This is a genomic window from Clostridium sp. CTA-6, assembly GCF_054768115.1.
The window spans coordinates 1-57,671 of record NZ_BAAAAU010000004.1; the positions used below are offsets into that span (position 1 = coordinate 1).

52 protein-coding genes, 1 tRNA gene, 2 rRNA genes and 2 riboswitches (1 of these 57 running past the window's edge) are annotated in these 57,671 nt (G+C 27.7%); of the genes, 39 read left to right on the forward strand and 16 right to left on the reverse strand.

Annotated elements, in window-relative coordinates:
* From ACYUDJ_RS07140 to ACYUDJ_RS07150, 3 genes are all read left to right on the forward strand, one after another.
* A 23S ribosomal RNA gene (locus ACYUDJ_RS07140) occupies nucleotides 1-147 on the forward strand; the annotation flags it as partial.
* Between the two features lie 130 nt (nucleotides 148-277).
* Nucleotides 278-394, forward strand: a 5S ribosomal RNA gene (gene rrf / locus ACYUDJ_RS07145).
* A gap of 8 nt (nucleotides 395-402) precedes the next feature.
* Nucleotides 403-477: transfer RNA gene (locus tag ACYUDJ_RS07150), tRNA-Asn, on the forward strand.
* 352 nt (nucleotides 478-829) lie between these two features.
* On the opposite strand, the gene ACYUDJ_RS07155 is transcribed toward ACYUDJ_RS07150, so the two are convergent.
* Nucleotides 830-1,693, reverse strand: a complete 864-nt coding sequence (locus ACYUDJ_RS07155) for a ComEC/Rec2 family competence protein (protein ID WP_042386074.1) — start codon at nucleotides 1,691-1,693, stop codon at nucleotides 830-832.
* Between the two features lie 137 nt (nucleotides 1,694-1,830).
* Between ACYUDJ_RS07155 and ACYUDJ_RS07160 the strand changes: the two genes are divergently transcribed.
* From ACYUDJ_RS07160 to ACYUDJ_RS07185, 6 genes are all read left to right on the forward strand, one after another.
* Nucleotides 1,831-2,556, forward strand: coding sequence for a lysophospholipid acyltransferase family protein (locus tag ACYUDJ_RS07160; protein WP_003488267.1), 726 nt, complete (start codon nucleotides 1,831-1,833; stop codon nucleotides 2,554-2,556).
* Nucleotides 2,557-3,041: 485 nt separating this feature from the next.
* On the forward strand, nucleotides 3,042-4,403 hold the full coding sequence (locus ACYUDJ_RS07165) for a beta/alpha barrel domain-containing protein (protein ID WP_003488268.1): 1,362 nt from the start codon (nucleotides 3,042-3,044) through the stop codon (nucleotides 4,401-4,403).
* 145 nt (nucleotides 4,404-4,548) lie between these two features.
* Entirely contained in the window at nucleotides 4,549-6,474 is a 1,926-nt protein-coding gene (locus tag ACYUDJ_RS07170) for an aconitate hydratase (protein WP_043031210.1), read from the forward strand.
* Between the two features lie 201 nt (nucleotides 6,475-6,675).
* On the forward strand, nucleotides 6,676-7,674 hold the full coding sequence (locus ACYUDJ_RS07175; RefSeq protein ID WP_003488270.1) for an isocitrate/isopropylmalate dehydrogenase family protein: 999 nt from the start codon (nucleotides 6,676-6,678) through the stop codon (nucleotides 7,672-7,674).
* A gap of 416 nt (nucleotides 7,675-8,090) precedes the next feature.
* The gene (locus ACYUDJ_RS07180) at nucleotides 8,091-8,873 is read left to right on the forward strand and encodes an amino acid ABC transporter ATP-binding protein (protein ID WP_043031211.1); all 783 of its coding nucleotides are present in this window, start codon (nucleotides 8,091-8,093) and stop codon (nucleotides 8,871-8,873) included.
* Between the two features lie 189 nt (nucleotides 8,874-9,062).
* Nucleotides 9,063-9,237: riboswitch (Lysine riboswitch) on the forward strand.
* Nucleotides 9,238-9,398: 161 nt separating this feature from the next.
* A complete protein-coding gene (locus tag ACYUDJ_RS07185) occupies nucleotides 9,399-11,168 on the forward strand; it encodes a Na+/H+ antiporter NhaC family protein (protein ID WP_003488272.1) in 1,770 nt (589 codons plus the stop codon).
* Between the two features lie 26 nt (nucleotides 11,169-11,194).
* Here the strand turns inward: ACYUDJ_RS07185 and ACYUDJ_RS07190 are convergent, their stop codons facing one another.
* The 4 genes from ACYUDJ_RS07190 to panB all read right to left on the reverse strand — a co-directional run bounded on the left by ACYUDJ_RS07190 (nucleotide 11,195) and on the right by panB (nucleotide 13,925).
* The gene (locus ACYUDJ_RS07190) at nucleotides 11,195-11,410 is read right to left on the reverse strand and encodes a DUF378 domain-containing protein (RefSeq protein WP_003488273.1); all 216 of its coding nucleotides are present in this window, start codon (nucleotides 11,408-11,410) and stop codon (nucleotides 11,195-11,197) included.
* Between the two features lie 88 nt (nucleotides 11,411-11,498).
* A complete protein-coding gene (gene panD, locus ACYUDJ_RS07195; RefSeq protein WP_003488274.1) occupies nucleotides 11,499-11,882 on the reverse strand; it encodes an aspartate 1-decarboxylase in 384 nt (127 codons plus the stop codon).
* A gap of 131 nt (nucleotides 11,883-12,013) precedes the next feature.
* Complete coding sequence (gene panC, locus ACYUDJ_RS07200; protein WP_043031213.1) at nucleotides 12,014-12,859, reverse strand: pantoate--beta-alanine ligase; 846 nt, start codon at nucleotides 12,857-12,859, stop codon at nucleotides 12,014-12,016.
* A gap of 238 nt (nucleotides 12,860-13,097) precedes the next feature.
* On the reverse strand, nucleotides 13,098-13,925 hold the full coding sequence (gene panB / locus ACYUDJ_RS07205; protein ID WP_043031214.1) for a 3-methyl-2-oxobutanoate hydroxymethyltransferase: 828 nt from the start codon (nucleotides 13,923-13,925) through the stop codon (nucleotides 13,098-13,100).
* Between the two features lie 683 nt (nucleotides 13,926-14,608).
* Between panB and addB the strand changes: the two genes are divergently transcribed.
* Nucleotides 14,609-18,052 carry a helicase-exonuclease AddAB subunit AddB gene (gene addB, locus ACYUDJ_RS07210; protein ID WP_043031216.1) on the forward strand — a complete coding sequence of 1,148 codons (3,444 nt, stop codon included), beginning with the start codon at nucleotides 14,609-14,611 and terminating at the stop codon, nucleotides 18,050-18,052.
* 122 nt (nucleotides 18,053-18,174) lie between these two features.
* Here addB and ACYUDJ_RS07215 read toward each other — a convergent pair whose 3' ends face one another.
* Nucleotides 18,175-18,666 carry a hypothetical protein gene (locus tag ACYUDJ_RS07215; RefSeq protein ID WP_042386082.1) on the reverse strand — a complete coding sequence of 164 codons (492 nt, stop codon included), beginning with the start codon at nucleotides 18,664-18,666 and terminating at the stop codon, nucleotides 18,175-18,177.
* A gap of 323 nt (nucleotides 18,667-18,989) precedes the next feature.
* Here ACYUDJ_RS07215 and ACYUDJ_RS07220 point away from each other — a divergent pair, with 323 nt between their 5' ends.
* Entirely contained in the window at nucleotides 18,990-19,640 is a 651-nt protein-coding gene (locus ACYUDJ_RS07220; RefSeq protein ID WP_043031218.1) for a tetratricopeptide repeat protein, read from the forward strand.
* Nucleotides 19,641-19,642: 2 nt separating this feature from the next.
* Nucleotides 19,643-20,329 (forward strand): hypothetical protein, encoded by a 687-nt coding sequence (locus tag ACYUDJ_RS07225; RefSeq protein WP_003488282.1) that lies wholly within the window; start codon nucleotides 19,643-19,645, stop codon nucleotides 20,327-20,329.
* A gap of 191 nt (nucleotides 20,330-20,520) precedes the next feature.
* Here ACYUDJ_RS07225 and ACYUDJ_RS07230 read toward each other — a convergent pair whose 3' ends face one another.
* Nucleotides 20,521-20,796, reverse strand: a complete 276-nt coding sequence (locus ACYUDJ_RS07230; RefSeq protein WP_003488283.1) for a hypothetical protein — start codon at nucleotides 20,794-20,796, stop codon at nucleotides 20,521-20,523.
* A 985-nt stretch (nucleotides 20,797-21,781) separates the two neighbouring features.
* Here ACYUDJ_RS07230 and ACYUDJ_RS07235 point away from each other — a divergent pair.
* From ACYUDJ_RS07235 to pepT, 4 genes are all read left to right on the forward strand, one after another.
* Nucleotides 21,782-22,588, forward strand: coding sequence for a Tim44 domain-containing protein (locus tag ACYUDJ_RS07235; protein WP_043031221.1), 807 nt, complete (start codon nucleotides 21,782-21,784; stop codon nucleotides 22,586-22,588).
* 154 nt (nucleotides 22,589-22,742) lie between these two features.
* Nucleotides 22,743-26,582, forward strand: coding sequence for a helicase-exonuclease AddAB subunit AddA (addA, locus tag ACYUDJ_RS07240; protein WP_043031223.1), 3,840 nt, complete (start codon nucleotides 22,743-22,745; stop codon nucleotides 26,580-26,582).
* 139 nt (nucleotides 26,583-26,721) lie between these two features.
* Complete coding sequence (locus ACYUDJ_RS07245) at nucleotides 26,722-28,413, forward strand: methyl-accepting chemotaxis protein (RefSeq protein ID WP_003488292.1); 1,692 nt, start codon at nucleotides 26,722-26,724, stop codon at nucleotides 28,411-28,413.
* 75 nt (nucleotides 28,414-28,488) lie between these two features.
* On the forward strand, nucleotides 28,489-29,715 hold the full coding sequence (gene pepT, locus ACYUDJ_RS07250) for a peptidase T (protein ID WP_043031224.1): 1,227 nt from the start codon (nucleotides 28,489-28,491) through the stop codon (nucleotides 29,713-29,715).
* Nucleotides 29,716-29,856: 141 nt separating this feature from the next.
* Here the strand turns inward: pepT and ACYUDJ_RS07255 are convergent, their stop codons facing one another.
* Nucleotides 29,857-30,789: a patatin-like phospholipase family protein gene (locus ACYUDJ_RS07255; protein WP_043031226.1), complete on the reverse strand. Its 933-nt coding sequence runs from the start codon at nucleotides 30,787-30,789 to the stop codon at nucleotides 29,857-29,859.
* A gap of 518 nt (nucleotides 30,790-31,307) precedes the next feature.
* On the opposite strand from ACYUDJ_RS07255, the gene ACYUDJ_RS07260 reads away from it, so the two are divergent.
* From ACYUDJ_RS07260 to ACYUDJ_RS07275, 4 genes are all read left to right on the forward strand, one after another.
* On the forward strand, nucleotides 31,308-32,024 hold the full coding sequence (locus ACYUDJ_RS07260) for an MBL fold metallo-hydrolase (RefSeq protein WP_043031227.1): 717 nt from the start codon (nucleotides 31,308-31,310) through the stop codon (nucleotides 32,022-32,024).
* A gap of 237 nt (nucleotides 32,025-32,261) precedes the next feature.
* Nucleotides 32,262-32,720, forward strand: coding sequence for a glyoxalase/bleomycin resistance/dioxygenase family protein (locus ACYUDJ_RS07265; protein ID WP_043031229.1), 459 nt, complete (start codon nucleotides 32,262-32,264; stop codon nucleotides 32,718-32,720).
* A gap of 49 nt (nucleotides 32,721-32,769) precedes the next feature.
* Nucleotides 32,770-33,168: a GNAT family N-acetyltransferase gene (locus tag ACYUDJ_RS07270; protein ID WP_043031231.1), complete on the forward strand. Its 399-nt coding sequence runs from the start codon at nucleotides 32,770-32,772 to the stop codon at nucleotides 33,166-33,168.
* Between the two features lie 103 nt (nucleotides 33,169-33,271).
* Nucleotides 33,272-33,493 carry a hypothetical protein gene (locus tag ACYUDJ_RS07275; RefSeq protein ID WP_043032376.1) on the forward strand — a complete coding sequence of 74 codons (222 nt, stop codon included), beginning with the start codon at nucleotides 33,272-33,274 and terminating at the stop codon, nucleotides 33,491-33,493.
* A gap of 328 nt (nucleotides 33,494-33,821) precedes the next feature.
* Here the strand turns inward: ACYUDJ_RS07275 and ACYUDJ_RS07280 are convergent, their stop codons facing one another.
* Both ACYUDJ_RS07280 and ACYUDJ_RS07285 read right to left on the reverse strand, forming a co-directional pair.
* A complete protein-coding gene (locus ACYUDJ_RS07280; protein WP_043031233.1) occupies nucleotides 33,822-34,457 on the reverse strand; it encodes an amino acid ABC transporter permease in 636 nt (211 codons plus the stop codon).
* 12 nt (nucleotides 34,458-34,469) lie between these two features.
* Nucleotides 34,470-35,273 (reverse strand): amino acid ABC transporter substrate-binding protein, encoded by an 804-nt coding sequence (locus ACYUDJ_RS07285; protein ID WP_043031235.1) that lies wholly within the window; start codon nucleotides 35,271-35,273, stop codon nucleotides 34,470-34,472.
* Between the two features lie 218 nt (nucleotides 35,274-35,491).
* Between ACYUDJ_RS07285 and ACYUDJ_RS07290 the strand changes: the two genes are divergently transcribed.
* On the forward strand, nucleotides 35,492-36,220 hold the full coding sequence (locus tag ACYUDJ_RS07290; protein WP_043031236.1) for a class I SAM-dependent methyltransferase: 729 nt from the start codon (nucleotides 35,492-35,494) through the stop codon (nucleotides 36,218-36,220).
* Between the two features lie 154 nt (nucleotides 36,221-36,374).
* On the opposite strand, the gene ACYUDJ_RS07295 is transcribed toward ACYUDJ_RS07290, so the two are convergent.
* The 4 genes from ACYUDJ_RS07295 to thiD all read right to left on the reverse strand — a co-directional run bounded on the left by ACYUDJ_RS07295 (nucleotide 36,375) and on the right by thiD (nucleotide 40,127).
* The gene (locus ACYUDJ_RS07295) at nucleotides 36,375-37,586 is read right to left on the reverse strand and encodes an EAL and HDOD domain-containing protein (RefSeq protein ID WP_043031238.1); all 1,212 of its coding nucleotides are present in this window, start codon (nucleotides 37,584-37,586) and stop codon (nucleotides 36,375-36,377) included.
* A gap of 270 nt (nucleotides 37,587-37,856) precedes the next feature.
* Nucleotides 37,857-38,474 carry a thiamine phosphate synthase gene (gene thiE / locus ACYUDJ_RS07300; protein WP_003488322.1) on the reverse strand — a complete coding sequence of 206 codons (618 nt, stop codon included), beginning with the start codon at nucleotides 38,472-38,474 and terminating at the stop codon, nucleotides 37,857-37,859.
* Nucleotides 38,465-39,256: a hydroxyethylthiazole kinase gene (gene thiM, locus ACYUDJ_RS07305; RefSeq protein WP_043031240.1), complete on the reverse strand. Its 792-nt coding sequence runs from the start codon at nucleotides 39,254-39,256 to the stop codon at nucleotides 38,465-38,467. The genes thiE and thiM overlap by 10 nt, the downstream gene beginning before the upstream one ends.
* Before the next feature lie 70 nt (nucleotides 39,257-39,326).
* Nucleotides 39,327-40,127, reverse strand: coding sequence for a bifunctional hydroxymethylpyrimidine kinase/phosphomethylpyrimidine kinase (gene thiD, locus ACYUDJ_RS07310; RefSeq protein WP_043031242.1), 801 nt, complete (start codon nucleotides 40,125-40,127; stop codon nucleotides 39,327-39,329).
* An 81-nt stretch (nucleotides 40,128-40,208) separates the two neighbouring features.
* A riboswitch (TPP riboswitch) is annotated at nucleotides 40,209-40,310 on the reverse strand.
* A 162-nt stretch (nucleotides 40,311-40,472) separates the two neighbouring features.
* Here thiD and ACYUDJ_RS07315 point away from each other — a divergent pair.
* From ACYUDJ_RS07315 to ACYUDJ_RS07395, 17 genes are all read left to right on the forward strand, one after another.
* Nucleotides 40,473-41,030: a hypothetical protein gene (locus ACYUDJ_RS07315; protein ID WP_043031244.1), complete on the forward strand. Its 558-nt coding sequence runs from the start codon at nucleotides 40,473-40,475 to the stop codon at nucleotides 41,028-41,030.
* 468 nt (nucleotides 41,031-41,498) lie between these two features.
* Complete coding sequence (locus ACYUDJ_RS07320; RefSeq protein WP_003488332.1) at nucleotides 41,499-42,401, forward strand: D-alanine--D-alanine ligase; 903 nt, start codon at nucleotides 41,499-41,501, stop codon at nucleotides 42,399-42,401.
* Nucleotides 42,402-42,556: 155 nt separating this feature from the next.
* Entirely contained in the window at nucleotides 42,557-43,699 is a 1,143-nt protein-coding gene (locus tag ACYUDJ_RS07325; RefSeq protein ID WP_003488334.1) for an ABC transporter substrate-binding protein, read from the forward strand.
* A 3-nt stretch (nucleotides 43,700-43,702) separates the two neighbouring features.
* Nucleotides 43,703-44,575 (forward strand): branched-chain amino acid ABC transporter permease, encoded by an 873-nt coding sequence (locus ACYUDJ_RS07330; RefSeq protein WP_043031246.1) that lies wholly within the window; start codon nucleotides 43,703-43,705, stop codon nucleotides 44,573-44,575.
* Complete coding sequence (locus ACYUDJ_RS07335) at nucleotides 44,576-45,520, forward strand: branched-chain amino acid ABC transporter permease (protein ID WP_043031247.1); 945 nt, start codon at nucleotides 44,576-44,578, stop codon at nucleotides 45,518-45,520.
* Nucleotides 45,521-45,531: 11 nt separating this feature from the next.
* Nucleotides 45,532-46,269 carry an ABC transporter ATP-binding protein gene (locus tag ACYUDJ_RS07340; protein WP_043031249.1) on the forward strand — a complete coding sequence of 246 codons (738 nt, stop codon included), beginning with the start codon at nucleotides 45,532-45,534 and terminating at the stop codon, nucleotides 46,267-46,269.
* A gap of 1 nt (nucleotide 46,270) precedes the next feature.
* A complete protein-coding gene (locus ACYUDJ_RS07345; protein WP_043031251.1) occupies nucleotides 46,271-46,972 on the forward strand; it encodes an ABC transporter ATP-binding protein in 702 nt (233 codons plus the stop codon).
* Between the two features lie 28 nt (nucleotides 46,973-47,000).
* Nucleotides 47,001-47,777 carry a DUF169 domain-containing protein gene (locus tag ACYUDJ_RS07350; RefSeq protein ID WP_043031253.1) on the forward strand — a complete coding sequence of 259 codons (777 nt, stop codon included), beginning with the start codon at nucleotides 47,001-47,003 and terminating at the stop codon, nucleotides 47,775-47,777.
* A gap of 420 nt (nucleotides 47,778-48,197) precedes the next feature.
* Entirely contained in the window at nucleotides 48,198-48,956 is a 759-nt protein-coding gene (locus ACYUDJ_RS07355) for a threonine/serine exporter family protein (RefSeq protein ID WP_043031255.1), read from the forward strand.
* The gene (locus tag ACYUDJ_RS07360; RefSeq protein WP_030033359.1) at nucleotides 48,950-49,393 is read left to right on the forward strand and encodes a threonine/serine exporter family protein; all 444 of its coding nucleotides are present in this window, start codon (nucleotides 48,950-48,952) and stop codon (nucleotides 49,391-49,393) included. Before ACYUDJ_RS07355 ends, ACYUDJ_RS07360 begins: the two co-directional genes overlap by 7 nt.
* A 298-nt stretch (nucleotides 49,394-49,691) precedes the next feature.
* Nucleotides 49,692-51,143 (forward strand): MocR-like pyridoxine biosynthesis transcription factor PdxR, encoded by a 1,452-nt coding sequence (gene pdxR / locus ACYUDJ_RS07365; RefSeq protein ID WP_043031257.1) that lies wholly within the window; start codon nucleotides 49,692-49,694, stop codon nucleotides 51,141-51,143.
* Nucleotides 51,144-51,203: 60 nt separating this feature from the next.
* The gene (locus ACYUDJ_RS07370; protein ID WP_003488346.1) at nucleotides 51,204-51,773 is read left to right on the forward strand and encodes a LemA family protein; all 570 of its coding nucleotides are present in this window, start codon (nucleotides 51,204-51,206) and stop codon (nucleotides 51,771-51,773) included.
* A gap of 8 nt (nucleotides 51,774-51,781) precedes the next feature.
* Entirely contained in the window at nucleotides 51,782-52,636 is an 855-nt protein-coding gene (locus tag ACYUDJ_RS07375) for a TPM domain-containing protein (RefSeq protein WP_043031259.1), read from the forward strand.
* Nucleotides 52,637-52,757: 121 nt separating this feature from the next.
* Nucleotides 52,758-53,651: an NUDIX domain-containing protein gene (locus ACYUDJ_RS07380; protein ID WP_043031261.1), complete on the forward strand. Its 894-nt coding sequence runs from the start codon at nucleotides 52,758-52,760 to the stop codon at nucleotides 53,649-53,651.
* Between the two features lie 132 nt (nucleotides 53,652-53,783).
* The gene (locus tag ACYUDJ_RS07385) at nucleotides 53,784-54,257 is read left to right on the forward strand and encodes a DUF5673 domain-containing protein (protein WP_043031263.1); all 474 of its coding nucleotides are present in this window, start codon (nucleotides 53,784-53,786) and stop codon (nucleotides 54,255-54,257) included.
* 185 nt (nucleotides 54,258-54,442) lie between these two features.
* Nucleotides 54,443-54,967, forward strand: a complete 525-nt coding sequence (locus tag ACYUDJ_RS07390) for an ECF transporter S component (protein WP_043031265.1) — start codon at nucleotides 54,443-54,445, stop codon at nucleotides 54,965-54,967.
* 1 nt (nucleotide 54,968) lies between these two features.
* Nucleotides 54,969-55,559, forward strand: a complete 591-nt coding sequence (locus ACYUDJ_RS07395; RefSeq protein ID WP_043031267.1) for a class I SAM-dependent DNA methyltransferase — start codon at nucleotides 54,969-54,971, stop codon at nucleotides 55,557-55,559.
* A gap of 85 nt (nucleotides 55,560-55,644) precedes the next feature.
* Here ACYUDJ_RS07395 and ACYUDJ_RS07400 read toward each other — a convergent pair whose 3' ends face one another.
* Together ACYUDJ_RS07400 and ACYUDJ_RS07405 are read right to left on the reverse strand one after the other, a co-directional pair.
* Nucleotides 55,645-55,884 carry a helix-turn-helix domain-containing protein gene (locus ACYUDJ_RS07400; protein ID WP_043031269.1) on the reverse strand — a complete coding sequence of 80 codons (240 nt, stop codon included), beginning with the start codon at nucleotides 55,882-55,884 and terminating at the stop codon, nucleotides 55,645-55,647.
* 20 nt (nucleotides 55,885-55,904) lie between these two features.
* Entirely contained in the window at nucleotides 55,905-56,366 is a 462-nt protein-coding gene (locus ACYUDJ_RS07405; protein WP_003488358.1) for a DUF2975 domain-containing protein, read from the reverse strand.
* A 347-nt stretch (nucleotides 56,367-56,713) separates the two neighbouring features.
* Between ACYUDJ_RS07405 and ACYUDJ_RS07410 the strand changes: the two genes are divergently transcribed.
* Nucleotides 56,714-57,671, forward strand: the 5' portion of a protein-coding gene (locus ACYUDJ_RS07410; protein ID WP_042386105.1) for an exonuclease SbcCD subunit D. 272 nt of this gene lie beyond the right edge of the window; only the first 958 of its 1,230 coding nucleotides appear in the window; its start codon is at nucleotides 56,714-56,716; its stop codon lies beyond the right edge, outside the window.

Below are 57,671 nucleotides of genomic sequence, written 5' to 3' on the forward strand. Positions count from 1 at the left end.
ATCTAAGCGTGAAGCCAACCTCAAGATGAGATTTCCCATAGCGTAAGCTAGTAAGACTCCTGGAAGAACACCAGGTTGATAGGTCAGAGATGTAAGCATGGCAACATGTTAAGTTGACTGATACTAATAAGTCGAGGGCTTGACCAAATAAAATTCACTGTGCAATTTTGAGAGAACATTCTTTCAGAAAAGATATTAACTTTTTAAAAGGTAACTCACTCAGCAAGGCTGAGGAGTACTGATTTAAAACGAAATCAAAGATTTCTGTAAATCAGCATCTGGTGATTATGGCTTGAAGGTAACACCCGTTCCCATGCCGAACACGAAGGTTAAGCTTCAAAGCGCTGATGGTACTGCAGGGGAGGCCCTGTGGAAGAGTAAGTCGTTGCCAGATAAAAATATTCCGCGATAGCTCAACGGTGGAGCACTCGGCTGTTAACCGATAGGTTGAAGGTTCGAATCCTTTTCGCGGAGCCATTTTTATTTTTTGATAAATATAATATGAATATAAAAAGGATGTTGGTATATTTTATTCCAATATCCTTATTTGCGTATCAAAGTTTAACTTAAAATAGATTTAATTTTAATACCGCAAAAATAAAAAATACATTCATAAACTATTCATTTTGCTAAGTAGTTCTAAATATGGCTACATTAAAAATTTTCTACCCAGTAGAGGCGCCATCCTTGGCTTCACTACTGGCTCCTCACGTCCTGTGAGGAATTACGTAAATTTTTAATTCCGCCAAATTAAGAACTACTAAAGCTCTTTCATATGTTTATTTCATATATTTTTTTATTTTTGCTATATTAAAATTAAATCTATTTTCTAGTTCTTTTTAATGTTTTCTCCATCACTTGTTAAAAGTATATTTCCATCTATATCTGTTCTATAAACTTCAATATTTCTTTTTTTCAATTCTTTCATAGTTTCCTTGTGTGGATGCCCATAATCATTGTTTTTACCACAACTTATTATAGCCATTTTAGGGTTAACTTTATCTAAAAATTCTTTAGAGGAGGAAGAATGGCTACCATGATGACCAACCTTAAGGATATTAGAAGATAGATCAACATTTGAGTTTAAAATATCTTTTTCACTTGTTTTTTCTGCATCCCCTGTAAATAAGAACTTTGTATTTCCATGGGTTAATTTTATTACTGCAGAATAGTCATTTGTATTTTCATAATTATCTTTAACTGGAGCTAAAAAATCTAAGGAGCTATCATTAGATAGATCTAAAGATATACCTTTTTTAGCTACATTGATTTTTAAATTTTTCTTTTTAAGTTGTAATATCATATCCTTGAAAATTTTAGTATTGGCAGTCTTTTTAGGAGCATAAAAGTTACTAATTTCAAACTCATCAATAACCTTTGGCATTCCACCTATATGATCTTCATGAGGATGAGTGGCTATTACATAATCTAACTTTTTTATATGTTGTTTTTTTAAATAATTTATTAGATTATCAGAACTTTTACGAGTTCCAGCATCTATTAATATATTTTTGTCCTTTGTTTGAACCAGAATACTATCTCCTTGTCCAACATCTATATAATGAACTTTTAACTCATTAGATTTGTTAGAAGTATTAATAGCGTTAGAGGACTGCTGAGAACAAGCCGTAAATATAATTGATAAACATATCAATAAACAAGCTATTATTAAATTTTTTTTCTTAAGTTTCATAAATTCAACTCCCTGTGTTATGTTAAATAAAGTATACATTATTTAATTCTAACATAAATTAACCAAAAGTAGATAAGTTTTTTTATATATATTATAATAGTAAAGTGAAGTTACATAACAAAAGGAGAGAATTTATAATGAAATCATTTATTTTATATTTAGGTTTTGCATTTTATATGATGCTATCTCTTTTAAGAATAATAAAATTAAAATATTTAAAGAGAAAAGGCAATAAAGAAGAAATAGAAAAGTATATTAATAAAAGTGTTTTAGGGTGGGCAAATTTCATAGTTAAGGGTATAGGCATAAGAATAAATAAAAAAGGATTAGAGAATGTGCCTGATGGGCCTTGTTTATTTGTTGGAAACCATCAAGGATTATTAGATGTACCTGTTATAGTTTCATCTTTAGATAGATATGTAGGTTTTGTAGCTAAAAAAGAAATGCTAAAGCTTAGAATATTGACTTATTGGATGAAAGAAATGAAATGTGTTTTTATGGATAGACAAAACGTTAGAGCAGCAGTAAAAACAATAAATGAAGGTGTAGAAAATCTAAAAAATGGATATAGTATGTTGATATTTCCAGAAGGTACAAGAAGTAGGGGAGAAAATTTAGGGGAATTTAAGAAGGGAAGTATGAAATTAGGCATAAAAGCGGGAGTACCTATAGTGCCTATAGCTATTAATGGTACCTACAAGGTGAGAGAAGCTAATGGTGGAAAGATAAAAGCTGCAGATGTAGATTTAATAGTATGTCCACCGATATATCCTAAAGAACTTTCTAAAGAAGAACAAAATAATTTATCTGAGACTATTAAAGAAATTATACAAAAGGAATTAGAGAAAGTAAGAAATCAATAAATGATATCCCAAAACAGATTGGGCGATATAGAGAATACACTTAATAAATCATATCATATGTTTATTAAGTGTATTTTTTTATATTTAATGTGTTAAAAAAAGTAGATTTAGTCTATTTTAAGTATTTTTCTTTGAGATAAACAAGGTTCTATGCAAGATGATAAAAAAAAATATCAATTGTATGATTTTTAAAGCAAAAGCAAACAATTGCAATATATTTATTTAAAATTGCAAAAATAGAGCGAAAAGATAGTTGATTAATTTTTATTAGGGTGATAGAATACCAATTATAAAGCATATATAATATTAAAATACAAGTTAAACAGTAATATAAATTAATACATATTAAATATATTTAACAATTATAATATGATGGATAAAAGTTAAATACTATCTAAAAATGAAGGAAAAAAATTAAAAAATGCATAATACGGTTTTTTGAAAAAAATGTGGGGTAAGAACAATAAATAAATTTAGGGGGAATTATGATGGTTAAAATAGTTAAATCTTCATATAATCATGTGCTTCAAAATATATCAAGTGCTAATTTGTATAAGGATTTATTTCCATATGATGAAATACCAAAGGTAACATTCAATGATATACAGGTTCCAATGGATTTACCAAAGGATATATGGATTACTGATACAACATTTAGGGATGGACAACAATCGATGCCACCATATACTACAGAACAAATAGTAAAAATATATGACTATCTTCATAAATTAGATAACGAATCTGGGATAATAAGACAAACAGAATTTTTCTTGTATTCTGAGAAGGATAGAAAGGCAGCGGAAATATGTTTAGATAGAGGTTATAAGTTCCCAGAAGTTACTTCATGGATAAGAGCAAGCAAAGAAGATTTTAAATTAGTTAAAGAAATGGGAATAAAAGAAACTGGCATGCTTATGTCTTGTTCAGATTATCATATATTTAAGAAACTTAATACAACAAGGGAAAAGGCTATGAATATGTATTTAGAAATTGCTGAAGAAGCTTTAGCTAATGGGATTGTTCCAAGATGCCATTTAGAAGATATAACAAGAGCAGACTTTTATGGTTTTGTAGTTCCTTTTGTAAATAAATTAATGGAACTTTCTAATAAAGCTAATATTCCTGTTAAAATAAGAGCCTGCGATACTTTAGGATTAGGGGTTCCTTATAGTGGAGCATCACTACCAAGAAGTGTTCAAGGAATTATTCATGGACTTAGATATTGTTGTAATGTTCCTTCAGAGAGAATAGAGTGGCATGGACACAATGATTTTTATGGTGTAGTAGCCAATGCTTCCACATCATGGCTTTATGGTTGCTCATCTGTAAACACTTCTCTTTTAGGTATAGGAGAAAGAACAGGAAATTGTCCACTAGAGGCTATGATTATAGAATATGGACAATTAAAAGGCAATACCGCTAATATGAATTTACATGTCATAAATGAAATAGCAGAATATTTCCAACAGGAAATGAATTATAATATACCACCAAGAACACCTTTTGTAGGAAGTGAGTTTAATGTTACAAGGGCTGGTATACATGCAGATGGTATATTAAAAAATGAGGAAATATATAATATTTTCAATACAGAAAAGATTTTAGACAGACCAGTTGTGGTTGCTGTAAATCAATATTCAGGATTAGCTGGTATTGCGGCTTGGATAAACACTTACTTTAAATTAAAGGGTGAAAATAAGATAGATAAAAAAGATGAAAGAATTCTGGCAATAAAAGAATGGGTAGATAATCAATATGAAAATGGTAGAACAACAATAATAGGAAATAATGAATTAGAAATTATAGTAAAACAGCTTATACCAGACTTATTTCAAAGAGCTAGTTAGTGATTAATATATAATTTTACAAAATTCCAAAGTTAAAATTGGTGAAAGATCAGTATCTGAAAAGTAAAAACTAGGATAAATCAAAGGTTAGTAAGAAAAAACAAAAGATAAATATTAAAGTACAAATTGATTGGGGGAATAACAGTTGGGTTTAACATTAACAGAAAAAATAATAAAATCCCATTTAGTAAAAGGAAATATGACTAAAGGAGAAGAAATTGCTATTAAAATAGATAATACTTTAACTCAGGATTCTACAGGAACTATGGCTTATCTTCAGTTTGAAGCCTTAGGTATAGATAGAGTAAAGACTAAAAGATCAGTGGCTTATATAGATCATAATATGTTACAAACTGGACCAGAGAATGCGGATGACCATCTATATATACAAACAGTAGCTAAAAAACATGGAATTTATTTTTCAAAACCAGGTAATGGAATATGTCATCAAGTTAATTTAGAAAGATTTGGTGTGCCAGGAGAAACTTTATTAGGATCCGATAGCCATACTCCAACAGGAGGAGGTATAGGAATGTTAGCTATAGGTGCTGGTGGATTGGATGTAGCAGTAGCTATGGCAGGTGGAGAATATTATATAAATATGCCTAAAGTAGTTAAGGTAAATTTAATAGGAAAATTAAGACCATTTGTATCTGCTAAAGATGTTATATTAGAAGTTTTAAGAAGATTATCTGTAAAGGGTGGAGTAGGAAAAATATTTGAATATACAGGAGAAGGAGTAAAAACTCTTACAGTTCCAGAGAGAGCAACTATAACTAATATGGGAGCAGAACTTGGAGCTACTACATCAATCTTTCCATCAGATGAAATTACTAAGGAGTTTTTACAAGCTCAAGAAAGGGAAGAAGATTATAAGTATTTAGTAGCAGATGAGGATGCTGTTTATGATGAAGAATTAGAAATAAATTTATCAGAGTTAAAACCTTTAGCTGCATGTCCCCATAGTCCTGACAATATAGTACCTGTATCAGAACTTAGAAATATAAAAGTTAATCAAGTAGCTATAGGTAGCTGTACAAATTCATCTTATAGAGATATGTTAAGAACAGCCAGTATACTAAAAGGAAAGACTATATCAGAAAATGTATCTTTAGTTATAGCCCCAGGTTCTAAACAAGTTCTAAACATGATGTCTAATAATGGAGCTTTAGCAGATTTAGTTATGTCAGGAGCAAGAATATTAGAATGTGCCTGTGGGCCTTGTATAGGAATGGGCCAATCTCCTTGTACAGAAGGTGTATCCTTAAGAACTTTTAATAGAAATTTTGAGGGGAGATCTGGAACAAAATCCGCTAATGTATATTTAGTAAGTCCAGAAGTGGCAGCAGTTTCAGCTTTAATAGGACATATAACAGATCCTACAGAATTAAGTGATTTTGAAGATATAAAAATGCCTAATAAATTTTTAATAAATGATAATTTAATAATAGCACCAGCTAAAGATGGAAAAGCTGTGAAAGTTAAAAGAGGTCCTAATATAAAGCCTTTTCCTAAATCAGAAGCTTTAAAAGAATTAGTGACTGGAAAGGTATTAACTAAGGTAGAAGATAATATTACAACGGATCATATAATGCCATCTAATGCTAAACTCTTACCTTATAGATCTAATGTACCATATTTATCAAACTTTTGCTTAACTCCATGTGATGAAAAATTCCCTGAAAAAGCTAAGGAAAATGGAGGAGGCATAATAGTCGCAGGAACAAATTACGGACAAGGTTCTAGTAGAGAACATGCAGCCTTAGCCCCTGTTTATTTAGGTATAAAAGCAGTTTTAGCAAAATCCTTTGCTAGAATTCATAAAGCAAATCTAATAAATAATGGTATATTACCTTTAGTTTTTGAAAGAGAAGAAGATTATGATTCTATAGGTGAAATGGATGAATTAGTAATAGAAAATGTACTAAATCAAGTGGAAATAGGTAAAATAGATATAATAAATAAAACTAAGGGCATAAAATATAAAACTTTATTAGAAGCAACAGATAGACAAAAGAAGATGATTTTAAAGGGCGGATTATTAAATTTAATAAAAAGTTCTCAACAATAGCTACAAAAATTTAGAATTAGAATAAATATGGATAGTAACAAATTATTATTAACATGTTTAAATAAATATAATTTATAGGGAATATTATATATAATAATAGTAAAAATAATAAAAAATATTATAATTATAAATTAAATTGATAATTTACAAATATAGTAAATACTTAAAAGTATTCTACTTATAGATTTTCGGAGGGATATGATGAAACACAATATAACTTTAATACCAGGAGATGGTATAGGTCCAGAAGTAACTGAAGCTGCAAGAAAAGTTATAGATGCAGTGGGAGTAGATATTAATTGGCATGTAGTAGAGGCGGGAGAAAAAGTTTTAGACCAATATGGAACCCCTCTTCCAGACTATGTTTTAGATAGTATAAAGGAGAATAAAGTAGCATTAAAAGGGCCTGTAACTACTCCTGTAGGAAAAGGCTTTAGAAGTGTAAATGTTACTTTAAGAAAAAGTTTAAATTTATATGCAAATATAAGACCTGTAAAAAGTTATAAAGGAATAAAATCTAGATATGAAAATGTGGATTTAATAATTGTAAGAGAAAACACAGAGGATTTATATGCAGGTATTGAGCATATGATTGGTGATGATATAGCAGAAAGTATAAAGGTAATTACTAAAAAAGCTAGTGATAGAATAGTTGATTATGCTTTTAATCTAGCAAGAAAAGAAAATAGAAATAAGGTAACTGCAGTGCATAAAGCTAACATAATGAAATTATCAGATGGATTATTTTTAAAATGTGCAAAGGAAGTTGCTAGTAGAAATAAGGATATAAATTTTGAAGATGTAATAGTAGATGCTATGGCTATGAAATTAGTTTTAGATCCAGAAAAATATGATGTTTTAGTAATGCCTAATTTATATGGTGATATTTTATCAGATATGGCAGCTGGTTTAGTTGGTGGATTGGGATTACTTCCAGGAGCTAATATAGGACATAAAGGAGCTGTATTTGAAGCTGCCCATGGTGCTGCTCCTGATATTGCAGGTAAAAATAAAGCTAACCCAACAGCTTGCATACTAAGTGGTGCTATGATGTTAAAGTATATCGGAGAAAATGAAAAAGCTAAAAAAATAGAAAATGCTATAGAAAAAGTATTTGTAGAGGGAAAATACCTTACAGAGGATTTAGGCGGAAATTCTACAACAGAAGAATTTACAGCGGCAATTATAGAAAATTTTTAAATTAATATATAATTTTTAATTCCCTATTACCCTTTAATTAGATATATAAATAGAGTTTTTGTCTTTAGAGGGAGTTTTTATTCCCTCTAAAGCTTATTAACAGACTTCTAAGGAGTTTTACTCCTTAGGAGAAAATGGTTATCCAGAAACGTAGCCGCTCTTTACTCCAACTTTGAAGAAGATGGGAGTATTAGAGTGGTTAGTTATCGGATAAGTTTTCAAGTCATATTTTACAATTATATTAAAGTTTTTCTTATGATTTTAAGATTATAAGAAAAACTTTTTTTATAAAAAATTATTTTATTATTTTCAAAAACAAATTAATATGATAAAGTATTAATATAGAATTTATTACTGTATTAAGATAAAGCGATAAAATTACAAAGATAAAAATTAAATACATTGGAGGAGTAATGATGGAAAAATCCTTAATTATAGATAACTACAATAAGATGATAGATAAAGAAGAGGTTATGATAGAAACTAAAAATATTAAAAAAATTTTTGGTGAGTTAATAGTTTTTGAAAATTTAAATTTGAAAGTTAAAAAGGGTGAAGTGGTAGTAATAATAGGGTCTTCTGGATCAGGAAAAAGTACTTTTTTAAGGTGCTTAAACGGTTTAGAAGAAATAAATGGTGGAATTATAGAAATAGAAGGAAAAATTTTAAACTCCAAGGATAAAAAATCCATGAAAGAAGCATGTTCTAAAATGGGAATGGTATTTCAAAATTTTAACTTATTTCCTCATATGACTGCATTAGATAATGTAATGATAGGGCCATTAGTTTCTAAAAAGGAGAATAAAGAAGAAGTTTTAGAAAGATCTAAAGATCTTCTTAAAAAGGTTGGATTAGAGGATAAAATGGATTATTATCCTAGTAAATTATCTGGAGGACAAAAGCAAAGGGTAGCCATAGCAAGGGCATTAGCTATGAATCCAGATATAATGCTTTTTGATGAACCAACTTCTGCCTTAGATCCAGAGCTAGTAGGAGAAGTTTTATCTGTTATGAAAAAGTTGGCAGAAGAAGGTATAACTATGGCAGTTGTAACTCATGAAATGGGATTTGCCAAGGAAGTTGCAGATAGAGTTATTTTTATGGATGGAGGTAAATTTGTAGAAGAGGCTAGTCCACAGGTATTTTTTACATGGCCCAAAGAAGAAAGAACTAAGGAATTTTTAAAAAAAGTACTATAGAAATAAAATAAAATTTAAGGTATCAAATATTTTTAGTAATATATAAACTTTTTAAAAATTTTAATTTTAATAATTTTTAATGGATTTTTTACAGAAAAATTTATATAATATTATGAAAGTGTTAAAATCCTTTAGAAAATAACTTGACTATATATGATATAAATACTATAATTAACTAAAAGTGAATAACAAGTAGATAGAGGTGCGGTGTTAATTAGTACTTTTACAGAGATAAGCACTATGAAGTAAGAGGAAAGGGAATATCGCCGAAGTATACAATTGAGGCTTTAAGGTTGTATGCTGGGGTTACATAGAATATGTGTAACACTGTCACAAATTTATTTTGTGGAGAGCTATCATTCAAAGTATTCGTACTGTTTTATTTATGTGCGCACAAGTACGTCTATATGCCTTGAGTGTAAAGCTTAAGGCTTTTTTGTTTTTGATGATGGTTTTCCTCCCCATATTCACTTAAATTTTAAAGCTTATAGGGCTTGAAATTTATAAATAGAGGAGGAGATTTTTATGAAAAAAAATAGGGGAATATTATTAACTTTTTCATTTGTTTTAATGATTTTATTATTTAGTAACATGTCAGTATTAGCAGCAGACTTAGACCCAAAAGTTGTAGCACAAAATGCTAGCAGATTGGGAATATGGACTATTTTACCGCCAGTAATAGCTATTGTATTAGCCTTTATTACGAAAAATGTAGTTATTTCTTTAGCACTAGGTGTTTTTAGTGGAAGCTTTTTATTACAGCTAAATGGAAACAATATTTTCGGTGCTATTTTCAAAGCTTTTTTAGATTTAATAAATAGAATATTAAATTCTCTTGCAGATCCTTGGAATGCAGGAATAATACTTCAATGTATGGTTATAGGTGGACTTATAGCAGTAATTTCTAAAATGGGTGGGGCTAAAGCTGTTGCGGAATCCTTAGCTAAAAAAGCTAAAACTCCAAAGAGTGCTCAAATTATAACTTGGTTTTTAGGTTTATTAGTTTTCTTTGATGATTATGCTAATGCTCTTATAGTAGGACCTATCATGAGGCCTGTTGCAGATAAAATGAAAATATCAAGGGAAAAATTAGCCTTTATAATAGATGGTACAGCAGCACCAATAGCTGGTATAGCAGTTATATCTACATGGATAGGGTATGAAATAAGCTTAATAAAAGATGCTTATGCAAGTATTGGCCAAAGTGTAAATGCATATGGATTGTTTTTATCAACTATACCTTATAGATTTTATAACATATTAATATTAGTATTTATAGTATTAATAGCTTTAATGGGAAGAGACTTTGGTCCAATGCTTAAAGCTGAAAGAAGAGCAAGAACTACAGGTAAGCTTTTATCAGATACAGCAAAACCAATGGTTTCTGATGAAACTACAGAACTTGAACCAAGAGAAGGAATAAAGTTAAGTATTTGGAATGCTATAATTCCAATAGGAATATTAATAATTGGAGCCTTTGCAGGTTTTTATTATAATGGTTATCAAGCTATAATGGGAGGAGAAGATAAGGCTTTAATACAAATGCTACAAACATCACCTGCATCCTTTGATGCTTTAAGAGAAACCTTCAGTGCATCAGATGCCAGTGTAGTTTTATTCCAATCCGCATTACTTGCAAGCATAGTAGCAATAATAATGGGAGCATCACAAAAGATTTTTAAAGTGGGAGAAGCTATAGATGTTTGGATTACAGGAATGAAATCTTTAATTATAACAGCAGTTATATTACTTCTTGCTTGGTCTTTAAGTGCAGTTATAAAAGAACTTGGAACAGCTACTTTTTTAGTTTCAATTTTGTCCAACTCTATACCAAAATTTTTATTACCAAGCATAATATTCATATTTGGATCTGTTATATCTTTTGCTACAGGGTCAGCTTATGGAACAATGGGTATATTGATGCCTTTAACAATTCCATTAGCCTATGCCATATCACCAGATCCAACTTATGTAGTAATAAATGTAAGCGCGGTTTTAACTGGAGCAATATTTGGAGATCATTGCTCTCCAATATCAGATACAACTATAATGTCTTCTATGGGATCTGCTTGTGATCATTTGGATCATACATCAACTCAAATGGTATATGCTTTAACTATAGCAGCATGTACAATATTATTCGGATACATTCCAGCAGGATTAGGGTTACCAATATATATAGTTTTACCATTATCAATAGGATTAGTTGCAGTAGTAATTAGATTTGTAGGTAAACCAAATGATATAGTAGAGGAAGAAAGTTTAAAAGAAGAGACATTAGAAATGAATGCATAAAATAAGGAAAGTGCTAAGCACTTTCCTTATTTTTCTTCTCTAGGTTCTTCGTTTCTGTCCCTACCATAGAATGAGATTGCATATAAACCTGCTATTCCTACAAGAGCATATATAACTCTTGTAAATGCAGACATATCTCCAAATAAAGCCGCAACTAAATCAAATCTAAAAAAACCAATAAGTCCCCAGTTTATAGCGCCAATTATTACTAATGTAAGTGAAATAATATCTAATGTTCTCATATTTACATCTCCTTTATTAGTTCTACAATATTAGTATTTCCAAAATTTAATAAAATATAAGTATTAGAAAAACATTAATAAAAAATAATTATATTATTTCACCATGTCTTTCATAATTAGTTAGTTTTTCTATGATATTTGTATTATCTACAAATAATACTGTAGGATTAAATTTTTTAGCTTCATCTATAGTTAAATCACAGTAACTCATTATTATAATTTTGTCGCCTTTTTGAACCATACGTGCAGCGGCTCCATTTAAACAGATTACACCACTATTTTTTTTACCAGCTATTACATAGGTTTCAAACCTACTTCCATTATCTATATCTACTATTTGAACTTTTTCATATTCTAAAATATTAGCTTTATCCATTAGATTTTTATCTATAGTTATGCTTCCTACATAGTTAAGATTAGCTTCTGTTATAGTAGCTCTATGAATTTTTGATTTTAACATAGTTATTGTCATTTATTTATACCTCACTTATAATATCTTGAGTAGCACAACATGTACTATATGGGTTATATATTAGTTGTTATTATATATAATAAACATAGTTTATATTTCACCGTGAATTTTATCCTAAAACCATGATAAAATTATTTTACAAAAGTAAAATTATCTATAAGTCTTGTTTTACCTATATAAACTGCTAGAGCTACTAATATTGAAGATTTTATTTCTTCAACAGGTTGTAAGTTATCGCTATCTACTATACTTACATAATCTATTTTTGCTAGAGGTTCTTTATTTAGCCTGTTTACCATAATATTTTTTATAGTATTTGATTTTGTTTCACCAGATTCTAATGCATTTAAGGCTTCTTTTAGACTTTTATTTAATACTAAGGCAGATTTTCTTTCTTTTATATTTAAGTAAGCATTTCTTGAACTTTTAGCTAAACCATCAGACTCTCTAATTATAGGACAACCTATTATTTCTATAGGAAAATTTAAATCTTGAACCATTTTTTTTACTACAGCCAATTGCTGAGCGTCTTTTTCACCAAAATAAGCTCTTGTAGGGGTTATTATATTAAAAAATTTTGTTAAAACTGTGCATACCCCTTGAAAGTGGCCAGGCCTTTTTTCTCCACATAAATTTTCTGTAAGTGTATCCACATTTACATGGCTATATATTTTATTAGGATACATTTCTGAAGCTTCAGGATTAAAAATTAAATCTGCTCCAAATTCGTCACATAAGGATGAATCGTTGGTTAAATCTCTAGGATAAGTAGAATAATCCTCCTTTGGTCCAAATTGAATTGGATTTACAAAAATTGAAACTATAATTTTATCATTTTCTTCTCTAGCTTTTTTTATAAGAGAGGCATGACCTTCATGTAAATAGCCCATAGTAGGTACATAACCTATAGATAAATTTTCGTCTTTCCATTTTTTTATAATTTCTTTAACATCTTTTATTGTGTGAACTATATTCATATTGTTTAGCTGATATAATCAGCTTTTACCCTCCCTTTAGTTATTAAATAAGTATTTAATAACGTTTATTATTTTAAAATTTATTTCTATACAGTTGTAATTGAATTATTTTTATATAGATTTTTTATACAATTGAAATTAAGTTGTTTTACTATATAGATTTTTTTATATGGTTGTAATTGAAGTTTAAATTGTTTTTTTTATATAGTTTCAATTACATAAATTATTAGTTTCTTTATTAATATAATTTATTTATTACATCATCATCTATTTTAAAAGTATGTTTTTCTTCTGGAAATTCAACTTCTTTAACTTCTTCTATATATTGAGATACACCATTTTTTATAGCTTCCCCTATATTTCCAAAGGATTTAACAAATTTAGGTGTAAAATCTGAAAACATAGAAAGCATATCTTGATAAACCAGAATTTGGCCATCGCAATATTTCCCTGCACCTATGCCTATAGTTGGGATAGATATGGATTCTGATATTATTTTTGATAATTTTTCTGGAATACATTCTAAAACTATAGAAAAAGCTCCTGCATCTTCTAAAATTTTAGCATCTTCTATTAGTTTTTTTGCTATTTTTTCATTTTTCCCTTGAACTTTAAATCCTCCAAACATATTTACAGATTGAGGGGTTAAACCTATGTGTCCCATTACAGGAATTTGGGCTTTAACTATAGCTTTAACTTCTTCAGCTACAGTGGCACCACCCTCTAATTTTACAGCGTGAGCGCCAGCTTCTTTTATAAATCTTCCTGCATTATACACCGCATCATAAGTAGAAGCTTGGTAAGACATAAAAGGCATGTCTCCCACAACTAAAGCATTAGAGGCTCCTCTTACAACTGCTCTGGTATGGTGAAGCATATCCTCCATAGTTACACTAAGTGTATTTTCGTATCCTAGACACACCATTCCTAAGGAGTCTCCAACTAGTATTCCGTTAATTCCAGAGGAGTCTATAAGTTTTGCCATAGAATAATCATAGGCAGTTAACATAGTTATTTTTTCACCTTTGTTTTTTAATTCTTGAAAAGTTGATACAGTATTACGCATCGTATCCCTCCTAAAATATTAATATTATATTGTAAATAATTTTGTAAGAATTTATTAGGATAGATAGAATACCAATGTGCATCCGAATTGTTTTTATAAAAAGATTAGACAATTAGACAAAGTACTTTAAATAAGGATATTTAAAGTATATACCAATAGAAAAAAATGGAAATAGACATACTGTTTTGAGAAAAAATTTTCAAATACAGTTGCATTAGTATTATAATTTAAGACATTAAGATAATAGTTTGTCTTAATTTTATTGATGTGAGCAGTTTTTATACAAATTTAAAAATAAAAACAATCAGGTGCAGTTCCATATTGGATACTACCCAAATTTATTTTAGCATAAATAATAATGATAATAAATATAATAGATTTAATTTTAACACCACAAATATATATAATATACTTATAAAGCGACTCATTTTGCCAAAAAGTTCTAAACTTAGTTCTATTAAAAATTTTCTACATTATAGGTTTAAATTTGGTAGAATGTATATAGATAAAATTTAAGTATAACTTATTTGAAGAAGTGATTTTTAGGTTCAGATAAAGTTCTTAGAATAATTATATTTTGACCTCTAAAGAGTATTAACAATGATAGTAATGGGATAAAATTTTAAATAGGCATATACTATATTCAATTTATTTAAATGTATAGAATTTAGGGAGTGGATTTTATGAGTTTAAGATTTATATATGGAAGGGCTGGCAGTGGAAAAAGTCAATATTGTTTAAATAGTATAAAAAAGAGAATAGAAGAAGATATAGATAGACCACTTATATTATTGGTACCAGAACAATTTTCTTTCCAATCAGAAAAAAATTTAGTAGAAGTATTAGGTGAAAAAACTGGGTTTAAAACACAGGTATTAAGTTTTAAAAGAATGGCTTATAGGGTCTTTAATGAAGTGGGAGGTATAACTGCCAAACATATGAATGAATCCGGTAAAAGCATGCTTTTATATAATATAATTGAAGATAATAAAAATAATTTAAAAGTATTTAAAAAAGCTGCTAAAAGACAAGGATTTATTACTACAATTTCAGATATTATAACAGAATTTAAAAGATATAATGTAACTCCTGAAATTATAATAAATAATTTAGATAGTATTGAAGAAGATAATTTAAAATATAAAATGGAAGATTTGTCTTTGATATTTTCTGAGTTTGAAAGAAGATTACATAAAAATTATATAGATAATGAAGATGATTTAACTATATTGGTAGAAAAATTAAATAAAAGTAAGCAATTTGATAATGCAGAAATATGGATAGATGAATTTTCAAGTTTTTCTCCTCAAGAATATTCTGTACTAGAAAAATTACTTTTAAAATCCTATAGAATAAATATAACTTTGTGTACAGATTATTTAAATCAAGGTAGATTTGTTGATACTACAGATGTGTTTTCTCCTATTAAAAATACAGAAAATAAATTGCTAGAAATAATAGAAGATAATAATATAAAATTAGATAAACCAATAGCACTTAAATGTGACCCTTGTGTAAGGTTCAAGAATAGTATAGAACTTCAGCATTTAGAGAAAAATATGTTTTCTTTTCCTTATAAAGAGTATAAAAATGAAACAAAAGATATTTGCATGCTTAAAACTTTAAATCAATTTACAGAAATAGAAAACACCGCAAAGGATATTATAAAACTTTGTAGAGATAAAGGTTGTAGATTTAAGGATATAGCAGTAATTACGGGAGATTTGGAAGGATATGAAAATATAATAAGTTCTGTCTTTTTGCAATATAATATTCCATTTTTTATAGATAAAAAGAGAGAAATAAATAATAATCCAATAATAGTATTAATACTCTCTGCCCTAGAGGTTTTATCTAAAAATTGGACTTATGAATCAGTATTTAGATATTTAAAAACTGGACTTTTAGATATTAATAATGAAGAAATGGATATTTTAGAAAATTATGTGCTTGCTAATGGCATTAAAGGATATCAATGGACTAATGATAAGCCTTGGGAACATAAATCTTTTAGCAATTATGAATTAGAAGAGCAGGTTGAAAAAGAGCTATTAGATAAAATAAATGATATAAGATATGAAGCTATGGATCCTATTGTATCTCTTAATAAAAGTTTTAAAAGTAAAGATAGGGCAAAAGAGTTTTGTGAAGTATTATATGAATTTTTATGTAGTATAAACCTACCAGATAAAATACAGAATATGATAGAAAATTTTAAAGTAGAAGGTGAAGTAGAAAAAGCTAGTGAATACAATCAAATATGGAATATAGTGATGGAAGTTTTAGATCAAATAGCGGAGGTTATAGGTGAAGAAAAAATATCCTTAAAAGAATTTTTTAAGATACTTCAAACAGGATTTTCAGAATATGAAATAGGGCTTATACCACCTACCTTAGATCAAGTAATAGTGGGAAGTATAACAAGACTTAGAAGTCACAATATAAATATCTTGTATATAGTAGGGGTAAATGATGGAATATTCCCAGCCCCATTAAAAGAAGAAGGAATTTTAAGCGATGAGGATAGGCAATTTTTAGGAGAAAAGGGCTTAGAAATAGCTAAAGATACTAAAAGTATAGCCTTTGAGGAACAATTTTTAGTATATTCTACATTAACTACCCCAAGTAAATATTTAAGATTGAGCTACCCTATAGCAGATGGAGAGGGAAAAACTTTAAGACCATCTATAATTATATCAAGGATAAAGAAAATATTTACTAATATATGTGAAGAAAATGATATAGTAAGACTCAATGGTGAAGAAGAAGAACTAAAAAATATATCCTCTGCAAAGCCAACTTTTAATTATCTAATATCTAATTTAAGAAAAGATGTAGAGGGGGTAAAAATAGATAATATATGGGGAGATACATATAAATGGTATTTAGAAAATGAATTTTGGATTGAAAAATTAAATAGATTAATAAAAGGTTTTGATTATACAAATCAAAGCAAATATATAGAAACAAAAAAAATAAGGAATTTATATGGTAAACCATTGAAAATAAGTGTATCTAGAGTAGAAAAATTTTCTCAATGTCCCTTTGCCTACTTTGTACAATATGGATTAAAGGCTAAAGATAGAAAAATATTTAATTTAAGTTATCCAGATTTAGGAATATTCATGCATAGCATATTGGAGAAGTTTTCACATGAGCTAGAAAAGGAAGGGCTAGAGTGGAATACCATGGATTTAAATTGGGCAGAAGAAGAAATTGATAAACTAATTAATGAGGAATTAGATAATAAATCCTTAGACATATTAAATAGTTCAAAAAGATATGAATATGTAACGAAAAGTGTAAAGAAGATTTTAAAAAGATCTATATGGCTTATAGGAGAACATATAAAAAGAGGAAATTTTAAACCAAGTTATTATGAATTATCCTTTGATGTAGATGGAGACTATCCTCCTATAGCAATGGAACTTCATTCAGGGGAAGTTGTAAATTTAATAGGTAGAGTAGATAGAGTAGATCTCTTGCAAAAGGATGGCGCTACTTATTTAAAAATAATAGATTATAAATCCGGTACAAAGGAATTTAAATTATCTGATGTCTATTATGGATTACAATTACAACTATTAATATATTTAGATGCTATACTTACAGAATTAGCTGAAAGATCTGGGGTAAATGGAGAACCAGGGGCACTTTTATATTTAAAATTAGATGATCCTATAGTAAAAAATACTGTAGATATCAGTGATGAGGAAATTGAAAAAAATATAATAAAAAATTTAAAAATGAAAGGACTAATATTAAATGATCCTAATGTTATAAAAGATATGGATAATATAATATCTGGTATATCGGATATCATACCTGTTATGCTTAAAAAAGATGGAGGAGTATCAGAAGGTAAATCCTCTGTAGCTACAAAAGAAGAGTTTGAAACATTAAGAAAATATGTAAGGTATACAATAATTGAAATTTGTGAGGAAATGTTAGAGGGAAACATAGAAATAAAGCCATATAAAAAGAAGGATGGATCCTCTTGTGATTATTGTATATATTCTTCAGTTTGTAAATTTGATACAGAAATAAGAGGAAACAAATATAATATATTAATAGATAAAAAAGATGAAGAGGTATGGGAATCTATTAAGAAAAAATTAGAATGCTAAAAAATCATTTTTTATAACTATAAACAAAGAGTTTATTAATAGTATAGTTTTATTAATAAACTCTTTGTAAATTTGTAGAAAATATTTTTATGTTTCTTAAAAAGGATAATTAGTGAAAAATATTAGTCATCATAGTCATCATCAAAATCATAATAGTCGTTGTCATCATCAAAAGCATAATAATTATAATTAGGATTATGATCAGAATGTCTTCTTCTTCTTCGTCTACCAAAAAGTTCACCTATAAGTATTATTCTTATAAGATCATTTATAGCATGACGTCTTCTATAACGGCGTTGTCTAGTGTAATCATCATCATCATCATCTAATTCATGTTTTATTCTTTTGTAGATTTCTTTACAAGCATCAGCCATTTCCTTTTCACAAGGACAATAGTTCTTACCCTTTTCTCTTTCCATCATGTCACAGTGTCTTTTTACTAAAGGATAGACTTTAAAATAAATTCTTGGATATAAGCATTTTAAGTCATCATCATTTTCTTTAGTTTCATTCACATGATCGCAGCCATATCCCATAGGCATCATTGGATAAGGGGCTTTAAGATAAATAGGAATAGGCATGCACATAGAACAAGGGTTATAATAATTAAACATTTATGAACCTCCTATAAAATAAACACACTTTATTCTATGCAGAAAATAAATAAGTGTTAATGAAAGGATTTTCTTTGAAAATAAGAATAGATTTAACTTTAATATAGTTAGGATAAAAATATAACCTTATACTTATTTAGTAATACAAATATTTATATTTTCTAAGTGTAAATTAAGTAGATAAAAATCAAATAGGACAAATTTCCTATATATTTATATAAAATTAATTACAAAAATATATAAAATTTTGCATGTAAATGAAAAAATATTGTATACTTATATGTGTTATATTATTTATTTTGAAGGGAGAATAATGGGCAGGAATGAAAAAAAACTTAAGTAAGAAGTACGAAAAACTTCTTTTAGATAATTATAGACAAAATATAGATAATTCTAATTATAAAGATTTAATATTAGAAGGAATAAGTAATCATAAAGCTATACATAGATATTTAAAAGATTATATAAAAAATAACAAAGAAGTCTTGGATTTAAATTGGGGAAAGCAAATGCTTTTGGTTATAATTTCTTTTAATGAAAAGGATCTGGAACTAGCAGAGGTTTGTTATAAATCATTAAAGAAATATCCAGATAATTATTTTACAGAGTCCGTAATGGCAGATATCGATTTAAGATTTTATGGGAATTTGTTTAAAGCTAGAGATAAATATTTAAATGCTTTAAGTTTATATGATAGAGATGCTCTTGTGTACTATAACTTAGGATTAATATATTATTTGTTAGGTATGTTTCAAAAGAGTATGGATTTTTATAATAAGAGTTTAAATTACATAAATAAGATGGATAATAAAGAATTTATAAAATCTAAATGTTTATATAACATAGCAGTTTGTGAGATTAATTATAACGATAATTATAAAGATGGAGAAAAGTTACTTAAAAGAAGTTTAAAATTAAATCCACATTATAAGGAAGCAAATGATTTATTAGAAAAATTAAGAGGTGAAAAATAGTCATGATGCCAAAACAAAAGGAGTTATGGATACCTAATGATGAGGTAGCAGAAAAAATAATATCAATACAAATAGAATGTTCTTTAAATGAAAAATACGAAAAATTAGAAAACAATACTATATTTATTGAAGCAATGAAAAGAAAAGATAATTCACCAGTATTAGATGTAGCACCTAAATTAAAAAATACTAATATATTAGGTTTATATGAAAGAATGTTACCACTTACTAACGGGGATTTAATATATGCTTCAGTTTATTCTAAAACTGGTGGAGTACTTAATTTATTTAATGAAAAAATTTCTAAAAACATAGATATACAATTTAAAGAGTTAAGTAGTAAATCTAAAGATAAAAATGAAGCTATAAAGAAATGGCAAAATGAACCTTCAGAATTATGGAGCGGATTAACACCAGCACAAATATGGGCAGGTGGAGGAAAGGTAGAAAAAGTTTTACTAATGGATTTTTTAAACAAGCTTACAGAGTTAATGAATGGAAAGCAATTTACTGCAAAAGGAGCAGCTTTTATGAATTGCATAGACGTATTAAGAACTTGGCAGCTTAATAAAAATGATATTTGTGAGGGTAAAACTCCTATGGAAGCTATAATAGAAGAAAGAAATCTTATACTAAAAGATAAAATAGAATTTATAAAAGAAAACAATATAGAATGTGACTTTAAATAAGGAAAGTGCGATGCACTTTCCTTATTTAGAGTAAAGAGAACAGATATAGATTTTGTTTATAAAATAATTGTACTTACATTAAAAGGTAAAAGAATATATTTTTCATTCTATTTTATATAATTATTTTCTAGTATAGTATTGTTTATATAGTTCACATGTACCATATCCACTGCAGTCTTAATTATTAAATTTTATTTAATTTTTTTTAATACTACTTGTTGAACTGGAACTTTAGCACATATAGTTCTTTCGCTTAAAAAATATTTTTCTCCATCAATTAATAATGTACTATTATTGATAATTTCACAATTTCTACCTTGCTTTTTTAAATATTTAACAGCTGCTTTATTTAGATCCTCTTGATTATAATATCTATCATCTAATTCAAATACTATCTTTTTATTGTAAAATAAAAAGTAGAAACTTATTATAGCTAATATAATAAGTAGCCATGAGAATATTTCCATAAAATTCACATCCTTTTTAATTGTATACATTGTAAATATTAAATTCAATATAGGGTTATGTTTATAAATAAAAATATGTGATAAATAATTAGAAGAAATTTGATTTTTAATGTTTTTTCAAAATAAAGGAATTTTAATTATGTAGTTGAATATTATATTTGATAATTACTATTTTTGTATAAATATAAAAAAATTAAATCTTTTGTAAGTATATACACAAGGTTTGAAGAAGGGAATGTAGATTATGAAGCATATTGGTAGTGTACTTAGAGTTATGATAGCTATTTGGCCTACGCTATTAATTTTTTATCCTAACAAATATATCTATGGTATATTGACATTACTAATACTTATTCAAATTACTGTTGAATTAATAAAAAAACCAAAGAAAAGCACTATGTATTTTTATATTTTCCTTGCCTTAGCTGATATTGCTTTATATTATTATTATCTAGTAAAGAAACAGTAATTAATTACTGTTCTTTTTATAAATTTTTATTCTTTGAAAAATTTCATATCTAAGTTTTTCATATCATTTAAATTTTTAGTGGCGCACAAAATATCATAATTTTCATAATAACTCCCTATTTAAAATTTAATTTATGACTATTAATTACAATATAATATATAATTTGGAATATGTAAACATTATGATTAAATATTTAATATAAATAAGTTGAATAAAATTATTCATGTTATTATTTTATATTTTCCTAGCCTTTGAAGATATTGCTATATATTTTTACTTTACTCTATGATATTCGCTTTTTTATTTTTAAATCTATAATCTTCTATACTCTGAAATTTGCATTTATTACTCTTTCATCTTTATTCTGCGTTTTTTACTTTATTATATAATATTGACTTTTTTATTTTTGGATCTGTACTCTTTTCTCTATACTCTGTAATCTGAAATTCGTGTTCTATTTCAGAAATAAAGCTTATAATATAGATAGAGTTAATAGTATTTAAAAAGAGGTGAAACATGAAGAAGAGAAAGAATTTAATTTTTATATTTTTATTTAGTATATTTTGTATATTTAACTTACCTATTACAGTATTAGCTAGATCTGGTGGCGGACATAGTAGCGGAGGGGGACATAGTAGTAGCAGTCATAGCAGTAGCGGTGGATATGGTAATGGTATTCATAGAAGCAGAGGAAGTTCTTCTAGAGGATATTATGAATCAAGAGAATCTAATGTTGGCCATTTAATAGAAATTTTGATAGTGCCTTTATTTATAATACTAATTTGGAAAAAAGATACTATAATTTGTAGAACTAAAATTTCAAGAAAGAGTAAAGAGGCAGAAGAAGTTATTAGGAGATTAAAAAAAGTAGATATGAGCTATTCAAAAGATATGCTACAAAATAGAGTTGAAAAAATTTATTTTAAGATGCAAGAAGCATGGACAAGCCTTAATCTTGAAATATCCGAGGAATATATGAGTGAAGACATCTATAAACTACATAATTCTAAGCTAGCCTGGATGGAAATTAGAAATCAAAGAAATATTTTAAAAAATATAAAACTTCTAAATGCAAAACCAGTAGGATTAGAGCATTATGAAGATAACTCAAAAGATTTTATTTGGTTTTACATTCATGGAGCAATGATAGATTATACAATAGATGAAACAACCACACAAGTTGTGGATGGAAACACTAGAAATAGCAGTTTTGTTGAGTATTGGAAATTTATTAAGAAAAATGATTCATGGGTTGTTGATTTAATAATGCAGGAAGATGAAGTAGATATGGATAGAGATTTTGTTATAGTATCAGAAGAATAAAAATTTTTAATTGTGTAGTATGGAGGTTGTGCATATTATAATCTTTATTTTATTTTCTAATATTGTACTCTTTTCATGTTTTGTACTCTATTTTTAAAATACGGGTTATAATATATATGTAGTTATAGAGTAGTATTTAAAACGAGGTGAAAAAATGAGTAGCACTAAGTGGACAGATGAACAAAGGCAGGCTATTTTTACTAAGAATTGCAACTTGCTTGTGGCAGCAGGGGCTGGGGCTGGTAAGACTGCTGTTTTGGTTCAGAGAATAATTGAAAAAATATTGGATAAAGAGGAACCTATAGATATAGATAAATTATTGGTAGTTACTTTTACTAATGCAGCGGCAGCAGAAATGAGAGAGAGAATAGGAGATGCTATTTCTAAAGGGTTAGATGAAGACCCAGAGTCAAAGGTATTAAGAAAACAACTTACTTTATTAAATAAGTCAAATATAATGACCATTCACTCCTTTTGTCTTCAAGTTATAAAAAATAATTTTCATACTATAGAAATAGATCCTAACTTTAGAATATGTGATGAAACAGAAGGAATACTTATGAAACAAGAGGCAATGGATGAGCTTTTTGATGAATTATATGAAATAGAGAATGAAGATTTTATTAATTTAGTAGAAAGCTACGCCAGTAGAAAGGATACTAGATTACAAGAAGTGGTTTTAGAATTACATAGATTTGCTAAAAGTGCACCTCTTCCTTATGATTGGGTTTTAAATATGGCAGAGGAATTCAATGTGGAAGAAGAGTTTAATTTTGAAGAAACATTGTGGGCAGATATGATTATGGAGGATATGAAAGTATTATTACATGGATTTAAAAATATGCTACAGCAATCTATAGATGTAATATTAAATTCAGAGGGCATAGACTATTATTATGAACCTTTTAAAATGGATTTGAATTTTATAAATAATTTACTTCAAAAATCAAGTTTTAAAGAATTTAGAAATGAAATAATAGTTTATGATTTTCCTAAGTTGCCAGTAAAAAGAAATAAAGATGCGGATAAAGAGGCTAAGGAAAGGGTTAAAAAATTAAGGGATAAGGTAAAGAAAAAGATAGTAGAGCTTAAAAATATACTAGATTCCTATGAAAATGAATTTATAAGGAAGGAATTTATATTTTTATATCCATCAATGAAAGCATTATCCAATTTAGTAATACTATTTGATAAAAAATATGAAGCTAAAAAAAGAGAACGAGATTTAATTGATTTTAATGATATAGAGCATTTATGTTTATCTATATTAACAGATAAAACTGATGAGGGACATATAATTCCTTCAAATATTGCTTTAGATTATAGAAAAAAATTTGCAGAAGTACTTATAGATGAATACCAAGATAGTAATTTGGTACAAGAAGTTATTATGAGTATGGTATCTAGGGTAAAAGGTTATTGGAGTTTTTCTAATAGTCAATTAGTGTTTAATGAAGAAGAAATAAATTTTGAAGAACCTCAAGTAGGGCTAGATATTCCTAATAGATTTATGGTGGGGGACGTAAAACAAAGTATATATAGATTTAGACAGGCAAAACCTGAGATATTTTTAGATAAATATAATCAATATAGCGAAGAAGAAGGTTCAAAATATAGAAAAATAAAGCTCTTTAAAAACTTTAGAAGCAGGGAAGAAGTAATCAATGGTGTGAATTATTTATTTAAACAAATAATGTCTAAAACTATAGGGGAATTAGATTATACAGAAAAAGAGGCTTTAACTGTTGGAGCTAGCTACGGGGAAGAGGTAAAAGGTGAGTCTATAGAATTATGTTTGATGGATAAAAAGTATGAATTAAGTGAAGAAGTATTAAAGGAATATAATATAGATGAAGAAGAAGCTTTAGATAACATACAATTAGAAGGAAGATTGGTAGCTAAAAAGATACAGGAAGTAATAGGAAATAATTTAGAAGGTGGATTAAAGGTATTTGATAAAAAGCTTGGTGAATATAGAAGAATCCAATATAGGGATATAGTAATACTTATGAGAGCTACATCTAACTGGGCACCAGTATTTGTAGAAGAGCTTGCAAAGGAAGGAATACCAGTTTTTGCAGATACAAATTCAGGATATTTTGATACAACAGAAATAAAAACTATTATATCCTTACTGCAAATAATAGATAATCCTCTTCAAGATATACCATTACTTTCCGTATTAAGATCTCCTATAGCTTCTTTTACAGATGATGAACTTATAGATATAAGAATGGTAAATAAAAGCATAGCCTTTTATGAATGTATGGAAATAATATATAGGTTATATAAAAATGAAAAATTAGATTCCTATTATAGTTTTTATGTAGAAGATGAAGATAAAATAAATAAAATAGTAAAAGTCATGAAAGAGGAATTAAAAAATAAAATATGTGGGTTTATAGAAAAATTAAATTTATGGAGAAAAAAGTCTATTCATATAGATATAGATGAGTTTATATGGTTTTTATATGTAGAGACAGGATACTATGGCTATGTAGGAGCTCTTCCAGCAGGAGAGCAAAGACAGGCAAATTTAAGAATACTTTTCCAAAGGGCAAAGCAATATGAAAAGACTAGTTATAAGGGATTATTCAATTTTATAAATTTTATAAATAAATTAAAATTCAGCAGTGGAGATATGGGAAGTGCTAAAATACTTGGAGAAAATGAAAATGTAGTAAGAATAATGAGTATTCATAAGAGTAAAGGGCTAGAGTTCCCAGTAGTTATATTAAGTGGTACCGGTAAGAATTTTAATATGACAGATCTTAATAAAAATATATTATTTCATAGAGATTTAGGATATGGTCCAGATTATGTAGATATAGAAAGAAGAATAGCTTATCCATCTTTAGTTAAGAATATCATAAAAAATAAAATACGGTTAGAAACTTTATCAGAAGAAATGAGAATATTATATGTAGCTTTAACAAGGGCAAGAGAAAAACTCATAATAACAGGATTAATAAATAATGTAGATAAAACCGTAGAAAATTGGTTGAATTTATCAGAGGAGAAAAATAAAGTACCAGAATATGCTGTTATGAGTGGGAAAACCTATTTAGATTGGATAGGGCCAGCTGTTATAAAACATAAAGATGCTATAAGTTTTAGAGAAGAACTAAAGATGGCATCAGAGCTTTGTAATATGGTAGATGATAATTCAAAATGGAAAATAGAATTATGTAATAAAAAAGAATTATTAAAGGAAAAAGTTGAAGAGAATGAGATTGAGATTAGTGAAAAAATAAAGGAAACATTAATGAAATTAGAAGAAAGTAGCTATAAAGAAGAAATATATAAAAGACTTTCTTTTAATTATAAATATGATAGCGCATCAAACATACCAACAAAATTATCAGTTTCAGATGTGAAGAAACAATTTATATTAGATGATGAAGAAAATACAGAGGAGTTATTTAAAAAAGTAGAGCTTAGGAAACCTATGTTTATGGAAGAAAAAAAGAAAATATCTCCTTCAGAGAGGGGAACTATTATACATTTATTCATGCAACATTTAGATTTGAAAAAGGTAGAAAAGGAAGAGGATATAAAAGAACAAATAAATAGACTAATAGAAAAAGAATTTATAACCTATGAACAGTCAAAGGTTATAAATCCATATAAAATATTAAAATTTTGTAGAAGTGAACTAGGAAAAAGAATGGTTAATTCTAATAATATAAATAGAGAAATGCCTTTTTCTATTGAAATACCTGCTGTAGAAATTTATAAAGAGCTAGATAAAGAAATATATAAAGATGAAAAATTAATGATTCAGGGAATAATAGATTGCTATTTTGAAGAGGAAGAGGGACTAGTATTATTAGATTATAAAACAGACTATGTTAATGATATAGAAGAGATAAAGAATAGATATAAAATACAGATTAAATATTATGAAGAAGCCTTAAAGAGAATAACAGGAAAAACTGTAAAAGATAAATATTTATATTTATTTTCTATAGATAATTATATAAAAATTCATTGATTTAAAATGGGCTTAATTGTAATTTGTTAATATATATAGTTTGTAAAAAAATTAACAAATAAGAAGGGAAAAAAATAATATTGTAGAAAATTATATATATTATGTAAAATTAAAATTTTCATAAATTTAAGGAAGGTTGGTGAGTGGCTTGAAAAATAAGCTTATAAGACAAATAGCTCTTTTGTTTAATGCATTAATACTTATATTATGTGCCACTTTTTTTGTTGGGACTAGATCTATTTTAAAAGGGTTAGGAAATAATGATTCTAATTTATTAGCAAGCTTTAGCAGTTCCTACTTAAAATTTATAGTTATAATGTTTATAGTAATGCTGGCGGTTTCTTATATAATGGTTAAGGTTTTTGTGACTAAAGCATACAGATCCATAGAAGAAGTAGCGGAAATAATAGATAGAGTATCTAAGGGAGAATTTGCAACTAGGGTGCCAGAAAATGGGCCTTTAGCACCTATTGGAGTAAGTGTAAATGCTATAGTTAAAAATACTAAAAAGATATTATCAGATTTATTACAAATATCACAAAAAAATAGGATTATATCAAATACATTGCATGAAAATGCATTAGATAGTAACCAGGCTACAGAAAATATAGCATCCTCTGTAATTTCTGTAGCAGAAACAGCAACAACTCAAGCAGATTCAACCACATCTACAAGAAACAATACAAGTGAAATGGCGGAAAACTCAGTTGTAATAGCAGAAAAAGCCCAAAATACTAAAAATATAGCTGAAGAAATGGTTAAAACAATAAAGGAAAATCAAAAAACTTTTGAAACTATGATATACAAAATAAAAGCTACAGGAGATGTTAGTAAAAAATTAGCTAAAAATGTAAAAATATTAGAAAACGAAGCAGAAGAAATAAGTAAAATAACAGATGTAGTAACAGAAATAAGTGAAAGAACTAATTTGCTTGCATTAAATGCAGCCATTGAAGCTGCTAGAGCAGGGGAGCATGGTAAAGGTTTCTCAGTGGTAGCGGATGAAGTAAGAAAGCTTGCAGAGCAATCCTCAGAATCTGCTGGAGAAATAAGAAAATTAATAGAAAAAATTAATTATCAGATAAGCAATATAACAGAAGAAGCAGAAAAGCAAAGTAAAGAAGTAGAAGAGGATATAGTTTATGCAGACGAGTCTAAGGAATCATTTAATGAAATAATATCTTCAACAGATGAAACATATAATTCAGTAGAACAAATATATGATTTATCAGATAAAAATACTACAATATCTAAAGAAGTAGATCAATTGATGGAAACTATAGCTTCAGGGGCTCAGCAAAGTGCTTCTATGACAGAAGAAATTTCTGCAGCAGTAGAAGAACAATCTGCATCAATAAATGAGATAACTCAATTAATAAAAGAAATGAATGGATGTACAGATGAAATAGATAGTGAATTAAAAGCTTTTGTAACCAATATAACTATAAAAGAAGAGCAAAAACAACTAGTTAATGAAGGATTTAATATATTAGAAAAAGTAAGCAGAGAAATAAGTTCTAATGGATTAAGTGTAGATGCCTGTTCTAACATATGTAAAAAGTATGTAGAGGCAAATAATCAATTTGAATATATTGGGGTAATAAATAAAGAGGGCATAATGAAATCTGCTAATGTACCTATAACAAAAGGAAATGATGATTTTTCCCATAGACCTTATTTTAAAAAGGCTATTCTAGGAGAGAAATATGCCAGCAAACCATATATATCTAGTGTTAGTTACAACTATTGTATAGCTATAGCTATTCCATTAAAAGATAAAGATGGAAATATTCAAGCGGTAGTAATGGGAGATGTTTGCATAGAACAATAGTATATTGTAAAATATAAGTAAACAATTACAAAAATAAGAATAAAAACCAAAATTTGTTTTGGAGGGGGATTATTAATGAAAGATGTATTAGAAAGATTTTTAGGGTATATAAAAATAGATACCCAATCATCAGAGGAATCAGAAACTGTACCAACTACTAAAACTCAATTAGAGTTTGCAAAAAAATTAGGAGAAGAATTAAGGACTATAGGACTTAAGGATGTATCTGTAGATGAAAATGGATATGTTATGGCTACTTTAGAATCAAACATAGAAAAAGAAGTTCAAACAGTTGGTTTTATAGCACATATGGATACAAGTCCAGATTTATCAGGAACTAATATTAATCCTAGAATTGTAGAAAAATATGAGGGACAAGATATAGTTTTAAACAAAGAAAAAAATATAGTATTAAAAGTTGATGAATTCCCAGAAATACTAGAATATAAAGGACAAGATATAGTAGTAACAGATGGAAATACTCTTTTAGGAGCAGATGATAAAGCTGGAATAGCAGAAATAGTTACAGCTATGGAATATTTAATAAATCATCCAGAAATAAAACATGGAACTATAAAAGTTGGATTTACTCCAGATGAAGAAGTGGGTAAAGGAGCAGATCACTTTGATGTGAAAAAATTTGGGGCAGATTTAGCCTATACTTTAGATGGTGGCGGTATCGGAGAGTTAGAATGTGAAACTTTTAATGCTGCAAAAGCTAAAGTTATCATAGAAGGAAGAAATGTTCATCCAGGTTCAGCAAAAAATAAAATGACAAATGCAGTATTAGTAGCTAATAAGTTTATAAATATGCTTCCAGAAAATGAAGTGCCAGAAAAAACAGAAGGATATGAAGGATTTTTCCATCTATTATCTGTAAAGAGTGAAGTAGAAACGGCAGAACTAAATTATATTATAAGAGATTTTGATAGAAAAAAATTTGAAGAAAGAAAAGAACAAATAAAAGAAGTTGGTAAAAAAATAAATGAAGAATACAATAAAGAAATAGTATGTGTAGAAGTAGAAGACCAGTATTACAATATGAAAGAAAAAATAGATGAAGTAAAATATGTGGTAGATATAGCTCATGATGCTATGAAAGCTATTGATATTGAGCCAATATTAGTGCCTATAAGAGGTGGTACAGATGGTTCAAGACTATCTTTTATGGGATTACCAACTCCAAATTTATTTGCAGGTGGACATAATTTCCACGGAAGATTTGAGTTTGTTCCAGTGCTATCAATGGAAAAAGCAGCAGAACTTGTAGTTAAAATAGCTGAACTATATGCTAATAGATAATAAATTTTTCATTTAGTATTGTTTTTTATTAAATATAAGATTTATTAAAAGGAAAAATTAATTTTAAGACCCTAAATATAAAAAATACATTCATGAACCACTCAATTTGCTTATGAATGTATTTTTTTATCTTTTCTATATTTAAGCACTACCTTGTTCTTTATATTTATTTTTATATTCTTCAAAATCCCAGGTTTCAAGGAATTTTTCAGCGGATTTATATCCGGATTTATATAGTTTTAAAGTTTTTTCTTTGGATAAATCAAAGTCTGTGGAACTAATTCCTAGGGTAGGAATTAGTATAGTTCTATCTATATTTTTATTTGTCATCCATTCTTTAGAGTCTTTTTTATTCATGGTATCGGCTATGTCAAATAGAAAGGATAGAGGATCATTTTTACCTTGTTTAGTATTACTTAATTCAATATTATCAAATTTAAAACCTATTGTAGGCACATTTTCCTTATCATTGTAGCTATCAAATATAGAAATTGGATAAGCACAGCAAACACCACCATCTACTATATAACTTAAACCATCACCATGAATAAATTCTACAGGTTTAAAGAAAAATGGTATACTTATACTCATTCTAATGGCTTTAGAAACTCTAAAATTGCTTAAGCTAAATCCATAAATATAAAGGTCATCAGGGAAGGTAATCATTCTTTTTTCAGTGATATCTGAAGCTATTATTTTTAGTTTACAAGTACCGTTATTCATAAGGTCGCTAAAAGTATTTATTCCCTTAACTTTAAGCATATCATCAATCCATTTTTCTATAAAATCTCCACAATAAACTCCATTAAACTTAAAGAAATTTATTGCTTTACCAACAAATGTAGATTTTTGAATGCCTTCTTTATTAAGAAGCTCCATAAAGTCTGTATTTACAGTTATATGTTTTAAATCTTTTGCAGTATATCCAGAAACTAGTAATGCTCCTATTAAAGCTCCAACAGAAGTTCCAGCAATATTATTCCAAGTAAATCCTTTACTTTCCATATGGTTTAAAGCGCCAATTGTGCCAATACCTCTAATGCCACCACTATCTAATACAGCATTACACTTCAATTATAGAAACCTCCCTTAGTTTTTAATTGCGCATAAGTTAATTTAATATAAAAACGCATACATAAATCAAATAAAATTAGTTTTTAACTATGTATAAGTTAATCTTAACAATCTTTATATAGATTATACAATAAAAATACAATATAAGGAAATTATGATTTAACACATTTAAAGGTAGAGAATTAAACCAAGAAATACTTTTGTTCAATAGATAGCTATAAAAATAAAGTACATAAGTAAAAATATATATTGTATTGAATTTAATCCTTAAATTGTATTGAATTTAATCCTTAAAATGTATAAAATTAAATTATTATTTAGTATATATTTGTAAAAGTTTATTTGTTAATAATAGTAAAGTATCACAAATATTACAGGGAATATATTGGGATTTAGAAAATATGCACGGAAAAAGAAATTTCAAAACGAAAAATATAAATAAACATAGGTAATTTTTATAAATATAAAATAATTATATCGCAATAAAAAATAATAAAGATAAAAAATGGGGTGAATATATGTTTAAACAATTAACTGAAAGAGTTTATTATTTGGAACATAATGAAGATACAGATAGACCTGTTTTGGGATATATTAAGGGAGATAAATTTTCTCTAATGATAGATGGAGGTAATTCAGCTAATCATGTGGCAATTTATATGGAGGAGCTGGATAAAAGGCAATTATCGCATCCTAAATTTGTGGCTATTACGCATTGGCATTGGGATCACACCTTCGGTCTTTCAGCAACAAATGCTGTTATTATTGCAAATTCATTAACTAATAAGCAGCTATATAAGATGAGACAATGGAAATGGGATGAGGAATCTATGGACAAGCGAGTGGAAATAGGTGAAGAAATTGAATTTTGTAATAGTATGATTAAGAAAGAATATCCTGAAAAAGATAAAATTGAAGTTATTAGTGCAGACATGATATTTAATGATTATCTTATGCTTGATTTAGGTGGAATTACTTGCCAGATGATAAAAATAGGTGGATGTCATAGTGATGATTCAACAATTTTTTATTTGCCAGAAGAAAAGATATTATTTATTGGAGATGCTGTATGTGAAGATTTATACCATGGAGAAAGTTATGATAAAGATAAGCTAAAAAAGGTTATTAGTATTTTATCAGAAATTGAATTTGATATTGTTATAGAAGGTCATAATGAGCATACAGACAAAGCTGAATTATTAGAGTATTTACAAGGAAAGCTTACAGAAATTTAAAATAGAGTAGATGTGTGTATGTATAGTTGAATTTATAGAATAGAATGGAAAGCTTGATATATGGAACATACTTTAAAGATTTATTCGGCTTATGAAGAAACAATATTTAATGAAACTCTACTTTTTTACATAGGTGGAGTAAGCAACTAATACAAGATCAAAGATTCTACTTTTCTGCTTAAATATGAAAAAATATAGGTTATCATAAAATATTATTTATATAAAGGGGAATTTTATATGGAATTTAAATTGGCATTATTAGCAGTTAAAAATGTTAATGTTTCTAAACAGTTCTATGAAGAATTGTTTGACCAAAAAGTTATTCTTGATTTGGGTAAAAATGTAACATTTAGTGGTGGATTTGCAATACAAGAGGATTTTGCATGGCTTACAGACTTGCCTAGTGATTCTGTTATAGAGAGGTCAAATAATATGGAATTGTATTTTGAGGTAGATGACTTTGAAGCATTTATGCAAAAGATACAAAAGTATGGAAATATTGAATACGTTCATCAGCCTAAGAAACATGAGTGGCAACAACGAGTCGTTCGTATTTATGACCCAGATCATCATATTATAGAGATAGGAGAATCTATGTCGATTATAGCAAAGCGTTATCTTGATGAGGGGTATTCCATAGAGGAAACGTCAAAAATTATTCAACATCCTATTGAATTTGTTGAAATGTGTAAATAAGGATAATGAGTATTAGTATGATATTGTATAATAAAAGGAAGGTAATTAAATGAGGAATGTATATCATATTTTAATTAATCCTAAAATTCTAAATCATGAGGTTCCAAACCTCCGTCAATCAGTAGGGTGGGAGCGGAGAGATAACGATTATCCAGCTTTGTTTAAGCACTGTTTGTTTTGGGCAGGTTTACGCGATAAGAATGGTAGTTTGATTGCATTTGGGTATATTGTAGGCCCAGGTATAGAGCATGGATATATGGAGGATATTATTGTACATCCCAATTATCAAGGGGAAGGCATCGGAAGGGCTTTAGTACAAAAGTTATTAAAAGAATCTCAGAAGCGAGGGATTTCTATTGTAACAGTAACATTTGAGGAAAAAAATATGCCTTTTTATATGAGTTGTGGCTTTAATCCATGCCATGGTGGAGTATGGAGAAAGAAATAAAAACAGCAATCTCTTGTTTATGGGAAGTAAGTATAATTATATATTTTTTATATTGTTCAATAGTTTTAAAAGGTATAATTGAAAGTTTAAGGGGGTAATAATTCTGAATTCTTCACATAACAGTAGCAATGATCAAGATAAAGAAGTATTAGAAAAACTTGAAGAATTAGAGAATAAATATGATAAAGATAGCGATAAAAAAGGTGTAATTAAAAAATTAATAGATAATTTAAAAGCATTAGAAGTTAGTGCCCCTGAAACAGATATTAAGAAGATAAAAAAAGATTTAATTCCAGCAATAATAGAGGTATTATCTTGGTTATAAATTTAATATAATACTAATTAAAACTCATCCCTTTTATACCTCTCTTGTCTATAGGAAATTATCTTTAAAGAGTTATGCTAACTTCAGCCTATTAAAAAGAGGGATATGTGTCGTAAAAGGCATTCGAAAAAGTTTAGAGATTCTTATTCGTTTTTTGAAAATATATTAGGTAAAAAATGATTGTTTGAGCGTTTAGCGAGTTTCATTTTTTACCAATATATTTTATGAAAAACAAATTAGAATCTTTTAGTGAATTGAGGCGCCTTTCTAGACACATATCCCTTTTTAATAGGCTGTTGGTATAACTACCTTTTAAGCTATAATTTCCTTAATATGCACATTTTTTTTCTAAAGTCCTAAATATGAGTACTAAAAGTGCGGTTATTAATAAATATATAGCTGCAGCTATAAAGAAAGGCGTTATAGTGAAATCTCTAGTTACTACTTCCTTTGCAGCTCTTAGCATATCTCCTATTCCTATGGCAGCTACTAATGCAGAATCTTTAATTAAATTTATACTTTCATTACATATTGGTGGTATAACGTTTCTTATAGCCTGTGGTACAATTATTTTAAACATAGTTTGATTGTAGGTAAAACCTAATACTTTAGCAGCTTCAACTTGTCCTTTATCAATAGATTCTATACCTGCTCTAAAGGTTTCTGCCAGATACGCTCCATAGTTAATTATAAATGTTAAATAAGCTGCGGTTAATGGTTCTAATCTTATGCCTATTACGGGAAGCCCGAAATAGGCAAAGAATAATTGTAGCATTAGAGGGGTTCCTCTAAATATCCAAGTATAAGCACTTAAGATAATTTTTAAAGGTTTAATTTTAGAATTTTTTCCCATTGCTATTAAAATACCTAATGGAATAGAAAATATTATTGTTACTATGAATAATTTAAAAGAAATAATACTGCCTTTTAATATAAATATAGTTATATCTGAGAAATTAGACACATTCATCACATCCTATTTTTTTAAGATTCCTTTACCAAACCATTTTTCAGATATTTTATCTGCGGTTCCATCTTTTATAACCTCATCTAAAGCTTTATCCACTGCTTCTCTAAAGCTATTGTCGGTTTTTCTAAAACCTACTCCATAAGATTCTCCTCCAAAGTCTTCATCTAATACTTTGAATACATTAGGCTTTTTACTAATATAATATCTACCAACTACTTCATCTACTACAACAGCATCAACTCTTTTTGCTTGTAAATCCATAAGTGCTTCAGTGTTATTTGAGTATTTTTTTAATTCTTTTAATGATTTTACAAAGTCTTTATCTGAGTCTAAAGCAACTTCACTACTACTACCTAATTGTATAGCTACAGTTTTTTTATTTAAATCCTTTTTTGACTTTATATTAGAGTCATTATTAACAACTATTATTTGTTTATTTTCTACATAAGGTTTTGAAAAATTTATTTGTTCTTTTCTTTTTTCAGTTATAGTAAGTCCATTCCAAATAACATCAATATCTTTATTATTTAAACTAAGAACTACACCATCCCATTGAACTGGCTTAAATACCACTTTAACTCCCATTTTTTTAGCTACTTCTTTAGCTAAATCAATATCGAATCCAACTATTTCACCTTTATCATTTTTAAATCCCATAGGAGGGAAGCTATCATCTAAACCTACAACAAATTCACCTTTGTTTTTGATATCCTTAAGGGAAGTATCTTCTTTTGATTTGTTACCACAGCCTGTTAGCATAAAGATTAACCCCATTATTAAAATTGAAAATAATATATTCTTTTTCTTCATATAAAAAATCCCCCTTGTTTTATTTTATTATATTATACTTTAGCATGATGAATTTGTAAAGTAATAAAATCGAAGATTGTAACATAATTTATAGTTTTTCATATATATAATAGTTGTAACAGAAATAAACTAAAAATTTTTTCTTGAAAATTTTTTTTATTAATGATAAAATCTACAATTATCAATGGGAGAAAATTAAGAAGGGAGTGTTATATAATATGAAGAAATATACAAAGCCATATTATGGTCCAAATAATTATTTTAGTGCTATTAAGTTTTTCTCTGCAGGAATTCTAGGTTTGATAACTTTTATGTTTCTTCTTCAACATAAAGAAATAAAAAGTTATATAGCTTATTTTATATTATTCATATCCATATTATTTATAGTTAATGGTTTAAGAATAATAAATTTTATATTTGTAGGAAGATTTAAACACATAAATAGAATAATTTCTAAGGTTAATTGGACAGGGAATGAAAATGTATTAGATGTAGGTATTGGAAAAGGTATTTTAGCTATAGCGGTGGCTAAAAAACTAAAGAATGGATCAGGAAAAGTAACTGGTATAGATATATGGAATAGTAAAGGTATATTGGATAAAACTAAATATTATGTGAATCAAAATATAGAATTAGAAGGTGTAGCAGATAAGGTTAAAACAAAAACTCAAAATGCCTCAGCCTTATCCTTTAAAAATGAAACTTTTGATGTAATTGTAAGCAAACAATGTATTCACAATATAGAAGATGTACAAGAGAGAAAAATGGCCATAGAAGAAATGTTAAGAGTTTTAAAATCAGGTGGGAAATTAATAATTTCAGATTCTATGTATATAGATGAATATGAAAAAATATTGTTGGACAAAGGATTGAAGGTAAATATATCTCCAAAGTATTTTTTAGATACCTATCCTGCCTCAAGTATATTAGAAGTTACTAAAAAGTAACTATTATATTTTAAAATTTATTTTAAAAATAGGGTTAATGTTAATTTATATAAAACAGTATAATAGATTAATATAAAAAAGTATAAGATAAAAATTTCATTACAAAGATTCTATCTTATACTTTTTATTTATAAAATTAAATTATATAGATTACTTAAAGATTGAATTTATTTGTCCAATTTAGAGCATTTATATAAATAGTAGTTAATTCATTAGGAGATAAATTCAGATGTTTACATATAGCATTAACTTTTTTCCATTTACCTTTTTCATAGTTTAATACAAGATTAAGTATATAATTTAGCTTATTTTTTTTGCCAAGAAGAGCGGATTTGGTATCTTCAGATATAGGAAGATCATGTAAAATATCTTTTAAGGGTTTATTTAGAAAGTCTTCTATTCCATAAAATAGTCCCATAAAAAATAATTCATCTGATTTGTTTATATAATTTGTTTTCTTAGATAGAAGATCTAGAAATTTTGCCCTTACTAAGGTTGTCTTTACATATTCTTTGTTGTTACTTGTTATATCATATACTAATATAAATGAAATAAATCTTATAGTTTGTTTTTCACCAATTAAAGCTATAGCTTTTTTTACAGAGGTTATATTTTTCTTAAAAGAAAAAGATGAATTTATAAATTTAAGTAGTTTGTAATATAAGGATAAGTCTGTTTTAATTAATTCTTCTAGATAGTTAAAATCTATACTTTCCTTATTTATTTCTTTTAAGATTTTATATTTAGTAGTGCTATGTATAGGAATATCCTTTTCGTTAAATATGGTAGGCTTGCTAAAAAAATATCCTTGAAATAAAGAATATCCCATAGAGGCAGCGGCAGTAAATTCTTCTCTAGTCTCAATCTTTTCAGCTAGAAATTTTATTCTGTTATTTATTTCAAGTATTTTATCTATAATTTCTTTTCTTTCAGCGCCTTTAGTAATAGTAAAATCTATTTTTATAATATCTGCTAATTTTATTAGTTCTTTTAAATTATCCATTAAAACAAAATCATCTAATGCTATAGTATATCCTTCTTGTTTTAATTTTTTACAGGAGCATATTATAGCTTTAGAGGGAGTTACATTTTCTAAAATTTCTATTGTTACATATTCTTTTGGGAGAAGTGAGGCTATATCATTTAAAATAAGATTTTCTGTAAAATTGATAAAAGCTTTTTTGCCATCAGTTAAGTTTTTTATTCCTATTAATAGAAAACTGTTAATTATTACTTTAGAGGTTGCTATATCTCCATCTATATTATTAAATTTATTATCTTCATTATTAGTTCTAAATAACAATTCATAGGCTACTACATTTTCATTTATGTCAAAAATAGGTTGTCTAGCAACAAATGTATCCAAAAAAATTCCCCCAATAAAAGTTTATTTTAAGTATATTCTAATATATATAATAAACAGAAGTCTACTAAATTAAGTAAATACTAAGTGTAAACTTTAATTTTAGTGTAAAAACTTAATTTTTTATATTAAATATATTAGAGTAGAAAAATGGACATGCTAAAAAATAATAGATTTAATTCTAATACTACTAAGATAAAAAGTATGCTGATATTTCATCATTAATGTATTAAAATTAAATCTATTTTAAGTTACAGTATTAAATTAATGAAGTTATTTATTTATTAAAAGATTATTCGCAGCAATGTTTATATCATCTTCACCTAATATGGCTGAAATTACAGAAATTCCTTCTATACCAGTGTTTAAAACATCTTTAAAGTTAGTTTTATTTATGCCACCTATGGCTACAGAGGGGATAGATATATTATTTTTTATTTTTGATAATCCATCGATACCAATAATTGCATCCACATCTTTCTTACTACCTGTAGGGAATATAGTTCCTATTCCTAGATAATCTGCACCATTATTTTCAGCTTCTAAGGCTTCTTTAATATTTCCTACAGATATGCCTATTATTTTATCCTTACCTAAAATTCTTCTAGCTATATTAAGCTGCATATCTTTTTGACCTAAATGAACACCGTGAGCATTTATAGCTTGAGCAATATCTAATCTATCATTTATAATTATAGGAACTTTGTAATGGTCTGTTACTTCTTTTACTTCTTTAGCTACATTATAAAATTCTCTAGTAGATACGTCTTTTTCTCTAACCTGTACTATAGTTACTCCTCCGAGGATAGCGTCTTCTACAACTTTTTTTAATTCACGTCCCTTTAAAAATCTTCTATCTGTAATTAAATAAAGTTCATAATTTAAATCCATTCTACATTACCTCTTTTCCAAATTTCTTCATCAGATAGTGTATATATATTATCTATTAAAGCAATTCTAAAACTACCTGGTAGCTGTGCTTTTTCGTATGCTTTTTCTCCAGCAATATTCATAGATAATATGGCGGCTGTAGTAGATACTAATTTATCTTCAAAATTTGCACAGGTAGCAGCACATAGGGCACCAAGCATACAACCAGCTCCAGTTACTTTAGTTAGCATTTCTGTACCATTTTTTATTATAGAACCGCTTTTTCCATCGGATACAAAATCTTTTTCACCAGTAGCAGCCACAACACAATTATATTTTTTTGCTAATTGTGTACAAGCTTCTAAAGCATTTTCACCATTATCTAAAGAATCCACACCTCTAGTTTCAGAATTCATTCCTGCTAAAAATTTAATTTCTCCTATGTTTCCTTTGATAATATCTATTTTGCCAACTTCAGCTATTCTATTTATAACTTGAATTTTTCTTTTTATAGCAGGGCATCCTACAGGGTCTATAACCACAGGTACATTATGATTTTTGGCAGATATGGAAGCAAGTACCGCTGAGGTTTCTTGTTCTTTAGTTAGAGTTCCTAAATTTATATATAAGGCTGATGATATAGATGCAAATTCATAAACTTCATCATAGGCTTCACACATAGCAGGGGAAGCCCCAAAGGAAAGAAGTATATTAGCACAATCGTTTATAGTAACATAGTTAGTTATGCAGTGAATAAGTGGGGTTTTTTCTCTCATTTTTTGTATAACATTTTTATTTTTCATATAGATCGCTCCTTTTATTTAATTTATAGATTATTATAGTTAACATTTAATAATAGCACAGCAGGATTTTTTAATAATCTAAGTGAGATTTTTTATAAAGATCTATAAAATGCCCAACAGGACCTACCCCTTCACCAATAGGGAAGGAATTTTCAATAGCTTTTGTAATATATTCTTTAGATAGAGATACTGATTTTTCTATATTAAATCCTTTAGCTAGATAAGAAGCTATAGCAGAGGATAATGTACAACCAGTACCATGAGTATTTTTAGTTTCTATTCTGTTGCCAGGAATTGTTATGAAGTTATCTTTATAAAGAAGTATGTCATTTGCATCATTACATCTATGGCCACCTTTAACTAAAACGTTTTTAACTCCCATGGATTGGATTATAGTGGCGGCTTTTTTCATATCATCTTCTGAATTGATTTTCATTCCACTTAGAACTTCAGCCTCTGGTATATTAGGAGTTACAATGTAAGATATAGAAATTAAATTTTTAAGTTCTTCTACAGCCTCTGGTTTGAGGAGAAAATAACCACTTTTAGAAACCATAACTGGATCTAAAACTATGTTTTTAGCCTTATATTTTTCTAAGTATTTTTTTATAGATTTTATAGTTTCAGAATTGGAAAGCATGCCTATTTTTATAGCGTCTACATCTATATCATCAAATATAGATTTGATTTGAGCTTCAACCATATTCTTTGGTACTTCATGAACATCTTGTACACCTATGGAATTCTGAGCAGTTACAGCAGTTATAATGCTCATAGCGTATACCCCTAAGGAACTCATAGTTTTTATGTCTGCTTGAATACCAGCTCCTCCACAACTATCAGAGCCAGCTATAGTTAAAACTTTTTTCATAATAAAAAACCTCCTATGTAATAAATAAAAAAAGATGTATCGAAAAGCAATACATCTTTTTAATAAATCTTATAAAAATCTATTATTAGATAAGTTGCTTCCCTACGCCAGTATTATCTGGATCAGGTTATTAGAGTTAGATGTTTAAATCTTCTCAGCCCCAAGGCACCCCCACAACATAAAGGACATTTGATTTTATAGTTTCATTTTATACTTAATAGGTTTAATTTTCAATATTTAAATATTAATGCTAGAATAAAAATGGTTCTTTCCAATATTTGTTGATTTAATACTAAATCTATAATAAAATTATAATTAGTTTTATATTATTTATTAGGAGAAATTATGAAAAATAAAAAAAAATTATTAATAATTATTACTATTTTTGCTACATGTCTAATAATATATTTATTTTATAAAAATGAAAATAAATCTCCGTATCAATATTTTATAAAACAATCAGAAAAACAAGTAGAGGATAATAGTAAAATATATAATATGATAGATAAGCTAAATAAAGATGAAAAAGACAAACTTGTTAGCGAAATATATTCTGTTCGTAATATTCCTAAAAAAGAGAAAAAAAAGATTGCTATAAGTTTATTTGATGAATATATAAACAGTATGAGAACGAACTGGCAGTATGTTAAAAATAATGGTGGAGGTACAGTTGTACTAACCCTTACTGATTATAGGATAACAGAGGCAAAGTTTGAAAAACAAGAAGGAAATAGATTCACATTTTTAATGACATATGATATTAAATGTACAGATGAAAGTAATTATTGGCGTGCAGGTAATGGACAAGATAGAGAAAATAATTGGATAATAGGTAAATTTCAATACATTGATATAGTAAAATATAAAGATAAGTATTATATAGATAATATTTATACAGGTTAATTAAAAAGCTAGGGACTGTTACATGGTGATTTTTAATCATTATGTAACAGTCCTAAAATTTTTAATATAAGAATTAATTAAATTATTAAAAGTAATGCTCCATTAGACAGTATATTTTTGTTGGTGTGCCCAGCATGGGTAGCAACTTGAGAGTGAAAGTCCGTTATAGCCTTGGTAGTGGGAATCACTGCTTAGCGGCAAGGTGTTCATCCTGAGGGACCACCTGCAAAGTAAAAAACAAGTTAGGTGGTACTTTATTATACTTAAAAAATGTATAGAATATAGTAAGAGGGTAAATAAAATCTGTGGTAATATATAATAAAAGTTTATTATATATTGTATATACTCTTAATTAATAAGATTAGGATGATAGGATTTATTATAAATAAAGAAATAGTAAACATAAAAAATATTTATCTTAAAGTTAATATCAATAACATTAATATATAGATATTGGAGGAGTAAATAATGAAAATTGGAGTTATAATGGGTGGAATATCTACAGAAAGAGAGGTTTCCTTAAATTCTGGTAGAGAAGTTATAAAATATTTAGAGCTTTTAGAACATGAAATTATTCCTATTATTATAGATAAAAAAGAAGATGTTATGGAAAAAGCTAAGGGTATAGATTTTGCTTTCCTAGCATTGCATGGTGAGTTTGGTGAAGATGGAACAGTTCAATCAGTTCTTCAAACTTTAGATATACCTTATTCAGGATGTGGTCCTTTAACAAGTGCTATATGTATGGATAAAGATATGACTAAGAAAATTTTAAAATATGCTAATATAAATACAGCAGATTGGGTAAATGTATCTAGTGTAGAGAATATAGATTACGAAGCTATAGAAAAAATAGGGTATCCAGTGTTCGTAAAACCTAATAGCGGTGGTTCTAGTGTAGCTACAAACTTAGTAAAAAATAAAGAGGGAATAAAAGAAGCAGTAGAACTTGCATTAAAATATGATAAAGAAGTTATGATAGAAAATTATACAAAAGGTGAAGAAATAACTTGCTGTATGCTAAATGGGAAAATGCTACCAGTATTAGCTATAAGACCACATGCAGAATTCTTTGACTACACAGCAAAATATGCAGATGGTGGATCAGATGAAGTGGTTATAGAATTAGAAGAAAATCTTCATAAAAAGGTAGAAGAAATGGCCTTAGCTTGTTGGAAAGAATTGAAATGTGAAGTATATGTAAGGGTAGATATGATAGTTAAAGAGGGAGTACCTTATGTATTAGAATTAAATACATTACCTGGTATGACAAAAAATAGTTTGTTCCCTAAGAGTGCTAATGCAGTAGGAATATCCTTTGCAGAATTATTAGATTTAATAGTTAAATATTCATTAGAAGTAGAAAGATAATAAAATAAATTAGGATAAAAAATACTTATAGATGGTAAGTGATCTATAAGTATTTTTTATTTGAATGAAGTTTTTTTACATGATATTCTGTTAAAGAATAATTAAAAAATAATTAAAAAATAGTTAAAAAACAATAAAAAGGGGAGAGAATTATAGTGAAATTTGCAAAATTTAAGAAAAAATCTTTAATTGCACTATCTAGCATATTAGTATTAAGTAGTTTAGTTGGTTGCCAATCAAACTCAAGTGAGAAAGATGGAACTATAAAGATTGGATTAGTAGCACCATTATCTGGAGCTATGGCACAGGATGGTAAAAGTATATTAAATGCAGCTCAATTAGCAGTTGATGAAGTTAATAAAGAAGGGGGAATTAACAAGAAAAAAATAGAATTAGTTTACGAAGATGATAAGGGAGAGCCAAAGGAGGCTGCATCCATTGCAAATAAATATTCATCAGATAAAGATATTATGGCGGTTATGGGAAGCTTTTCTGCACCATGTACTTTAGCTGGAATACCTATTTATACTAAAGCTAAAATTCCAATGATGGGACCTTGTGGTTCAGCACCAGCTTTAAGTGGTAGCAGTGAATATTATAGAAAAGTAACTCCATCAGATTTAACAACAGGAAAAGAATTATCAAAATGGATGTTAAAAGATATGAATTATAAAAAAGTTGCTATTATATATGTAAACAACGATTATGGTAAAGGTGTTGCGGAAAGTGTAGATAATTTTTATAAAGAAAATGGAGGACAAGTTGTAGCTAAAGAAAGTTACATGCCTAAAACTCAAGACTTTGGAAGTATAATAACAAAAGTAAAAAGTAAAAATCCAGATATAATTATAATGGGATCTTTTTATGGTGATGCAGGTGCTTTTCTTAAACAAGCTCATAATGTAGGATACAATCCTAAAGTAGCAGGCCCTACTCCATTACTTTCAAAATCATTAGTAGATTTAGCAGGTAAAGATGCAGAAGGAATATTTACTATAGGATCTTTTTCTACTAATCTTGAAAATGAAAAAGTAAAAGAATTTACAGAAAAATATAAAAAGAAATATAACCAAGCTCCAAGTAGTTTTGCAGCTTATTCTTATGATGCAACTAAGATATTAATAGAAGGAATTAAAAAGGGTGGAAATGATAGAGAAAAAATCAATGAGGCATTAAAAAATATGGGAACTTATACTGGAGTGACAGGAAATACTAAGTTTGAAAAAAGTGGAGATGCAGAAAAGAATCTAATAAGATTCATAGTTAAAGATGGAAAATTTGTTGAATGGAAGAAATAACATATGATTATAGAAGTATTAGTAAATGGAATTACCCTAGGCAGCATATATTGTTTGGCTGCCCTGGGTTTTAATATGATTTTTGGTGTATTAAAAATGTTAAACTTTGCTCATGGTGAAATATTAATGTTTGGAACTTTTGTTTTTTTTACCATGGTAAGCATATTTAAAATACCATTAATTTTAGCTATTATTTTAACTATAGTTATTACTGGACTTATAGGGGTTTTATTATATTTTATAGCTTATAAACCAGTATTAAAAGGAGATACAATGGCTCCCCTTTTAAGTTCATTAGGAGTTTCTATAATGTTAGAAGCTTTAGGACAACTTATATGGGGAACGGAAATAATACCTTTTCCAATAAATATACCTAAAGGAACATATTCTATTGCTTCAATAAAGCTGTCTAATATACAAATATTTATTTTCTTATTTTCTATAACTTTAATGATAATTTTATATAAATTTATAATGAAAAGTAATATTGGATTACAGATAAGAGCACTGTCTTATAATAGAAAATATGCAGAACTTATGGGAATAGAAACGGATAAAATTACTATGATAGTTTTTTCTTTAGCTACTATATTAGCTATGGTTTCAGGAATATTAAGTAGTATGTATTACGATGCTCTTTATGTCACTATGGGAAGTGGCGTAATGATTAAGGCTTTTGCTGCTGCTATTTTAGGTGGTATTGGAAGTATTCCAGGAGCGTTGGTTGGAGGATATATATTAGGAGTATCTGAGAGTTTAGTTGGAGCTTATATTTCTACATCTTATGTAGATGGAATAGCCTTTATAATATTAGTTCTAGTATTAATTATTAAACCTAATGGAATATTTGGTGAAGAAATTAAGGAGAAAGTATAGATGAAGTTATTTAAAAATAACAAAATTATGTTTTTAATAATTTTGGCAATATTGCTTGTAGCACCTTTTATGATTACAAATCAATATATTCTGCATATTATTATAACTATACTTTTATATAGCATATTAAGTATGAGTCTTAATTTTGTTAGCGGTAATGCAGGGCAAATTTCTGTAGGACATGCTGCTTTTTATGGTATAGGGGCTTATACAACTAGTATACTTATGATTAATGCTCACTTGCCTTTTATAATTGCTATGTTATTAGGGGGATTGTTAGCAGGCATATGTGGAATATTTTTAGGTATACCATCTTTACGTGTAAAAGGAAACTATCTTTGCATAATAACTCTTGGATTTGGAGAAATAGTAAAATTAATATTGTTAAATTGGGATAAAGTAACCGGTGGGCCTATGGGTATTTCCTCTATACCTAATCCAGAATTTTTAAGTATATTTAAGGATAAAAACTTAGGATTTTATTATCTAATATTATTTTTATTTGTGATTTTCTTTGTTATATTATATAAATTAACTTATTCCAATCATGGATTACTTATGTTAGCTGTTAGAGAAAATGAAATAGCAGCTACATCATTAGGGGTAAATATAACTAGCATAAAATTTTTTGCTTTTATAATAAGCTCTTTTATAGCAGGTATAGCTGGAGGATTTTATGCAACTTATGTTTCCTTTATAAGTCCAGAGTCTTTTATGTTTAAAGAATCTATAACTATTTTAGCTATGGTTATAATAGGGGGAAAAGGAAATATAGTTGGATCAATTATTGGAGCTATAGTTTTGGCAATTATTCCAGAGCTTTTAAGAGAATTTAATGATTATAGAATGTTATTTTATGGTTTAGGTTTAGTATTGATGATTGTATTTAGACCTGATGGAATTTACGGATTGAAATATAGAAAGAAATTTACATATAAATCATAGAAGGGGTATATATGAACATATTAGAAGTAAAAGATTTAAATATAAATTTTGGGGGAATAACTGCAATAGATAATCTGAATTTTTCAGTGAAAAAAGGAGAGATATTAGGGGTTATAGGACCAAATGGAGCTGGTAAAACTACATTATATAATACTATTACAGGAATATATAAACCAAGTAAAGGGGATATATTTTTAAATAATAAAAAAATAACGGGAATGAAACCTTATAAAATAAGTAGATTAGGTATTGCAAGAACCTTTCAGAATATAAGATTATTTAATTCTTTAACGGTTCTTGAAAATATTTTAGTAGGTAGGGTAAGTGAATTAAAAAAACTTGTTAAATTAAATCCTTATATGGAAGAAACCTTTGATATTTTAAAAGTTGTAGGATTAGAAAAAGTAATTAACAATATGGCCTCTGATTTACCCTATGGACAGCAAAGAAAAGTAGAAATAGCTAGGGCTTTGGCTATTTCACCTAAGGTATTACTTTTAGATGAACCAGCCGCGGGTATGAATAATTATGAAAAACGGGATTTGAAAAATTTAATCAATATACTTAGAGAAAATTTCAATATAACAGTACTTATCATAGAGCATGACATGGGAGTTATAATGGAGTTATGTGACAGAATTCTAGTATTAGATTACGGGAAAAAAATTGCTGAAGGTAGCCCAGAGGAAATAAGCAATGATGATAATGTAATAAAAGCTTATATGGGTAAAGGTATAAAGGAGATTTAACATGTTAATAGTTAAAGATATTAATGTAAATTATGGGGTTATTCCTGCCCTAAAGCAAATATCTATAAACGTTAATGAAGGGGAAATAGTAACTATAATAGGTAATAATGGTTCTGGAAAATCTACATTATTAAAAGCATTAACAGCACAATTAAAATATACTGGAGATATTTCTTTTTATGGGGAATCTTTAAAAGGGATGAGCACTCATAAAATAGCTCAAAAGGGGATATGTTTAGTTCCGGAAGGTAGAGGCATATTTCCTTTGATCACAGTAGAGGAAAATTTACTTTTGGCCTTTTGTAACAAGATAAATAAAGGTACTAAAGATGAAAAATTACAAGAGGTTTATACAAGATTTCCAAGATTAAAAGAAAGAAGAACCCAATTGGCAGGTAGTTTAAGTGGAGGAGAACAACAAATGCTTGCTATAGGACGAGCTATCCTATCTAGCGCTAAGTTGATATTACTAGATGAACCTTCTATGGGATTGGCTCCTATTATGGTGGAGGAAGTTTTTGAAACTATAAAATCTATAAATAAGGAAGGAACATCTATACTTTTAATTGAGCAAAATGCTTCTATGGCCCTAGAAGTGTGTAATAGAGGATATGCCCTAGAAAACGGCAAAATAGTATTAGAGGGTAGCACAGAAGAATTGATTAAAAGTAATTTTATTAAAAAAATTTATCTTGGAAGGTAGAGTTCATATTAAAAGAGAGGTTAGTTTTATGGATATAAAAAATATATGCCAGAATTTATATGCTACATTAAATTTAGAGAGAAAAATGGTAGGGGTTAAATTTATATTTACAAAAGACCATTTTGAAAAGTTGGATATTCCTAAATTAAATAGCAAAGTAACTTATTGTTATATGGTGAAGATGGCTTCTAATGGAAGAGAATTTAAAGCTAATGAAGAAAATTTTAAATGTTTAGCCTCTGCAAGAGCTTTAGGTATAATTTCTAGTAATAATTATATAGACTCAGGACAGCACTATGGAAAACATGGCCTATATGATAGCTTAGCTACGGCTAAAAAGGTACAAAAGGATATTACATTTATAAATCATTCAATATATGGTATAGAAATTAGACCTTTAGAAAATTTTGTAGAAGAGCCAGATGTAGTTGTTATTATAACTAATCCATATAGTGTAATGAGAATAGTTCAGGCATATACTTATAAATATGGAGTACATAAAAATATAACTTTAGGCGGCAATCAAGGAATATGTTCTGAATGTACAGCAGTTCCTTACGAAAACAATGATATTAATATATCAACTTTGTGTTCTGGAACAAGATTTTTTTGTAAATGGGATGAAAGTGATATGGGGGTAGGATTTCCATTTAATAAGCTTAAAGACATTGAAAATGGAATATTAAAAACATTAAATCCAACCGAGCCAAATCGTAAGAAAAAAGAGATAGAATTAAAGTCTAAAAATATAGAAAATAATATTGATGTAAAGTATAATGAAAACTATTTTGTTAATTATAAGTAATATTATGATTAAACTTAGATTATAAAAAATAAATTCTAATTATGTTAGATCCGGTTTCAAAAAAATTTTATTAAAACATTAGTATTGAATTGGCATAATATAAAGCGCTATGCAGATTATTCAGAGTAAATAATCTCTATAGTGCTTATTTTATATTTATTGTAGATTATAATAAGTATAGTTAAGCTTTTATTATATTTATTTTGTAATGTTTTATTGTGTTTAAATAGTAGGAATTTCATCATTTTTAATGATAATAGGTAGAATTCCTATAGTATTTAATGTAACTAGAAATTATTTAATTAAATATATTACAATTGTATAAAAAATTTGATATATTATTTATAAATAGAATATGGTATTAAATACATTATTTATTTGAAGTGGGTGTGTAAAATAAATAGGTGAAGGGGTATAAATATGGAAGCTAAGCAGGTTTTAGAGATTTCACTTTCTGTAGGGAAAATGCTTCTAAGTAATGGAGCAGAATCCTATAGAGTTGAAGAGACAATTGAGAGAATTTGTAGGGCATATAATTTACAATGTGAGTGTATGGTTACTGCTAAGGGTGTTTTTTTGTCTATTATAGATGATAATAATGAAAAGGTAACTTCACTTAAAAAAGTAAAAACAAGAGGAGTAGACTTAGCTAGAATAGATCGCCTTAATTCTTTTTCTAGAAGCCTTCAAGATAATCCTATTTCCTATGATGAAGCTAAAGAAACTTTAAAAGAAATAGATTCCCTGCCATTTTTCAGTTTACCAGTAAGGATTGTGGCTGCAGGCATGACTTCCTTTGTTTATTCCTTATTTTTTAATGGTACAATTTACGATGCCATTGTTTCAACTTTTATTAGTATGGGGATTTATTACATGTTAGATAGGGTATCTAAGGTTGGATTTTTTCAATTTTTTCAATTTTTCTTTGCAGGCTTTATCATAGGAATATCAAGTTTAGTTGCGGAAAATATATTCCCACTTGTAAGTAGAGGAAACATTATAACTGGAGGAATAATGATATTAGTTCCAGGAGTGCCACTTACAAATGGTATAAAAGATATTATCTATGATGATTTTATGTCTGGTATAGTAAAGTTTGGAGAGGCAATGCTAGTAGTAACTGCTATGGGAGCAGGAATTGCTACAGCATTGACATTGGGAGTAGGTGTTAAGTGGTGATAAAACAAATTATATTAGCGTTTTTCGGAAGTGTGTTTCCCGTTGTACTCTTTAATATTGATAGAAAAAAAATAATATGGACTGGTTTTGCAGGTTCCATTGGTTGGACGGCATATCTTATAGTATATAATTATATATATAGCCCTGTTATGGCATCCTTTGTTGGAGCTTTTATGGTAGGGTTATATAGTGAATTTATGGCAAGAAAGCTTAAAACACCTGCTATGCAGTTTTCTATACCAGGTATATTCCCATTGGTACCAGGAATTACTGCTTATTATGCTATAAATTCTATAGTTGAGCAAAATTATTCTTTAGCCTATTCTAAGGGATTTCAAACTGTAGCTGTAGGTGGAGCAATTGCTTTTGGCATAATGCTTTCTTCCACTACTGTTAGGTTTATTACGAAAATAACACAAACTAAAAGAGTGAAATAAAGCATATTTAATTTTAATGTAACAAATATAAAAAATATGCGCAATAAACCATGCGAATAAGCTTTAGAAGTTCTTAATTTGGCGGAATTTAAAATTTGCGTAATTCCTCACAGGACGTGAGGAGCCGATGGTGAAGCTACGGATGGCGCCTCTAGCGGGTAGAAAATTTTTAATGTAGCCCAATTTAGAATTTCTTAGCGAAATGAGTTGATTTATAAGGTAATTTTTATATTTGTGGAATTAAAATTAAATATATCTTCAGATTTGATTTGTACAATGAGCTTTTGGGAGGAATTTTATGTTATTTGATATAAAATTAGATAAAAATTCACCAGTATATATTCAGATAAGTGATTATATAAAATCTATGATACTAAAGGGAATGATAAGAAAAGATGAAAAATTGCCATCTACTAGAGAGTTAGCTTCTATGCTTAAGGTTAGTAGGAATACTATTATATCTGCTTATGAGTTTTTAGAGGATGATGGATTTATATATATGAAAAAGGGAAAGGGAGCTTTTGTTTCTAATGTTAACATTCATGTTGAAGAAAAATGGACAGTTAATTGGGAAAAGAATATAAACGATTATGCTAAGAAAGCTGAAAGTTTAGATATTATAAAACATGAAATCCACTGGGAAAAGGGAATGATATCTTTTAAAAGTATTTCTCCAGATGAGAATTTATTTGATTTAGAGGAATTTAAAAAAGCTTTTTTAAATAGATTTTCTTTAGAAGGAGAAAAAATATTAAATTACGGTTATGCTATAGGATATAGGGATTTAATAAATTATATTATGAAATATATGAAAAATAAAGGAGTGGATACATTAAATAAAAAGATATTGATAACTAATGGTTTTACAGAAGGATTTGATATCGTATTATCTTCTCTAATACAAAAAGGAGATAAAGTATTATGTGAAAATCCTACTCATAATACAGCTATAAAAATAATGAAAATGCATGATATTGAAATTGTAGGTATTGATATGGACAAAGACGGTATAAATATAGATAAATTAAAAGAGACTATAGGTAAAAACAATATAAAATTAGCTTATTTGGTACCCTCTTATCATAACCCTACAGGTATAGTTATGAGTCCAGAAAAAAGAATAAAAATATACAATATATTAAAAGATAATAACATACCTATAGTAGAGGATGGTTTTAACGAAGAACTAAGATATTCTGGTGATCATGTATCTCCTATGATTGCTTTTTCTGGCAAGGGTAATAGTATTATCTATATAGGAAGCTTTTCAAAGGTACTTTTCCCTGGAATAAGAATAGGTTGGGTATTAGGAGATGAAAAGCTCATAGACTATTTAGAAAGTGTAAAAAGAAGTAGAAATATCCATACATCCTTTTTAGATCAGGCTATATTATATGAATATTTAAAGAGTGGAAATTTTGAAAAATATATTAAAAAAGCTAGGAAAATATATAAAGAAAAATATGAATTTGCTTTAAAATGTGCTAAAAAATATATACCTGCACAATATATAACAGGAGAAGGTGGTCTTCATATATTTGTAAAATTAAAAAATATAAAATCAAGAGAATTATTAAAAGAGTGTTGCAAAAGAGGAGTAATTTTTACTCCAGGAGACATATTTTATGTAGATAACAAAGGAGAAGACACTTTTAGATTAGGTATATCTAGAGTTTCTTTAGAAGAAATAGAAAAAGGTTTTAAAATTATAGGAAATTCAGCAAAAAAACTTATAAATAATTATATTTAGTGAAAATTTTGTTAAATTAATGTATAATATTAATAAAAATATTAAAATGGTGGTGATTTTATGAAAAAAGGATTGAGAAATACCCTTATAGTAGTAGGGATAATTTTATTAATACTATTTCCTTTAATAGGAACATATAACAAATTAGTATCTATGGAGCAAAATGTTAACAGAGCAGCTTCTAATATTGATACTAATCTTCAAAGAAGATCTGATCTTATATCAAATTTAGTAGAAACAGTTAAAGGTTATGCTGCACAGGAAAAAGATATTTTTAAAGGTGTAGCAGATGCAAGATCAAAATTGGCAGGAGCACAAAAAATAGATGAAAAAGCTCAAGCTAATGAAGAGTTATCAGGAGCTTTATCAAGATTATTAGTGGTAGTAGAAAGATATCCAGACTTAAAATCTAGTCAAAATTTTAAAGATTTATCAGTAGCTATAGAAGGAACTGAAAATAGAATAGCTATTGCAAGGCAAGATTATAATGAATCAGTAAATAATTATAATACTGGTATAAGGAAGTTTCCAAATTCTATTATAGCTGGTATGTTTAGATTTAGTGAAAAACCATATTTTAAAGCAGAAGCAGGAGCAAGTAAAGCACCCAAAGTAGATTTCTCAAAGTAGGTGAAAAAATGAGAAAATTTTTGGAAAGAAATTTAAATAAAATAGGTTTAACTTTTATATTGGTAATAACCTTAATTATGGCTTCACCAGTATTAGTAAAGGCGGAAAAGAATTTTCCTAAACCTACAAATTTAAAATATGTAAATGATTATGTTGGAGTTATAGATGGTGAAACTAAAGAGTATATTGTTTCAGTAGGAAATGAGTTAGAGAAAAAAACCGGAGCACAAATGTCAGTGGTTGTAATAGATTCACTGGAAGGATCTGATGTAGAATCCTATGCTAATACTTTGTTTAGACAGTGGGGACTAGGACAAAAAGGTAAAGATAATGGAGTTATGATACTTCTATCTGTAAAGGATAAAAAGTGGAGAGTAGAAGTAGGAAGAGGCTTAGAAGGAAGAATAACGGATATTTATTCTTCTAGAGTAATGGAAGAAGTAGCTAAACCTTTACTTAAAGAAGAAAAATATGGTGAAGCCATGAAGAAGGTCTATTCTGTATTTGCAGATGATGTAGCTAAAGAATACAATGTTACTTTAGAAAAGAATGAAAAAGTTAAAGTGCCACAAAAGAAGAAGAGCGGAGGAGGCGTTATACCCGCTATAATTTTCATTATAATTTTATTAAGTATTTTTGGTGGAAGAGGTGGAAGACGAGGAAGAAGAACTTCCATTTGGGATCTTATATTCCTAAATTCACTTTTCTCTAATAGAAGAAATAGATGGGATGACGATGATGATGACCCATTCGGCGGTGGAGGCTTTGGAGGCTTCGGCGGTGGAGGATCCTCTGGTGGCGGAGGTTTTGGCGGTTTTGGCGGCGGAAGTTCCGGTGGAGGAGGTTCTTCTGGCGGATGGTAGCCTGCATTTTATAGATTACAAAAGTATAGTTTTAATAAGGAGTTTTTGCTTTAGGGCAAAGACTCTTTAATTTTATAATAAAGAATAATACTAATTTTTTAGGAAAATAGGAGATGACAATATGCTTAAAAGAGATACTAGAGTTCAAATCGTTATTGTGGAGAATGGTAAGTATATACTAATAAAGCACTGGGTTAAATTAGAAAATAGATATTTTTGGGCTTTACCTGGTGGCGGAAGAGAAAAGGGTGAAAGCTTAGAAGAAGCAGCTATAAGGGAAGCTAAAGAAGAAACAGGATTAGATATAGAGCTTTTCCCCTTAACATATGAATCGTTACCACCAATAAAAAATTCTATGTATAAAAATATGGTAACTTTTATTGGATATCCAGTAAAGGGAGAAGCAAAGGTAGGATATGATCCAGAGGAAGAGCTAAAAAATCTTTATGGATTAGTAGATATAAAGTGGCAAAACTTAGGAGATAAAGAAGGATTAACAGATGTAACTATAAGAGATGTAGAGGGGATATTAGATAAGTTTGAAATAGAAGATATAGAAGAGGAAAAAATTTTTTTAATATATAGACAGAAGGATAGTATAAGGGAGTATCTAGTTTTAAATAATATTAATAGCATAAAGGAGCAGTGTATCTCATCCAATATAAATAAAAGTGTAAGTGATAATAAAATAAAATTCTTATGTTTAAATAAAGACAATGAATATACTTTCTGTGGAGATAATTGTAGTTTAAATTCAAAACGCTGTAGTGCAGAAGTATATTTACAAGAAATATTAGGTATTAAATTAAAAAATGTAATAGGGCAAAAAAAATTAGGCATATTTTTGTATAAAAAAAATAATAATTTTTTCAAAAGAAATATTACCCTGATTCCGTTGAAAAAAGAAGAAAAAATTTATAAAGAACACAGTTTTATAAAAGAAGAAGATGTATTAAAAGAAAAAAATTCAGAAGATTTAGTTAGAATATTTACATTTATCAAGGATAATATATAAATAAGTTTGTAAAACTAATATTAATGATGGGGAAAAACACATATTAAAGATTCTATTCCATAAAAAGGAAAAAACTTTTTTTTATAGAAGAATTTAAGGGAAAGCAATTTAAAGTAATTAGGAGGTAATTAAATGGATGTGTTAGAAGGGATATTATTAATATTAGTAGGGGTAACCTTTATATTTTGGATTGTGTTAACTTTTATAAATCTTTGGTATAAGAGTAAAGAAGGTGGAAAAGTTGTTTTAAATATAAAACGAGGTATAGAGCGAAATATTATGATACTTATGTCTTTAATAATAATCTTATTTTCTCTTTTAAATGATAATCCTAATACTTATATAGAAATAATAATAGGTATAGTTATATTATATAATGGTGTAGAAAGATTTGAAATAATGGAAAATGGAATTTTTGTAGAGGGAAACTTTAAAAAATGGGAAGATATAGAATCATGTAAATGGCATGAGAGACTAGATCATACTTTAATAATAAGGGGAAAGGAAGATGTGGATTATTTAAGAAGATTTAATACTATAAAACTAAGGCTTAAAAAAGAGGAACAAGAACAAGTTTTTAAAATAATAAATAAAAAGATAGCTTAGGTTTCTTAAGGAATAAAGACATTACAAGATAGTATTAATTTGAGATTAGGTTTCAAAATAAAACATTAACATGTATAAATTTGAGAATTTTAATTTAAGGGATGTATATTTTCTTGTTTTAAAGCCATGGCATACTTCTTGCTATTATTTAATAATAGGCATTATTTTTAGCAGGAGGTATTTATATGGTACAATCAAAAAATAAACAATTAGTTAGAGGTGCATTATTAATAGCAATAGGGTTATTATTGCCTTATTTGTTTCATGGAATAAAAAATGCAGGATCAATATTTTTACCAATGCATATTCCTATTCTTATAGGAGGTTTTATATTAAGTCCTTATTTTGCTTTAGCAGTAGGAGTATTAACTCCTTTATTAAGTCATTTATTTACAGGTATGCCACCATTCCCATTTGTTTATGTAATGGTAGTTGAATTATTAACTTATGGAGTGGTTATATCAATATTATATAATAAAAAGAAAATAGGAATATACCCATCACTAATAATAGGAATGTTAAGTGGAAGATTAGCTAATATATTATGTAATTATTTAGTATTACATTTAATAATGACAAAACCTTTTAAATTTCCAGTTGTATTAGCAGGGTTATTTGTAAAAGGTTTGCCAGGCATAATTATTCAATTAATACTTATACCTATATTAGTTAAAGCGTTAAGAAAAGTAGAATTAGGAAAGGCTGTATAATATGAATGATAGAGAGTTTTTTAATAGTTTAGCAGATAAGTGGGACAGTATGTGCTTTCATTCAAAAGAAAAAATAGAATATATTCTTTCAAAAGCAAATTTGAAAGAGGGAGATAGAGTTTTAGATATAGGTAGTGGTACAGGGGTGCTTATACCTTATTTAGAAAATATAATTTGTAATATTGGGCATATAACTGCTATGGATATAGCAGAAAATATGTTAAAGGTATCAAAAGAAAAAAATACATACTCTAATTTAGATTTTATAGTAGAAGATTTTTTAGGGTATAAATCTAAAAAAACTTTTGATTGTATAACAGCATATTCCTGTTATCCTCATTTTAAGGACAAGGATAAGTTAGCAGATAGAGCTTATGAACTACTTGAAGAAGGTGGTAGATTAGTTATAGCTCATAGTGAAAGTAAGGAGAAGATAAACTCTAGACATAAAGATGTAGATCATAAGATAAAGTCTCACATATTACCTAAGGTGAAATATACTGCAGAATTAATGGAAAAACATAATTTTAAAACTATATATACAGAGGATAATGAAGAATATTATATTTATATAGGTGCAAGAAACAAATAATTTGATTAGATAAATTTTATGCATGATTAACCAAAATAAGAGTGTGGAGTAAAAATATAAAAACTACTCCACATTCTTATTTTATTTAATTTAATTCATCCTTTTTTTCATCTTTCTCTTGATCTTCTTTGTATTCTAAAATATCTCCAGGTTGACAATTCAATTCCTTGCATATTGCTTCTAAAGTGGAAAATCTTATAGCCTTTGCTTTATTATTTTTTAGAATTGATAAATTAGCATTAGTTAAATTAATTTTTTCAGCTAATTCTTTAAGAGACATCTTTCGTTTTGCCATCATAACATCTAAATTAACTACAATTGACATAATAAAACTCCTATTCTATGTTATATCGTTAGATCATTTTCATCTTTTATCTGGACAGCTTTTTTAAAAATTTCAGCTAAAACTAAGGCCATAAGACCTAATACTAAATATAAAATACAACTTGGTTTAATGGAGATGTTTTCCGTACCCATAATTATAAAATTACTTGGTTTTTTTAAATTAACGATACCATCTATAATTGATAAGAATATCATAAAATAACCTATTATTTTAAAACTTTTAACATTTTTTAAAGTAAAGGGATTAGATTCTATGCTGTATACTATTTTTAGAAGATTCCATGCAATAACAAGATAAACTGCAATTATAAGTAGAGAAGCTAGAATACTACTAATATTATGGAAGAGTTCTTTTGGAGCAAATAATACCATAAGGACAAAGTGGAAGAGCATAATTCCACAAACAAATACTATAAGAACTAAAAGTATTTTAATGAAATTTAATGAAAAATTTTCTTTCATGAATAAATCACTCCTATCTATATTCTTATATGGATAAATTGGAAATATTTGTATTTATTAATTATAACATACAATAAATTTTATTGTATGTCAATAATATATTATTGTAATTCGATAATATATTATTGATTATGGATAAAAAACTGTAATGATTTTTAAAAAGGCAAATTTTAATCTACCTAATGTTGGATATATTTCCATAATAATTTTATTTCATCTACAAGTAGTGAGAGTTTACGTTATAATATAAATAATAATATAATCTGTATATAGAGTTTGTAAATATAATGAATAAAATGACATGGAGAAGCGCAGCATTAACTAGATATAAAAGGGAGATGAAAATCATGAGAATAATGCATACCTCCGATTGGCACCTAGGAAAGAACCTTGAAGGATTTAGTAGAATGGATGAGCAGGAAAGATTTATAGAGGATTTTATTAACATTGTGGATAAAAATAATATAGATATGGTGATAATAGCTGGGGATATATATGACAATGGGAATCCCCCAGCTAGAGCAGAAAAAATGTTTTATGATTGTATAAAAAAAGTAAGCAATAAGGGAGAAAGATTAGTTTTAATTATAGCAGGGAATCATGATAATCCAGAGAGATTAGTTGCTGCAAGTCCTTTAGCTTATGATGAGGGAATAATACTTATGGGTACCCCTAAAACTATAATTCCAAAGGGAAAGTATGGGGATTTTAAGGTAATAAATTCAGATTTGGGATGTTTAGAAATAGAGGTAAAGGGAGAGAGGACAGTAATTATATCTTTACCTTACCCTAGCGAAAAAAGATTAAATGAGATATTGTCTAAAGAAATGGACAATGATGAAGATAGAAGAAAAACTTATTCAGAAAGAATAGGAGAAATATTTTCTAATTTACAAGAAAAATATTATAAAGATGACACTGTTAATTTAGCTATTTCTCATATATTTGTAGATGGATCAGAGGAAACAGATTCTGAAAGACCTATACAATTGGGAGGAAGTTTAGCAGTAGATGCAGACAAGTTACCTAAAAAAGCTCAGTATATAGGACTTGGACATCTTCATAAACCACAAAAGGTAAGGGGATTAGGTAATGCCTATTATTCCGGTTCACCACTGCCCTATAGTAAAAGTGAAAGAGGCTATAGTAAAGGGTGTAAGATAATAGATGTACATCCAGGAGAAAAAGCTATTATTGAAGATGTTTATTTTAACAACTATAAACCTATAGAGGTATGGAGTTGTAATGGAATAGAAGAGGCTATAAATAAATGTAAAGAAAATAAAGAAAAGGATATGTGGCTAT

Bases quoted from the DNA above. Each gene is read 5' to 3' on its own strand.
- ACYUDJ_RS07155 (WP_042386074.1), bottom strand. From the start codon at position 1,693: ATGAAACTTAAGAAAAAAAATTTAATAATAGCTTGTTTATTGATATGT.
- ACYUDJ_RS07160 (WP_003488267.1), top strand. From the start codon at position 1,831: ATGAAATCATTTATTTTATATTTAGGTTTTGCATTTTATATGATGCTA.
- ACYUDJ_RS07165 (WP_003488268.1), top strand. From the start codon at position 3,042: ATGATGGTTAAAATAGTTAAATCTTCATATAATCATGTGCTTCAAAAT.
- ACYUDJ_RS07175 (WP_003488270.1), top strand. From the start codon at position 6,676: ATGAAACACAATATAACTTTAATACCAGGAGATGGTATAGGTCCAGAA.
- ACYUDJ_RS07180 (WP_043031211.1), top strand. From the start codon at position 8,091: ATGGAAAAATCCTTAATTATAGATAACTACAATAAGATGATAGATAAA.
- ACYUDJ_RS07185 (WP_003488272.1), top strand. From the start codon at position 9,399: ATGAAAAAAAATAGGGGAATATTATTAACTTTTTCATTTGTTTTAATG.
- ACYUDJ_RS07190 (WP_003488273.1), bottom strand. From the start codon at position 11,410: ATGAGAACATTAGATATTATTTCACTTACATTAGTAATAATTGGCGCT.
- panD (WP_003488274.1), bottom strand. From the start codon at position 11,882: ATGACAATAACTATGTTAAAATCAAAAATTCATAGAGCTACTATAACA.
- panC (WP_043031213.1), bottom strand. From the start codon at position 12,859: ATGAATATAGTTCACACAATAAAAGATGTTAAAGAAATTATAAAAAAA.
- panB (WP_043031214.1), bottom strand. From the start codon at position 13,925: ATGCGTAATACTGTATCAACTTTTCAAGAATTAAAAAACAAAGGTGAA.
- addB (WP_043031216.1), top strand. From the start codon at position 14,609: ATGAGTTTAAGATTTATATATGGAAGGGCTGGCAGTGGAAAAAGTCAA.
- ACYUDJ_RS07215 (WP_042386082.1), bottom strand. From the start codon at position 18,666: ATGTTTAATTATTATAACCCTTGTTCTATGTGCATGCCTATTCCTATT.
- ACYUDJ_RS07220 (WP_043031218.1), top strand. From the start codon at position 18,990: ATGAAAAAAAACTTAAGTAAGAAGTACGAAAAACTTCTTTTAGATAAT.
- ACYUDJ_RS07225 (WP_003488282.1), top strand. From the start codon at position 19,643: ATGATGCCAAAACAAAAGGAGTTATGGATACCTAATGATGAGGTAGCA.
- ACYUDJ_RS07230 (WP_003488283.1), bottom strand. From the start codon at position 20,796: ATGGAAATATTCTCATGGCTACTTATTATATTAGCTATAATAAGTTTC.
- ACYUDJ_RS07235 (WP_043031221.1), top strand. From the start codon at position 21,782: ATGAAGAAGAGAAAGAATTTAATTTTTATATTTTTATTTAGTATATTT.
- addA (WP_043031223.1), top strand. From the start codon at position 22,743: ATGAGTAGCACTAAGTGGACAGATGAACAAAGGCAGGCTATTTTTACT.
- pepT (WP_043031224.1), top strand. From the start codon at position 28,489: ATGAAAGATGTATTAGAAAGATTTTTAGGGTATATAAAAATAGATACC.
- ACYUDJ_RS07260 (WP_043031227.1), top strand. From the start codon at position 31,308: ATGTTTAAACAATTAACTGAAAGAGTTTATTATTTGGAACATAATGAA.
- ACYUDJ_RS07265 (WP_043031229.1), top strand. From the start codon at position 32,262: ATGGAATTTAAATTGGCATTATTAGCAGTTAAAAATGTTAATGTTTCT.
- ACYUDJ_RS07270 (WP_043031231.1), top strand. From the start codon at position 32,770: ATGAGGAATGTATATCATATTTTAATTAATCCTAAAATTCTAAATCAT.
- ACYUDJ_RS07285 (WP_043031235.1), bottom strand. From the start codon at position 35,273: ATGAAGAAAAAGAATATATTATTTTCAATTTTAATAATGGGGTTAATC.
- ACYUDJ_RS07290 (WP_043031236.1), top strand. From the start codon at position 35,492: ATGAAGAAATATACAAAGCCATATTATGGTCCAAATAATTATTTTAGT.
- thiE (WP_003488322.1), bottom strand. From the start codon at position 38,474: ATGGATTTAAATTATGAACTTTATTTAATTACAGATAGAAGATTTTTA.
- thiM (WP_043031240.1), bottom strand. From the start codon at position 39,256: ATGAAAAATAAAAATGTTATACAAAAAATGAGAGAAAAAACCCCACTT.
- thiD (WP_043031242.1), bottom strand. From the start codon at position 40,127: ATGAAAAAAGTTTTAACTATAGCTGGCTCTGATAGTTGTGGAGGAGCT.
- ACYUDJ_RS07315 (WP_043031244.1), top strand. From the start codon at position 40,473: ATGAAAAATAAAAAAAAATTATTAATAATTATTACTATTTTTGCTACA.
- ACYUDJ_RS07320 (WP_003488332.1), top strand. From the start codon at position 41,499: ATGAAAATTGGAGTTATAATGGGTGGAATATCTACAGAAAGAGAGGTT.
- ACYUDJ_RS07330 (WP_043031246.1), top strand. From the start codon at position 43,703: ATGATTATAGAAGTATTAGTAAATGGAATTACCCTAGGCAGCATATAT.
- ACYUDJ_RS07335 (WP_043031247.1), top strand. From the start codon at position 44,576: ATGAAGTTATTTAAAAATAACAAAATTATGTTTTTAATAATTTTGGCA.
- ACYUDJ_RS07340 (WP_043031249.1), top strand. From the start codon at position 45,532: ATGAACATATTAGAAGTAAAAGATTTAAATATAAATTTTGGGGGAATA.
- ACYUDJ_RS07345 (WP_043031251.1), top strand. From the start codon at position 46,271: ATGTTAATAGTTAAAGATATTAATGTAAATTATGGGGTTATTCCTGCC.
- ACYUDJ_RS07350 (WP_043031253.1), top strand. From the start codon at position 47,001: ATGGATATAAAAAATATATGCCAGAATTTATATGCTACATTAAATTTA.
- ACYUDJ_RS07355 (WP_043031255.1), top strand. From the start codon at position 48,198: ATGGAAGCTAAGCAGGTTTTAGAGATTTCACTTTCTGTAGGGAAAATG.
- pdxR (WP_043031257.1), top strand. From the start codon at position 49,692: ATGTTATTTGATATAAAATTAGATAAAAATTCACCAGTATATATTCAG.
- ACYUDJ_RS07370 (WP_003488346.1), top strand. From the start codon at position 51,204: ATGAAAAAAGGATTGAGAAATACCCTTATAGTAGTAGGGATAATTTTA.
- ACYUDJ_RS07375 (WP_043031259.1), top strand. From the start codon at position 51,782: ATGAGAAAATTTTTGGAAAGAAATTTAAATAAAATAGGTTTAACTTTT.
- ACYUDJ_RS07380 (WP_043031261.1), top strand. From the start codon at position 52,758: ATGCTTAAAAGAGATACTAGAGTTCAAATCGTTATTGTGGAGAATGGT.
- ACYUDJ_RS07385 (WP_043031263.1), top strand. From the start codon at position 53,784: ATGGATGTGTTAGAAGGGATATTATTAATATTAGTAGGGGTAACCTTT.
- ACYUDJ_RS07390 (WP_043031265.1), top strand. From the start codon at position 54,443: ATGGTACAATCAAAAAATAAACAATTAGTTAGAGGTGCATTATTAATA.
- ACYUDJ_RS07395 (WP_043031267.1), top strand. From the start codon at position 54,969: ATGAATGATAGAGAGTTTTTTAATAGTTTAGCAGATAAGTGGGACAGT.
- ACYUDJ_RS07400 (WP_043031269.1), bottom strand. From the start codon at position 55,884: ATGTCAATTGTAGTTAATTTAGATGTTATGATGGCAAAACGAAAGATG.
- ACYUDJ_RS07405 (WP_003488358.1), bottom strand. From the start codon at position 56,366: ATGAAAGAAAATTTTTCATTAAATTTCATTAAAATACTTTTAGTTCTT.